Annotated in this window: 48 protein-coding genes (2 of these 48 only partly in view); 23 read left to right on the top strand and 25 right to left on the bottom strand. The window is 60.0% G+C overall.

From position 1 onward, the window contains the following. The 3 genes from secF to yajC form a co-directional block, all read right to left on the bottom strand. A protein-coding gene (gene secF, locus CZ345_RS15670; protein ID WP_077073987.1) for a protein translocase subunit SecF crosses the window boundary here: on the bottom strand, positions 1-479 show its 5' portion. It extends 637 nt beyond the left edge of the window; only the first 479 of its 1116 coding nucleotides appear in the window; its start codon is at positions 477-479; its stop codon lies beyond the left edge, outside the window. A gap of 67 nt (positions 480-546) precedes the next feature. Beyond that, a complete protein-coding gene (secD, locus tag CZ345_RS15665; protein ID WP_077073986.1) occupies positions 547-2127 on the bottom strand; it encodes a protein translocase subunit SecD in 1581 nt (526 codons plus the stop codon). Positions 2128-2244: 117 nt separating this feature from the next. Then, positions 2245-2610: a preprotein translocase subunit YajC gene (gene yajC / locus CZ345_RS15660; protein ID WP_077073985.1), complete on the bottom strand. Its 366-nt coding sequence runs from the start codon at positions 2608-2610 to the stop codon at positions 2245-2247. 229 nt (positions 2611-2839) lie between these two features. Here yajC and argB point away from each other — a divergent pair, with 229 nt between their 5' ends. Next, positions 2840-3736, top strand: a complete 897-nt coding sequence (gene argB, locus CZ345_RS15655) for an acetylglutamate kinase (RefSeq protein WP_077074146.1) — start codon at positions 2840-2842, stop codon at positions 3734-3736. Between the two features lie 73 nt (positions 3737-3809). On the opposite strand, the gene CZ345_RS15650 is transcribed toward argB, so the two are convergent. The 5 genes from CZ345_RS15650 to CZ345_RS15630 form a co-directional block, all read right to left on the bottom strand. Next, complete coding sequence (locus CZ345_RS15650; RefSeq protein ID WP_077073984.1) at positions 3810-4442, bottom strand: hypothetical protein; 633 nt, start codon at positions 4440-4442, stop codon at positions 3810-3812. Positions 4443-4532: 90 nt separating this feature from the next. After that, a complete protein-coding gene (thiC, locus tag CZ345_RS15645; RefSeq protein WP_077073983.1) occupies positions 4533-5852 on the bottom strand; it encodes a phosphomethylpyrimidine synthase ThiC in 1320 nt (439 codons plus the stop codon). Between the two features lie 60 nt (positions 5853-5912). After that, positions 5913-7616, bottom strand: a complete 1704-nt coding sequence (locus tag CZ345_RS15640; protein ID WP_077073982.1) for a glutamine--tRNA ligase/YqeY domain fusion protein — start codon at positions 7614-7616, stop codon at positions 5913-5915. Positions 7617-7919: 303 nt separating this feature from the next. Beyond that, complete coding sequence (locus tag CZ345_RS15635) at positions 7920-8486, bottom strand: flavodoxin family protein (protein WP_077073981.1); 567 nt, start codon at positions 8484-8486, stop codon at positions 7920-7922. Between the two features lie 119 nt (positions 8487-8605). Continuing rightward, a complete protein-coding gene (locus tag CZ345_RS15630; RefSeq protein ID WP_077073980.1) occupies positions 8606-9265 on the bottom strand; it encodes a TetR/AcrR family transcriptional regulator in 660 nt (219 codons plus the stop codon). Positions 9266-9420: 155 nt separating this feature from the next. Between CZ345_RS15630 and CZ345_RS15625 the strand changes: the two genes are divergently transcribed. Further along, complete coding sequence (locus CZ345_RS15625) at positions 9421-10329, top strand: 1,4-dihydroxy-2-naphthoate polyprenyltransferase (protein WP_077073979.1); 909 nt, start codon at positions 9421-9423, stop codon at positions 10327-10329. An 83-nt stretch (positions 10330-10412) separates the two neighbouring features. Here the strand turns inward: CZ345_RS15625 and CZ345_RS15620 are convergent, their stop codons facing one another. The 3 genes from CZ345_RS15620 to CZ345_RS15610 all read right to left on the bottom strand — a co-directional run bounded on the left by CZ345_RS15620 (position 10413) and on the right by CZ345_RS15610 (position 14938). Continuing rightward, positions 10413-11144: a sulfite exporter TauE/SafE family protein gene (locus CZ345_RS15620; RefSeq protein WP_077073978.1), complete on the bottom strand. Its 732-nt coding sequence runs from the start codon at positions 11142-11144 to the stop codon at positions 10413-10415. A 196-nt stretch (positions 11145-11340) separates the two neighbouring features. Further along, positions 11341-12843 (bottom strand): APC family permease, encoded by a 1503-nt coding sequence (locus tag CZ345_RS15615; protein ID WP_077073977.1) that lies wholly within the window; start codon positions 12841-12843, stop codon positions 11341-11343. Positions 12844-13462: 619 nt separating this feature from the next. Beyond that, entirely contained in the window at positions 13463-14938 is a 1476-nt protein-coding gene (locus CZ345_RS15610; protein WP_077073976.1) for a sigma-54 interaction domain-containing protein, read from the bottom strand. A gap of 243 nt (positions 14939-15181) precedes the next feature. Here CZ345_RS15610 and CZ345_RS15605 point away from each other — a divergent pair, with 243 nt between their 5' ends. The 5 genes from CZ345_RS15605 to CZ345_RS15590 all read left to right on the top strand — a co-directional run bounded on the left by CZ345_RS15605 (position 15182) and on the right by CZ345_RS15590 (position 20247). After that, positions 15182-17626: a glycyl radical protein gene (locus CZ345_RS15605; protein WP_077073975.1), complete on the top strand. Its 2445-nt coding sequence runs from the start codon at positions 15182-15184 to the stop codon at positions 17624-17626. 130 nt (positions 17627-17756) lie between these two features. Continuing rightward, entirely contained in the window at positions 17757-18650 is an 894-nt protein-coding gene (locus CZ345_RS15600; protein ID WP_077073974.1) for a glycyl-radical enzyme activating protein, read from the top strand. Positions 18651-18664: 14 nt separating this feature from the next. Beyond that, entirely contained in the window at positions 18665-18964 is a 300-nt protein-coding gene (locus CZ345_RS17615) for an ErpA-related iron-sulfur cluster insertion protein (RefSeq protein ID WP_154674820.1), read from the top strand. A gap of 63 nt (positions 18965-19027) precedes the next feature. Further along, positions 19028-19324, top strand: coding sequence for an ErpA-related iron-sulfur cluster insertion protein (locus CZ345_RS15595; protein ID WP_077073973.1), 297 nt, complete (start codon positions 19028-19030; stop codon positions 19322-19324). A 137-nt stretch (positions 19325-19461) separates the two neighbouring features. Then, a complete protein-coding gene (locus tag CZ345_RS15590) occupies positions 19462-20247 on the top strand; it encodes a DUF169 domain-containing protein (protein ID WP_077073972.1) in 786 nt (261 codons plus the stop codon). Between the two features lie 65 nt (positions 20248-20312). Here CZ345_RS15590 and CZ345_RS15585 read toward each other — a convergent pair whose 3' ends face one another. Further along, on the bottom strand, positions 20313-23543 hold the full coding sequence (locus CZ345_RS15585; RefSeq protein ID WP_077073971.1) for a UvrD-helicase domain-containing protein: 3231 nt from the start codon (positions 23541-23543) through the stop codon (positions 20313-20315). A 122-nt stretch (positions 23544-23665) separates the two neighbouring features. On the opposite strand from CZ345_RS15585, the gene CZ345_RS15580 reads away from it, so the two are divergent. Continuing rightward, positions 23666-24370 carry a tRNA1(Val) (adenine(37)-N6)-methyltransferase gene (locus CZ345_RS15580; RefSeq protein WP_077073970.1) on the top strand — a complete coding sequence of 235 codons (705 nt, stop codon included), beginning with the start codon at positions 23666-23668 and terminating at the stop codon, positions 24368-24370. A 51-nt stretch (positions 24371-24421) separates the two neighbouring features. Here CZ345_RS15580 and CZ345_RS15575 read toward each other — a convergent pair whose 3' ends face one another. Continuing rightward, entirely contained in the window at positions 24422-25690 is a 1269-nt protein-coding gene (locus tag CZ345_RS15575; RefSeq protein WP_077073969.1) for a methyltransferase domain-containing protein, read from the bottom strand. Positions 25691-25795: 105 nt separating this feature from the next. Here CZ345_RS15575 and CZ345_RS15570 point away from each other — a divergent pair, with 105 nt between their 5' ends. Genes CZ345_RS15570 through argC form a run of 3 tightly spaced genes read left to right on the top strand, consistent with a single transcriptional unit; the run spans position 25796 to position 28846 of the window. Continuing rightward, a complete protein-coding gene (locus CZ345_RS15570; RefSeq protein ID WP_077073968.1) occupies positions 25796-27454 on the top strand; it encodes a CsgG/HfaB family protein in 1659 nt (552 codons plus the stop codon). A gap of 23 nt (positions 27455-27477) precedes the next feature. After that, complete coding sequence (locus tag CZ345_RS15565) at positions 27478-27747, top strand: DUF1844 domain-containing protein (protein WP_077073967.1); 270 nt, start codon at positions 27478-27480, stop codon at positions 27745-27747. Between the two features lie 46 nt (positions 27748-27793). Further along, positions 27794-28846, top strand: a complete 1053-nt coding sequence (gene argC / locus CZ345_RS15560) for an N-acetyl-gamma-glutamyl-phosphate reductase (RefSeq protein WP_420538668.1) — start codon at positions 27794-27796, stop codon at positions 28844-28846. 158 nt (positions 28847-29004) lie between these two features. On the opposite strand, the gene CZ345_RS15555 is transcribed toward argC, so the two are convergent. After that, on the bottom strand, positions 29005-29910 hold the full coding sequence (locus tag CZ345_RS15555) for a LysR family transcriptional regulator (protein WP_077073965.1): 906 nt from the start codon (positions 29908-29910) through the stop codon (positions 29005-29007). A 397-nt stretch (positions 29911-30307) separates the two neighbouring features. Here CZ345_RS15555 and CZ345_RS15550 point away from each other — a divergent pair, with 397 nt between their 5' ends. Beyond that, complete coding sequence (locus CZ345_RS15550; protein ID WP_077073964.1) at positions 30308-31747, top strand: SLC13 family permease; 1440 nt, start codon at positions 30308-30310, stop codon at positions 31745-31747. A gap of 256 nt (positions 31748-32003) precedes the next feature. Here CZ345_RS15550 and CZ345_RS15545 read toward each other — a convergent pair whose 3' ends face one another. The 5 genes from CZ345_RS15545 to surE all read right to left on the bottom strand — a co-directional run bounded on the left by CZ345_RS15545 (position 32004) and on the right by surE (position 39409). Continuing rightward, positions 32004-32900, bottom strand: coding sequence for a LysR family transcriptional regulator (locus CZ345_RS15545; RefSeq protein WP_077073963.1), 897 nt, complete (start codon positions 32898-32900; stop codon positions 32004-32006). Positions 32901-33052: 152 nt separating this feature from the next. Then, a complete protein-coding gene (locus CZ345_RS15540; protein WP_077073962.1) occupies positions 33053-35032 on the bottom strand; it encodes an NAD(P)/FAD-dependent oxidoreductase in 1980 nt (659 codons plus the stop codon). Positions 35033-35101: 69 nt separating this feature from the next. Further along, positions 35102-37081, bottom strand: coding sequence for an NAD(P)/FAD-dependent oxidoreductase (locus tag CZ345_RS15535; RefSeq protein ID WP_077073961.1), 1980 nt, complete (start codon positions 37079-37081; stop codon positions 35102-35104). 478 nt (positions 37082-37559) lie between these two features. Then, entirely contained in the window at positions 37560-38483 is a 924-nt protein-coding gene (gene fba, locus CZ345_RS15530; RefSeq protein ID WP_077073960.1) for a class II fructose-1,6-bisphosphate aldolase, read from the bottom strand. Positions 38484-38617: 134 nt separating this feature from the next. Continuing rightward, positions 38618-39409: a 5'/3'-nucleotidase SurE gene (gene surE / locus CZ345_RS15525; protein WP_077073959.1), complete on the bottom strand. Its 792-nt coding sequence runs from the start codon at positions 39407-39409 to the stop codon at positions 38618-38620. Positions 39410-39566: 157 nt separating this feature from the next. On the opposite strand from surE, the gene CZ345_RS15520 reads away from it, so the two are divergent. Both CZ345_RS15520 and tmk read left to right on the top strand, forming a co-directional pair. Further along, complete coding sequence (locus CZ345_RS15520) at positions 39567-40613, top strand: 3'-5' exoribonuclease YhaM family protein (protein ID WP_077074145.1); 1047 nt, start codon at positions 39567-39569, stop codon at positions 40611-40613. Then, positions 40598-41218, top strand: coding sequence for a dTMP kinase (tmk, locus tag CZ345_RS15515; protein ID WP_077073958.1), 621 nt, complete (start codon positions 40598-40600; stop codon positions 41216-41218). The genes CZ345_RS15520 and tmk overlap by 16 nt, the downstream gene beginning before the upstream one ends. A 185-nt stretch (positions 41219-41403) precedes the next feature. Here tmk and CZ345_RS15510 read toward each other — a convergent pair whose 3' ends face one another. From CZ345_RS15510 to CZ345_RS15490, 5 genes are all read right to left on the bottom strand, one after another. Next, positions 41404-42252, bottom strand: a complete 849-nt coding sequence (locus CZ345_RS15510) for an amidohydrolase family protein (RefSeq protein WP_077073957.1) — start codon at positions 42250-42252, stop codon at positions 41404-41406. A 157-nt stretch (positions 42253-42409) separates the two neighbouring features. After that, positions 42410-42877 carry a universal stress protein gene (locus tag CZ345_RS15505; protein WP_077073956.1) on the bottom strand — a complete coding sequence of 156 codons (468 nt, stop codon included), beginning with the start codon at positions 42875-42877 and terminating at the stop codon, positions 42410-42412. Between the two features lie 18 nt (positions 42878-42895). Further along, complete coding sequence (locus CZ345_RS15500) at positions 42896-43456, bottom strand: DUF4125 family protein (protein ID WP_077073955.1); 561 nt, start codon at positions 43454-43456, stop codon at positions 42896-42898. 27 nt (positions 43457-43483) lie between these two features. Then, positions 43484-44263 (bottom strand): tetratricopeptide repeat protein, encoded by a 780-nt coding sequence (locus tag CZ345_RS15495; protein ID WP_077073954.1) that lies wholly within the window; start codon positions 44261-44263, stop codon positions 43484-43486. Beyond that, on the bottom strand, positions 44263-45207 hold the full coding sequence (locus tag CZ345_RS15490) for a DUF4037 domain-containing protein (protein ID WP_077073953.1): 945 nt from the start codon (positions 45205-45207) through the stop codon (positions 44263-44265). Before CZ345_RS15490 ends, CZ345_RS15495 begins: the two co-directional genes overlap by 1 nt. Before the next feature lie 149 nt (positions 45208-45356). Between CZ345_RS15490 and CZ345_RS16795 the strand changes: the two genes are divergently transcribed. From CZ345_RS16795 to CZ345_RS15470, 5 genes are all read left to right on the top strand, one after another. After that, positions 45357-45572: a hypothetical protein gene (locus CZ345_RS16795; protein WP_144277393.1), complete on the top strand. Its 216-nt coding sequence runs from the start codon at positions 45357-45359 to the stop codon at positions 45570-45572. Positions 45573-45714: 142 nt separating this feature from the next. Beyond that, positions 45715-48189: a (2S)-3-sulfopropanediol dehydratase gene (gene hpsG, locus CZ345_RS15485; RefSeq protein WP_077073952.1), complete on the top strand. Its 2475-nt coding sequence runs from the start codon at positions 45715-45717 to the stop codon at positions 48187-48189. 182 nt (positions 48190-48371) lie between these two features. Continuing rightward, the gene (gene hpsH, locus CZ345_RS15480) at positions 48372-49280 is read left to right on the top strand and encodes a (2S)-3-sulfopropanediol dehydratase activating enzyme (RefSeq protein WP_077073951.1); all 909 of its coding nucleotides are present in this window, start codon (positions 48372-48374) and stop codon (positions 49278-49280) included. A 237-nt stretch (positions 49281-49517) separates the two neighbouring features. Continuing rightward, a complete protein-coding gene (tnpA, locus tag CZ345_RS15475) occupies positions 49518-49988 on the top strand; it encodes an IS200/IS605 family transposase (protein ID WP_077072450.1) in 471 nt (156 codons plus the stop codon). A gap of 307 nt (positions 49989-50295) precedes the next feature. Continuing rightward, a complete protein-coding gene (locus CZ345_RS15470; RefSeq protein ID WP_077073950.1) occupies positions 50296-51684 on the top strand; it encodes a sigma-54 interaction domain-containing protein in 1389 nt (462 codons plus the stop codon). An 87-nt stretch (positions 51685-51771) separates the two neighbouring features. Here the strand turns inward: CZ345_RS15470 and CZ345_RS15465 are convergent, their stop codons facing one another. Then, complete coding sequence (locus CZ345_RS15465; RefSeq protein ID WP_077074144.1) at positions 51772-52185, bottom strand: GlcG/HbpS family heme-binding protein; 414 nt, start codon at positions 52183-52185, stop codon at positions 51772-51774. A gap of 142 nt (positions 52186-52327) precedes the next feature. Between CZ345_RS15465 and CZ345_RS16790 the strand changes: the two genes are divergently transcribed. The 4 genes from CZ345_RS16790 to CZ345_RS15450 form a co-directional block, all read left to right on the top strand. After that, a complete protein-coding gene (locus CZ345_RS16790) occupies positions 52328-52603 on the top strand; it encodes a hypothetical protein (RefSeq protein ID WP_144277391.1) in 276 nt (91 codons plus the stop codon). 246 nt (positions 52604-52849) lie between these two features. Then, a complete protein-coding gene (hpsG, locus tag CZ345_RS15460; protein ID WP_077073949.1) occupies positions 52850-55324 on the top strand; it encodes a (2S)-3-sulfopropanediol dehydratase in 2475 nt (824 codons plus the stop codon). A 593-nt stretch (positions 55325-55917) separates the two neighbouring features. Beyond that, positions 55918-56769: an NAD(P)-dependent oxidoreductase gene (locus tag CZ345_RS15455; protein WP_077073948.1), complete on the top strand. Its 852-nt coding sequence runs from the start codon at positions 55918-55920 to the stop codon at positions 56767-56769. Positions 56770-57226: 457 nt separating this feature from the next. Beyond that, positions 57227-57460 carry the beginning of a fucose isomerase gene (locus CZ345_RS15450; protein ID WP_077073947.1) on the top strand. The gene runs 1125 nt beyond the window's last position, so 234 of the gene's 1359 nt are visible here — the first part of the coding sequence; its start codon is at positions 57227-57229; the stop codon falls past the right edge of the window.

Genomic DNA, 57460 nt, shown 5'->3' with positions numbered 1-57460 from the left:
CGGCCGGAGATGTAGACGGTGATGAGCAGAACGGCGTAGAACAGGGCTTCGATGGCCATGTTGCGCAGGTCGTTGCCCACCTTGGGGCCGACGGATTCCAGGCGCTGAATGCTGGAGGGGTTGTCGGGAATGCTGGCGCTGAGTGCGGAGGAAACCTGTTCGCGCAGATCCTGATTTTCCGCCGCAGGCATGGAGAAGCGCAGCAGGTAGTCGCGGTTTTCGGTATCCACCTGCTGTACGGTGAGCCCGGGCAGATCCACATCCTTGAGAGCGGTTTTCACCTGTTCGTCGGGAATGGGCTGGGCGAACTCTATCTGCACCATGACGCCGCCGGCGAAGTCCACGCCGTAGCGCAGGCCGCCGTTCCAGATGATGGCGAAGAGGCCGAGGATGATGAAGAAGCCGGAAATGCTGAAGGCTATGCGGCGGAAGCCCACAAAGTCGATGTTGGTCTGACGGGAAAGAATTGCGAATGCCATGAAGAGGCCCTCTTATTCTGGAGCGTTTGTCGTTGAGGCGCGGGCGCGCCCGCGGCAGACGTTTGCCCTAGATGCTGATTTTCTGACTGGCGGAGCGGGATACCCATGATTCGAAGATGGCGCGCGAAACGAAGACGGCCGTGAACATGGATGCCAGAATACCCAGCGACAGCGTGACGGCGAAGCCGCGCACGGGACCCGTGCCGAACTGGTACAGGATGGCGGCCGTGATGAGCGTCGTCAGGTTCGAGTCGATGATGGAGATACTGGCTCTGCTGAAGCCCGCTTTGACGGCTTCCATGGCGGACATGCCGTTTTTGATTTCTTCCCTGATGCGTTCGAAGATAAGCACGTTGGCGTCCACCGACATGCCTATGGTGAGCACGATGCCCGCGATGCCGGGCAGGGTGAGCGTGGCGCCGAAGAACGTCATGCCGGCGAGAAGAATGGTGATGGTGAAGCAGAGCATGAGGTCGGCGATGAGCCCGGAAAGCCCGTAGTACAGGGGCATGACGAGCACCACGGCGGCCGCGCCCACAAGAGAGGCCTTGATGCCGCTGTTGATGGATTCCTTGCCCAGAGAAGGCCCGACCGTACGTTCTTCCAGCACGGAAACAGGGGTGGGCAGGGAACCGGCGCGCAGCACGATGGCGAGGTCCTGCGCTTCTTCGGTGGTGAAGTTGCCGGTGATGGAGGCCTTGCCGCCGGCGATGCGGTCCTGAATGACGGGGGCGGAATAGACCTTGCCGTCCAGCACGATGGCCATGCGCTTTTTGATGTTTTCGCCGGTGATGCGCTCAAAGTTGTTCGCGCCGCGGTTGTTGAATTCCAGGGCCACATAGGCCTGGCCGAATTCGTTGAAGGCGGGGCGGGCGTTGGTGATGTCCTCGCCGCCCATGAGGGCCTGCGTGTCCAGCAGAATGGTGCTTTCGCTCTGCGTGCCGTTCGGGCCCTTGATGATGAGCGGATAGCGCGCCGTGCCCGGGGGCAGCATGATGGCGGAGGGATCCACGTCGTCGCGCACGATGTGGAATTCCAGATGCGCGGTCTGGCCGATGATCTGGATGGCGCGCTCGGCGTCGGTCATGCCGGGAAGCTGCACCTGCACCTGGTTGTCCGACTGCTTGCGGATATCGGGTTCGGCCACGCCGAACTGGTCGATACGGTTGCGGATGGTGCGCACCACCTGTTCCATGGTCATGTCTTCCGTCTGCTTGCGGGCTTCGGCGGAAAGTTCGAAGACGTAGACGCGGCCGGAGGCGGTCTCGTCGGAGCTGACCTGATGCAGGCTGGGGAACCATTTGCCGATCATGGCGTCGAAGGAGGAGGCCTGGTCGGCGCGGGGAAGCGTCACTTCAAGCAGCCCGCCGGAATTGAGACGGGGCTTCATGACGGTGATCTTTTCCTGCTTGGCGCGGTCGCTGATGTCCTGACCGGTGACCGTCAGCGTATTCTGTATGGCCTTTTCCACATCCACGCCCAGGGTGAGGTTCATGCCGCCCTTGAGGTCCAGACCGAGACTGATGCGGTCCTGCATGAACGTGCCCAAGGCGGAATTGCCGATGAAGGGAATATTGGGCAGGGCGTACGCGAGCACCACAATAAGCACGATGAAGGAGACGGCCAGGCGCAAACGCAGAGCTTTCATGGGGGTATCCTTGAAAAACAATAATAGAATCAGACCTTATGGCCGAACATAATACAAAGCCCCACGCCTCCCTGCATGAAGGAGGCGTGGAAGCGGAAAATGCGGAGTTCCGAAACCTTACTTGCTTTCGGCAGGAGCGGCTTCGGCCGTCTTGTTGATGGCCTTGGGGTCATAGGTGCCGCTCACGAAACCGCGCGGCATACGGACCTTGGTTTCACCGAGGTCGATCACGAGGATGTCGCCTTCCAGGTCCACGATGCGGCCGAGCAGACCGCCGGAGGTGATGACGTAGGAACCCTTGCCCAGGGATTCGATCATGGCCTTGTGTTCCTTGTTGCGCTTCTGCTGGGGACGGATCAGCAGGAAGTAGAACACGGCGAACATGAGCAGAAGAGGAACCAGAGAGGCGAAGGCGCCCATGGGGCCGCTCTGAGCGGCGGCGCCGCCCGCGTTGCCGGCGGCGTAGGCAATGGAAGTGAACATAAATTCTCCAGAGTTGATTTTGCGGAAAGTGTCCGCGTCATTGACCCCACCTTCTTAACCTGTTGCGCCTTTTTACGCAATGGTTTAAGCGCCCGCAGGCGGGGAGACGGCCATTCTTTTTGGCTTTCGGCCTTCCCGGAAAGGGGCTGGACATTCGCCCGGATTGCGGGAACTATGGCCGCTGTAACCATGAAGGCCGGGCCTTCCCGGCAAAGGAGCATATATGGCCATGTCAGCCGATCCTGTGGAACAGGCCCGCCTGCAGTCGCGGGTGCTTATCGAGAGCCTGCCCTATCTGCGCGAATATCATGGGAAAACCGTGGTAGTGAAGTACGGCGGCCACGCCATGACCGAGGAAAGCCTCAAGCTCTCCTTCGCCCGCAACATCAGCCTGCTCAAGCTCGTGGGCATACACCCCGTGGTGGTGCACGGCGGCGGCCCGCAGATCAACGAAATGCTGGGCAAGCTGGAAATCAAGTCGGAATTCCGTCAGGGGCACCGCGTCACCGACAAGGCCACCATGGATGTGGTGGAAATGGTGCTGGTGGGTTCGGTGAACAAGAGCGTGGTGAATCTCATCAACAAGACCGGGGCCCGCGCCGTGGGGCTTTCCGGCAAGGACGGTATGCTGCTTGAAGCCCGCAAGCTCGCCATGACCATCAGCCACGGCGAACAGCAGCCGCCGGAAATCATCGACCTCGGCAATGTGGGCGAGGTCACGGGGGTGAACGTGCAGCTTCTGCGCTCGCTCATCAACGACGATTTCGTGCCCGTCATCGCCCCCGTGGGCGTGGATGAGGACGGCAATACCTACAACATCAACGCCGACTCCGTGGCCGGCGCCGTGGCCGGCGCGCTCAAGGCCCGTCGCCTGCTCATGCTCACCGACGTGGCGGGCATTCTGGACAAGCAGGGCAACCTCATCGAACACATCGACTCCGCCGACGCCGGGCGTCTGCTTGCCGACGGCACCCTTACCGGCGGCATGATTCCCAAGATCAACTGCTGCATGAACGCCATACGCCAGGGCGTGGACAAGGTGACCATCGTGGACGGCCGCGTGGAGAACTGCCTCCTTCTGGAGCTTCTCACCGACCAGGGCGTGGGTACGGAAATCGTGAAGTAGCTGCGGGGCTCTTCCCGCTATAGAGGAAAAAGGCGGCTCAGGCCGCCTTTTTTCGTCTTGCCGGGGGCGGGCGTTACCGGTCCCGCGCCTCTTCGGCAACGCTTTTTATTTTTTTTATGAAGTTCTTTCCGTTCCAGAGGTAGTAGACGGCGTTGTCCGTCTTCAGGTCGCAGGGAATGCCGTCGGAGGTGAAGGATGGCAGAGCTTCCAGCCCCATGCCGAAGACGCAGAAGGTGCAGCTTGCCGAAAGGCGGCCCGGAAGATCCCGTCCGGGCCGGAAAAAATCGGCGCTCGGCGGTTCCGGCGGCAGCGGAAGCGGCGCGGCGTGGCCGCCGCTGCTTATGTACCACAGCTCGGAAATGCATTCTCCGGCATCGTCTTCGGTGCGGAAGGCCGCCACTGCTCCCTTTTCCGAACGGAACAGGCGAAGGCATACCCGGGAAAGCCCGTCCGCAGACTCGAGGCGCAGAACGTCCCTTCCGCTTTCCGTCATGATCCACTGCGGACTGATGCCCTCCGCCGCGAGCAGTTCCTTTTCCTCCTCATCCATGGGAAAGCGCGTATTGTCGAAGATTTCCGTGGGGATGAGGGCAAAGGTCTGGCGGGCGTTCAGCACTTTTCCGCCTTTTTCTCCGGCATGAGTCTCCGCGCTGAAAAGGGGCATCATCAGCATGAGCATCAGTATGACGGCCGTTTTCTTGCACATGGTCTTTCCTTCCGGCACAAAGGCCGCATCGGGTGACGCGGCCTTTTCGGAAAAGGCGCGGCCCGGAGGCCGCGCCTGGGATGCGTTTCTTTACTTGCGGTGATGCTGACAGTGGGAAGGAACGACGGCCGCGGGGTTGCCCTCGCGCATCATGCGCACGGCGCAGAAGTTGCCGCACATGGCGCAGGCTTCCTCGTTCTTGTGGGGTTCGCGGCGCTTGTCCAGAAGTTCCGGGTCGATGGCGATCTCACGCATGGCATCCCAGTCGAGTTCCATGCGGGCCTTGGACATGCGGGCTTCCCTGGCCCTGGCCCGGGGCGTGCCCAGGGCGTTTTCACCGGCCTGCGCCGCTACGCGGGAGGCCATGACGCCCTGCTTCACATCATCTTCGTCGGGCAGAGTGAGGTGCTCGGCAGGGGTGAGGTAGCAGAGAAAATCCACGCCCGCGCGCACGGCAAGCGCGCCGCCGATGGCGCCGGAAATGTGGTCGTAGCCGGGCGTGACATCCGTAACCAGCGGTCCGAGCACATAGAGGGGAGCGCCGTTCGTCAGTCTCTTGATGCTCACGATCTGGGCTTCCACTTCGTTCAGGCTCACATGGCCGGGACCTTCGATCATGCACTGCACGCCCTTTTCCAGGCCGCGTTTGGCGAGCTGGCCGAGCATGATGACTTCCATCCACTGGGCGGCGTCGCCGGCGTCGCTGTTGGCTCCGGGACGCAGGCCGTCGCCGAGAGAGAGGGTGACGTTATAGCGCAGGGCTATCTCGAGCAGCCGGTCGAATTCGGTGAGCAGGGGGTTTTCCTTGTCGTTGCGCAGCATCCAGCGGGAAAGAATGCTGCCGCCGCGGGAAACGATGCCCATGGTACGGCCGCCCTTCGCGCCCCATTCCGCGCCCTGACGGGTGAGCCCGCAGTGCAGCGTCATGAAGTCCACGCCCTGTTCGGCCTGCTTTTCCACATCGGCAAAGATGACTTCGGGATCGATGGTGGCGGGGTCTTCCCCCCTGTCGATGTAGATCTGCGCCACGCCGTACATGGGTACGGTGCCGAGCGGGGCGGGGCAGGCTTCCAGCATCTGACGGCGGATATCGTCCAGATCTCCCGCGATGGAAAGATCCATGATGGTGTCGGCTCCCGCGTTCAGCGCGATGTTCAGCTTGCGCATCTCGCCCTTCACGCTGCAGTGGAAGGGAGAGGTGCCGATATTGGCGTTGACCTTCACGCGGGCGGGCTGACCCACCAGAATGGGCCTTACGTTCTGATGGTTGGGGTTGCCGAGCAGCACCATGGTGCCCGCTTCTATGGCGGAGCGTATCTGCTCCTCCGTAAGCCCTTCTTCTTCGCACAGGCGTGCCTTATGCTGCTCGAACAGCTGGGCCAGAGCCTGGTTCTTTTCAAAAATGGACATCGTGCCTCCTTAAGGGCTGTCCGTTCTTCCGGTTGGGGCGGCCGGAGCGCGCCCCGGCGTTTACTGCTTCTTTTCTATCTTCGCCCAGGAGTCCTTGAGCGTCACGGTGCGGTTGAACACGGGCTTTTCCGGCGTACCGTCGGGATCGGCGCAGAAGTAGCCCACGCGTTCGAACTGCACATGACTGCCTGCGGGGAGCGTGGCCAGGTAGGGTTCGGCCATGGCCGTGATCACCTTTTCGGAATCGGGGTTGAAGTAATCGAGGAAGGTCTTGCCCTCCTCAACGTCGCTGTCGCTTTCCGTGGTGAACATCTGTTCATAGAGGCGCACTTCCGTGGGCACGGCATGGCGTGCGCTCACCCAGTGCAGGGTGCCCTTGACCTTGCGGCCGTCGGGACTGGAGCCGCCGCGGGAAGAGGGATCGTGCGTGCAGTGAAGTTCCACGATGTTGCCTTCCGCGTCTTTGATGACCTCGGTGCAGGTGATGTAGTAGGCGTAACGCAGACGCACCTCGGCGCCCGGGGCGAGGCGGAAGTACTTCTTGGGCGGATCTTCGCGGAAGTCGTCGCGGTCGATGTAGATTTCGCGGCAGAAGGGCACCTTGCGACTGCCGAAGGAGGCGTCTTCGGGGTGCAGAGGCTGCTCGAATTCCTCCACCTGATCTTCGGGGTAGTCGGTGATGATGACCTTTATGGGGTCGAGCACGGCCATGCAGCGGGGCGTGACGGCGTTCAGGTGTTCGCGGCAGCAGAATTCCAGCAGGCTGTAATGCACCACGGAATCGGCGGAACGGGCGATGCCGATGCGCGAGCAGAAATCGCGGATGGCTTCGGGCGTGTAGCCGCGGCGGCGCAGACCGGAAATGGTGGGCATACGCGGGTCGTCCCAGCCGCGCACATAGCCTTCCTTCACGAGCTGGATGAGCTTGCGTTTGGAAAGCACGGTATAGGTGAGCTGAAGGCGGGCAAATTCTATCTGCTGGGAATGATAGACGCCGAGGGTGTCCAGCACCCAGTCGTACAGTTCGCGGTTGTTGTCGAATTCCAGCGTGCAGATGGAGTGGGTGATACCTTCGATGGAGTCGGAAAGGCAGTGCGTGAAGTCGTACATCGGGTAGATGCACCACTTGTCGCCCGTGCGGTGATGGGAGGCGTGCCGGATACGGTAGATGGTGGGGTCGCGCATGATGACGTTGGGCGATGCCATGTCGATCTTGGCGCGGAGCACATACTTGCCGTCTTCGAATTCCCCGGCCTTCATGCGGCGGAACAGGTCGAGACTCTCTTCGGCCGGGCGGTCACGCCAGGGGCTCGGCGTGCCGGGCCTGGTGAGCGTGCCGCGGTATTCGCGTATTTCGTCGGCGGAAAGCTCGTCCACATAGGCCTTGCCCATCATGATGAGCTTTTCGGCGTATTCATAAAGCTGATCGAAGTAGTCGGAGGCGTAATGCACCTCGCCCGCCCACTCGAAGCCCAGCCAGCGTACATCCTGCTGGATGGAATCGACGTATTCGGTGTCTTCCTTCACGGGGTTGGTGTCGTCGAAGCGCAGGTTGCACAGGCCGCCGTATTCCTTCGCCAGGCCGAAATTGATGCAGATGGACTTGGCGTGGCCTATATGCAGGTATCCGTTGGGTTCGGGAGGAAAGCGCGTATGCACGCGTCCGTCGAAGCGTCCGGTGAGATTGTCCTGGTTGATGCGGGCGCGGAGAAAATCGGTGCCCTGGGGGCGTTCCGCTTCAGGGGCGGGGATGTTCTGGCTCATGGGGGCCTCATGCGTTTTGCCGCTGCGCGTTCAGGGCGCGCCGGGCGGCGTTGGAGCGGCGTTTTCGCCGCGTATCCTGAATGACTGACGGCTGAAAAGAATACCTTTGTCGGGAAGGAAGGTCAATTCATCAGGGGAGGCCGGGGCCGGACGGGACAAGGGGGAGAGGCTTTCCGGCCTGCAGGGAACATTCCCTGTTGCCTTAGGCGGAAGACAAGGCCGCGCCTTTCGCTCAGCACGAAAGGCGCGGCTTTGTCGCGGCCCGGGTCATCGGAGGAAGACCGGCCGGTTTCCGGCAGGTCTTCAGCTCAGGGACGCGCCGAGTTCCCGGGCCTGCCTGAGGGCCGGATGTCCGCCGTTTTTGAGAATGTCGCCTGTCTGGAATACACCTCCTGCCAGAACCGTGCCGAGGTCGTGCCAGCCGAGCCGGGCAAGAAGGGCGTGATAATAGTCAAGCACGGGCTTCCCGTTGTCCGGCGAATCGCCTTCCGCAGCCATGAGAAGCACGCAGTCCTTGTGCGGATTGCGGTACCGGTCGTCGAGTTCCGCCACGGCGAAAAGTCGGTCGAAGGCGGCCTTGAGCTGGGAGGTGAAGCCCCAGTAATACATGGGCGAGGCCAGAACCACGATGTCGGCTTCCCGGTAGGCGGGGTAGATGAGGGCCATGTCGTCCTTCTGTACGCAGGGGCTCGCCGCATCTTTGCCGCCCTTCATGCAGCCGAGGCAGCCGTGTATGTTCATGCCCTGAAGGTTGAACCGGGTGACGCTGTGGCCCGCGCCCGCCGCCCCTTCCGTGAAGGTGTCGCAGAGGGCGGAGGGGTTGCCGTTTCTGCGCGGACTGCCGTTGAGAATGATGATGTTCCGTTTCATGAGCATTCCTCCCTTTGGATATGAAAAATCTGTATCGATTGCTATAAAAATAGTCAATATATTTTTATCAATCGATACAAAAATATTTCCCAAGGGAAAAACCGGATGATGAAGGTGGGTTACTCGGAGGAATCAGGGAGCTGTTTCAGGTGTTTGCGCCATTTCGGCAGCATGCGTACGGCATAGGAGGCCATGGCTTCCATTTCCTTGACGCTCATGCCGCTCTGGGCCTGAAGGGACATCCCTTCCAGAAAGGTGTTGAAGGCGCAGGCCAGGCTTTCAGGGGAGGTATCCGCCGGGAGCTGCCCCTCATCCACGGCCTGCCGTATTTTCCGGGCGAACATGTCCCTGGTTTCCTGGCGTCTTTTGCGCAGATCCTGAATGATGTCCGTTTCTTCTTCAGAGATGTTCACGGCCGCGAGCACCACCATGCAGCCGCAGGGAGTGTCGGGGGAAAGCAGAATGCGGGCCGCTTCGGCGAAGAAATCGTGCACGGCAAGGTAGAAGTTCTTTTCTTCCAGAAACCTGCGGGAAGGAGGCAGCCAGTATTTCTCTTCGTAGAAGGCCACGGCTTCGAGAAAAAGCCCGGCCTTGTTGCCGAAGGCGGCATAGAGGCTCGGCGCGTTGATGCCCATGGCCGAGCACAGTTCGGAAATGGAGGCGGGCTCGTAGCCGCGCCGCCAGAAGATGTCCAGCGCCTTGAGAAGGGCCGCGTCCTTGTCGAAACTGCGGGGGCGGCCCTTGCCGCGCGGGGTCGTGTTGCCGGATGCTGCCGCCATGAGAAGCCTTTGTAAAGGTTGTCCGCCTTCGCGGAGGGGAATGCGGAGACGGAGGAAGTTTTCTTTTCTTTGCCTGTGAGATGCGCTATTCTGCCCTCGCCCCCGAGGGGGCGTCAAGATGACATCATGCGGCGTGTCCGCGGGAGAGTGGCGATATGGAACATGAAGTTCGCAGGGATTCGTTGTATGCGTGGGTGCTGGCGACAAGGCCGAAAACTCTCGCGGCGGCGCTTTCGCCCGTGCTTGTAGGCTGTTCTCTGGCCGTATGGGCGGGCGTGTTCCGTCCTGTTCCGGCCCTGTTGTGTATGCTTTTTGCCGTACTCATGCAGATAGCGTCGAACTTCATCAACGATGTAAGCGACTTTGAGCAGGGCAACGACAGGGAGGACCGCCTCGGCCCCCGCCGTGCCTGTGCGCAGGGCTGGATATCGCCGAAAAAGATGAAAGCCGGTATCGCCGTCGACCTTGCGCTCGCCCTCTGCGCGGGGCTTCCTCTCGCGTGGTACGGCGGCTGGAGTATGCTGGGCGTGGCCCTTGTATGCCTTGTGTGCGCCTACCTGTATTCCGCAGGGCCGTACCCTCTGGCGGCGCACGGCTGGGGCGACGTGATGGTGCTGGTGTTCTTCGGGCTTGTGGCCGTGGGGTTCACCTACTATGTGCAGGCCGGAGCATGGTCGCCGCAGGCCACGCTTGCGGGGCTTGCGGTGGGGGTGTGCATCAATCTGCTGCTCACCATCAACAATTTCCGCGACCGTGACCAGGACCGGATTTCGGGCAAGAAAACGCTCATCGCCCGTTTCGGCGCGGAATTCGGCCTGCGCTACTATCTGGCGCAGGGCGGGTTCGCCTGTGCCTTCGCGCTCTGCCTCATGCCTCACGGTCTGTTCTGGGCCGGACTGCTGCCTCTTCTTTTCCTGCCGTTGCATTACCGGGTATGGAGCATGATGTCGTCGATATACGAAGGCCGTGCCCTCAACCGCTGCCTCGGCCTTACTTCCCGCAATATTCTCGTGTTCAGCGCGCTTCTTGCTGCGGGGCTGCTGCTGGATGCGGTGCTGAAGTAACTGCGGAAGGATGCATATTTCCGGGCCCGGGAAGTTTTTCCGGGCTTTTTTTTTGCCTTGCGTTTTTCATTCCCGTAGTCTGTTCAGGAAAGGGCCTGACACAGGCATACAAGCCCGGCAAGAGCAATGACGATCATGAGCGCGCGGCGGAACAGGTCCACGCGTATGCGCTTCACCACAGGGAAGGCGCATACCGCGCCGAGCACGCAGGCGGGGATGCCGTACACGGCATAGTGTACGACCTCGGCCGTATAGAGTCCCGCCTTTGCCTGAAGCGCGCAGGCAAAAAGGCTGCGGATGAGGAAGAAGATGCCGAGCGTGCCGAGGACTTCGCGCGGTTCCCAGCCCCGGTAGAGGGCATAGGCTCCTGCGGGAGGGCCGTCGAAGGAGGTGGCCGTTCCGAGAAGGCCTGCGCCGAAGCCCGCCGCGCTTCCGATAATCCAGGAATCCTTTTTCCGTTCCCCGGCTCTGGCCGTGCGCTGCCACCAGACATAGAAGATCAGCAGAAGCCCCACCGTTCCTTGAAGCACGGCTTCAGGAAGCATCTGCAGCAGGGCCAGCCCCGCCACGGAACCGGGAAGGGCGCCGAGCAGCAGCGGCCACAGCGCCGGTACGCGGCAGTGCCGGAAGTAGAGAAAGGCAAGGCTGCCGTCCATGGCCGCGTTCAGAATGCAGCTTAAGGGAATGACTTCATGCATGGGGATGAACAGGGCGGCCACGGGAACGGCGACCATGGCGCCGCCTATGCCCGTGACTCCGGAAACGAAGCCCCCGGTGAACCAGCATAAAAAAACGATGAGGGCGTTGATGTCCATGCTTTCCTCCAGAAAGGGGGGAACCTGCGGGAATGAGGCGCGAAGGAAGGGATCCGCCTTTTTGTCCGCCTGGGCGGAGCGTGAAGGGAGCGTACCGCGGAAGAATATGCTTTTCCATACGGAACCGGCCTTTCCCGGGCGCTCGGGAAAAGCCGGCGGAGGGGGGAAGCCCCGGCCCGGAGGCCGGGGAAGTGCGTCAGACCTGAAGCTGTTTTTCAGGGCTGTCGGCAGGGGAAGATTTATGGAACAGCACCGGAATGTCGGCCCCGCCGAGGATATTGCGGGAAAGTTCTTCCGTGGGGAGGGAACTCCACACCTTTTTGTTGGAGTAGTAGAAGATGAGGCCGAGTATCACCCACAGAGCCAGCACGCAGCGGGGCGCGAAGGAGATGTAGGCGGGGGAACCGGGGGTGAGCAGCAGCACCAGGGTGAGGATGGAGCAGATGGTACCCATGACGCAGCAGAACAGGCCGAGATTTCTGCCGGAGGCGTTGCCGCTGTTCAGGATGGCGCGGCGGGCGACGAGGCAGGTGAAGAGATAGCCTATGCCGGTGCCCACGGAGCTCATGTCCACGGTCCAGCCCACGGCGGAGCGGCCGGCAAAGGGCGTGAACAGGGCGAGAACGGCGGTGAAGAGAATGGCGTTGTAGGGGGTGTGATAGGTGGGGTGGATGCGGCCGAACCATTCGGGCAGGATGCGGCCGCGGCTCATGGCGAGAAGCAGGCGGCTTGCGGCGACGAAGAAGCCGTTGATGCCGGTGCACACCGCGCCGAACACGGCGCAGGCCAGGATGACGGAACCGAACTTGCCGAAAGCCAGCGTGGCCACATAGCCGGTGGCCCAGGCATGGCCGCCTGCGTTGCGCATTTCTTCCATCTTGGCAAGCAGTTCGGGGTAGGGGATGGCGATGGCCACGCCCAGCATGACCATGGCGTAGAGCATCATGCCCACGAAGATGGAAACGACCATGATGTTGCGGCAGCGGCCGGGATCGAAGGCGAATTCCTCGGAAGCCTGCGGCACGGTGTCGAATCCCACGAAGAGGAAGGGGGAAAGGGCGAATATGCTGAGTATGCAGGCGGCCTGCGACTTGTTTTCCGCAAAGAGGGGCACGAGGTTGCCGATGTCTGCGGTTTCCAGGGTGTTGGCGCCGAAGAAGAAGGCCACGATGCCGAAGGTGAGCATGAAGGCAAGGATGAGCTGCAGCTTGCCCGCCATGCCTACGCTGCGGTAGTTGAGCAGGCCGAAAACAATGGTGCCTGCCGTCATGAGCAGCACTTCGCCCATGTAGACCTTCCAGCCGGCGATGGTGTAAAGCTCGCCGAACTCAAACACGCCGGGGAAAAGGAAGCGGAAGATAAGCGAGAGCGCCGCAATGTCGATCATGACGATGGCGACATAGCCGATGACCAGCGCCCAGCCGCAGATGAAGGATGCCGTGGGGCCGAAACCTATGTAGGCATAGGTGAAGGCTCCGCCCGCCACGGGGGCGTATTTGACCATGTAGCTGTAGCATACTCCCACAAAGGAAATGAGGATGGCTCCGGCAAGGAAGCCGAGCAGCGTGCCGAGGGGACCGGCCGAAGGAAGAAAGAGGTCGCCCGGAAGAACGAAGCAGCCCCAACCGACGATGGAACCCAGCGCGAGAGCGCAGACCTGCATGGGGGACAGGGATTTCTGGAGTTTCGCTTCTGACATGATATTGCCCTTGAATGAAAGGTGGGAACAGAATGTTCAGGCATGGGAAATTCTGTTCGGATACTCCCCGGGGGAGCGGACATTGAGGACGGACAAGCAAGCGGCCTTCTTTGCGATGGCCAGAACGGAAAATGTGATTTGCGGAACATGAAAAAGCAAAAAACATGCCAAAACTCCATCAGAGAGGAAAATTTTGCATAACATATTGAAAAATAACTGATTAAAACGAAAAAGAAGAAAATGCTCCCGGAGGGGAGCGGAAAAAAACTGCGAAAAAATAAAGAAATTTTTCTTTTTTGAAAGAATATTGTGAAAAGTATGGCTAAAGGAAAGCGGATTTTTTCGTTAAGTTTCACAGCAATACAACAAATCCGCCTTTTTTGTTAAAAAATACTCAAAATGATGCGTATGCTTCATGCGGGGAAGTCCGGCGCGGCGTGCGCCCGGGGCTTTTTCGCTGCAGGGAGGAGGCTCTCGCTAGGCGGCCTTTTGCCTCATCGTTGTTGCGGACGGCATGATGACGGAAAAGCCGCTGTGTCTGAGGAGGAAAGGCCGGGATATGCGCAGCCCTGCGCCGCACGGCTGCGCGGGGATACCGTGCGCTTTTTTCGGGAGACGGCTAATAATCTTCTTCGCCGATGCCGAGCTGCTTCATCTTGTAGCGAAGACCCGGGCCTGTGAGTTCCATGATGCGGGCGGCTCTGGAGACGTTGCCCCCGGTCACGCGCAGTACGTTGCGGATGCAGCGCGCTTCGAAGGCGTTGAGCTTTTCCTTGAGGGGAATGACGCTGCTTCGTTTGACGTCGCGGTAATCATCCGGGAAGGGGAGAGCTTCCTGACGGGGGGAGGGCGGAGTCGAGGCCGCGCTGCGGCCGCCGAAGCAGGCGTCGCGGAAGTGGCGGGGCAGGCAGTCTTCGTCGATGACGCTGCGGTCGCCGAGAAGCGCGAGGGAACCTTCCATGACATGCTGAAGTTCCCGTATGTTGCCGGGCCAGGAGTATTCCCAGAACAGCTTCATGACCGAATCGGAAACGCGTACGTCCTCCGCCGCATTTTCCGGGCGCTGCAGGAAGGTGGAGACCAGAAGCGGAATGTCTTCCCGCCTGTCCCGCAGGGGCGGCACGCAGATGCCCACCACGGCCAGACGGTAGTAGAGGTCGTTGCGCAGAATGCCCTTTTCCACGGCGGAAAGCGGCGGCTCGTTCAGAATGCTGACGACGCGCACATCCACATCCTTTTCCACATGCGCGCCGAGTCTGCGTATCTTTTTTTCCTGAAGCACGCGCAGAAGCTTGGCCTGAAGTCCTAGGGGCATGGAATTGAGTTCGTCGAGCAGCAGCGTGCCGCCGTCGGCCTTTTCAAAGAGCCCGGGCTTGTCCGCCGCATCGGTGTACGCGCCTTTCGAGGTGCCGAACAATATGCCTTCCAGCAGATTTTCCGGGATGGCCGCACAGTTGACGGCGATGAAGGGCCGCTGCCGCCTGGGGCTTGCGGCGTGCAGGGCCTGGGCGAAGAGTTCCTTGCCCGTGCCGTTTTCTCCCCAGATCATGACGGGTACGGAGCTTTGCGCGGCCACCTTCGCATCGCCGAGTGCGCCCCGCAGGGCCGGGTCGTGACCGATGATGCTGTCAAAGGTGTACCTTGTGTCGCCGCCGCAGGGCGCGGGCGGACGTGTGAGTGCCTTCGTCTCACCGGTGAGCAGCGCGCTGTCCACCCAGATGGTGAAGGCAAGCACGCCGTCCCTGCGCCCCCTGTCGAAGAGCGGGTAAAAATCCGTTACCGAGGAGAAGAGGGAATTGTTGACGGTTTTGTACCAGTAGGCCTTTCTTAAAAGAGGCTCTCCCCGGCGCAGGCATTCCATGGTGGGAATGCAGGCCATTCCGTTGGGAACATACAGTTCCGTGATGTGCTTGCCCACCACCTGGGATTCGGTAAAGCCGTCCACCCGCTGCTGGATTTCGTTCATGTAGACGCAGGTGCCCGTGGCGCCCACCACGGCCACTCCTATGCTCATGTGGTCCCAAATGGCCGTCATGGCGGGAGACATGACGGCAGACATGCTGACGTTGCGGAAGGTGTCCGGGCCGATGAACATGGAGATTCCTTGTGGGCTGATGTGATAAAATTTTCCCATGTATAAAAAAATTCTTTTTAAAAAGAAAGTTTTTTTATGCTCCTTAAAAAATTTTCCCGACTGTTTTGGAAATATAAAATAAAATAAATCATAATATTTCAATATGTTAATTGAAAAGCTCGGCGTTTGGCACGCTTTGTGCATTATCTCCGGCACAAGCAAGCGACTTTCCCGGCCTTTAACATTTCCGACAGGAGAAAACCCATGTCCGTCATAGACTTCGATTCCTCCGCCCCCGTGGAAGGGCAGGGCTACGCCATCAACTGGGACACCGCCGAACAGCGTATCACGGAACTGAAGGATTACCTCATGACCGCTCCCCAGGTCATGGACCCGGAAAGGCTCCGCTGCCTTCTGGACGTGTATGAGGAGTTCGCCGGGGAATCCACCCTGTACATCCGCGCCAAGCTTTTCGAGCGCGTGCTTCTCACCAAGAAGATTTTCCTCGACGGCAACCCCATCGTCGGCACGCTTACGGGCATACGCTGCGGCGTGAACCCCTATCCCGAATGGAATGTTTCGTGGATCAAGGATGAAATGCAGCTCGCCAAGATGACCTCCCTCGGGGAAATGAAGATTCCCAAGGAAACGGAAGAGCTGCTGGAAAAGGTGTACAGGAAGTGGAAGAACCGTACCTGCATCGCCCTGAACAACAGGATGTACAAGGACAAGTACGGAGTGAACCCCGCGCAGTACTCCAGGGCCGGCATGTATTACGATAACGTGAGCGTGGCTTCCGGTTCCGGTATTGCCGACTATCCCAAGGCGCTCAACAAGGGTCTGCGCTGGGTGCTCGACGATCTGAAGGAACGCCTGCGCGCCTGCCCCACCACGCTGGACAACAAGGAAAAGCATGACCTTTACCGCGCCATGATCGTGGCCGTGGAGGCCGTCATCGCCCATTCCCACCGCTATGCCGAGCTTGCGGAAAAAACGGCCGAGGCCGAAACCGACCCGAAGAACAGGGCCGAACTTCTGGAAATCGCGGAAATCTGCCGCCGCGTGCCCGAATACCCCGCCCGCAACTTCCGCGAAGCCATACAGTCCTTCTGGTTCGTGCATCTGGCCATTGAAGTGGAACAGATGGCATGCGCCACTTCTCCGGGCCGTTACGGCCAGTACATGTATCCCTTCTATAAGAAGGATATCGAAGAAGGCAGACTCACGCAGGAGCAGGTCATCACCCTGCTCAAGTTCCAGTGGATCAAGCACATGGAACTCGGCGAATACCAGGGCGGCTCCTATGCCAAGACGTTGTCCGGCCATACCGGCCAGACCATCACCATCGGCGGTGTGGATGCCGACGGCCGCGACGCCAGCACCGAGCTTGAAGAGCTGCTTTTGGAAACTCAGATCCGCATGCGCGGCATTCAGCCTACGCTGACGCTGCTCTACCATCCCAAGCTCAAGCCTTCCTACATGAACAAGGTGGTGGACTGCATCCGCGGCGGCTCCGGCCAGCCGCAGATCCTCAACAACACCGTGGTCATCGAGCGCAACCTCGCCCGTTTCGCGCAGTACAGGGACGGCATTACGCTGGAAGACGCCCGCAACTGCGGCAACTACGGCTGCGTGTCCACCGGCATCTGCGGCAAGGGCAGCTTCATTACGCAGGAAGACCAGCCCTGCCTGGCCAAGGTGGTGGAACTTCTGCTCAACAACGGCAAGGACCCCGGCACGAAGAAGGTGGTGGGCGTGGAAACCGGCGATCCGCGCGAGTTCGCAAGCTTTGAGGAACTCTACGACGCCTGCAAGGCTCAGCTCAGGCATCTGTTCACCATTTCCCGCCATCATTCGGATCTCAGCCAGATGGCGCGCCTTCAGGTGGTGCCCAGCGTGTTCCGCTCCGTCATGTACGACGGCTGCATTGAAAAGGGCATGTGCGAAGAAGCGGGCGGCACCCGCTACCCGCAGGTGAACCCCATCATGACCGCTGGTGTGGATGCGGCCAATGCCCTGCTTGCCATCAAGCACCTTGTCTTCGATACGAAAAAGATCACCATGGATCAGCTTCTGGAGGCCCTCAAGGCCAACTTCGAAGGCTACGAGGACATCCGCAGGATGTGCTTCGAAGCGCCCAAGCACGGCAACGACTACCCTGAAATCGAAGCCTTCGTGCAGCGTTTCTATCATGACGTGGATGAAATCCACAGCTCCATAGGCCCGGACTGCTTCGGCCACAGAACGCCGCTGGACGCCTACTCCCTGTCGTATCACAACTACTTCGGTTCGCTCATGGGCGCGCTGCCCACGGGCCGCAAGGCGGGCGTCGCCCTTACCGACGGCAGCGTATCCGCCATGCCCGGTACCGACCATGAAGGCATCACCGCGCTCATCAAGTCCGGTGCGGAAGCCATCGACACCGTGCGCTACGGCGCCAACCACTTCAACGTGAAGTTCCTGCCCTCCGCCCTGGAAGGCCCGCAGGGAGCGCGCAATCTCATTGCGCTCATCAAGACCTACTGCGACTACGGCGGCTCGCATATTCAGTTCAACTGCGTAAGCTCCGACACGCTGCAGCACGCGCAGGACAACCCGCAGGAATACAAGGATCTTGTGGTTCGCGTGGCCGGCTTCAGCGCCTACTTCACCCGCCTCGACCGCGGCGTGCAGAACGAGATCATCAAACGTACGGAATACGCGGGTTAGGCCCGCGGGAAACGGGGGCGCATCGCGCCCCCGCCCCGGAAAACACCGCGGAAGCAGGAGCCGTGCCTGTCCGCTTCTGCAAAAACACCCCCGGCATGAAACGACGATCGCCTCAGGGGGAGGAAGGATCATGAGTCTGGGAACCGTGTACAATATTCAGCGCATGTCCACCAAGGACGGCCCCGGCATCAGAACCACCGTGTTTCTGAAGGGCTGCCCGCTGCATTGTCTCTGGTGCAGCAACCCCGAATCCCAGAGCTTCGCGCCGCAGCTTCTTTTTTTCGACAATCTCTGCGCGGGCTGCGGAGCGTGCAGCGCTGTGTGCCCCTCCGGGGCGGCCACGCTGGAAGAACACGCCTCCTGCCAGAACAGGGAGGTGTGCCGCAACTGCGGGGCCTGCGCCCGGGTATGCCCCACGAAGGCAAGAGAGATGAGCGGCCGCCCCATGAGCGTGGAAGAGGTGATGGCCGTACTGCGCAAGGACGCGCTTTTTTATGAAAATTCCGGCGGCGGCGTCACCTTCGGCGGCGGCGAACCCTCATCCGGCGGACAGTTCTTTCTGGATCTGCTGGAAGCTTCGGTGCTGGAAGGCTGGCATGTGGCCGTGGATACCTGCGGCTTCTGCGCGGAGGATGTGTTCCATGAGGCCCTGAAGACTGCCGACCTTTTTCTTTTCGACGTAAAGCACATGGACCCTGAACGGCACAGGGAACTCACCGGGCAGAACAACGCCGTCATCCTCCACAATCTGGAGGCGGCGCTTCTTTCCGGCAGGGAGGTGCACATCCGTATGCCGCTCATGCCCGGACTCAACGATTCGGAGGAAAACCTCGCCGCCATGGCGGAATTTCTCGGAAGATTCGGGCGCAGGGAAATAGAGATCATGCCGTGCCATGCCTTCGGACGCAACAAGTATGCGGCGCTCGGCCTGCCCTTTCCGGCAGTCGCGCAGTACCGGCCGGAGGAACTTGCCGCGGTTCGTGGGCGTTTTTCAAGGCACGGCCTTTCCACCGTCATCGTATAAAAAAGGATGAGACCATATTTACCGTAACCATCGGCGAAGAAATGCTGGAAAAGCTCCGTTCCATGCTGGAAGACGAAGACGAGGACACCTGCGTGCGCCTGCGCGAGTACAAGGTCGGCGGCGGATGACACTGCAAGATCGTGCTCGGTCTGGGCATGGATGAAAGGGATGAGGACGAGGACGAAAAGGTCGTCGTGGAGGATGTTCCCTTCATTGCCGACAACGATTTTCTCATGAAATACGGCAAGGCTTTCGAGCTGAGCTTCAACGAAGACAGGCAGGTGGTGCTTACGGCGCTGGAGGCGTCGCTCTAGAGCGAAAAAGCGCGCTTTTCCCGCAGACGCGCCGAAGAGGAACCTGCCCGCACGGGAGATACCATGTTTATTGTGACCGTCAGCGAAGACATACTGGCAAAACTCCGTTCCATGCTGGAAGATGAGGACGAGGGAGCCTGCGTGCGCCTGCGCGAGTACACCCTCGGCGGAGGCTGCCGTTCCCGCATCGTGCTGGGCCTTGCCCTGGAGGAAAGGGATGAGGAGGACGAAAGCACGACGGTGGAGGATGTGACCTTCATTGCGGACGGAGATTTTCTTCTGAGGTACGGCAGGAAGTTCGCACTGGAATGCAACGGGGAAAAGCAGCTCGAAGTTCACGCTCTGGAAGAGCAGAACTGATGGAACATTCCGGGTGAAACGTCCTTCCCCCGTCCCCGGGAAGGGCGTGGGAGAAGCCCGCCTTCCGTATGCGTGCGGGAGGCGGGTTTTGCGTGGAACAAGGCAACGCGCGATGCGCGCCGCGAGGAGGGAAATTCATGGCGGATTATGCGGATATGCACGCGTTTCTCATGCGGGAACTTCGACTCCTGCATGAGCCTGTGGGCATACGGTTTTTTTTTGAAAAAGAGGAGCTGGAAAAGTTCCGCGGCAGGGGGCTGCATGTGGAGCCCGTCCGTCCGCTAACCTTCTGTCAGGCGGAACTCGGGGCGCGCATGGAAGGGCGCATCGTTCTTCTTGAGGGAAAAAAGCTCTGGTGTGCCGACGCGCGCTGCGTGTTCGGCATGGACGAATTGAGCGACAACATGGTGCGCGATCTCATGCGCTTCGGCACGGGCGAAGAACAGGTGCGCCGTTTTGCGGAAGGAAAGCCCCGCATGGCGCGCGCTCCGCTGGCCGTGCTTTTTTCTCCCCTGCGTGCGCAGGAGGGCGCGCCCGACGTGGTGCACTTCTGCTGCGACAACATGCAGGCCTATCACCTTGTGGACGACTGGATGGCCGTTTCCGGCGTGCATCCCTTCCGTCCCTCGCTCTGCATCAATTCCGCGGTATGCGGCGGCACCGCCTTTTCCTGCATCGAAGATCAGGCCAACATGACCCTTGCCTGCGCGGGCAGCTACAATTCCGGCAAGATGGAGCGCGGGGAAATCAACGTCATGATTCCCGGCCGCCAGATGGAGGCCGTGGTACGGCGCATGAAGGAACGTGTGGAAAAAACGGGCGGCGTTTCCCTTACGCGGGCGGGGCAGCCCTTTCCGGGGGCGGACATCTGCCAGAACTGCCCCGTCATCGTGTTTAAAAAGCCCCGGGAGACGGATGCCTGATGGGCACGGATGCGAAACGGGCCGCTTTCTCAGGGAAGGCGACCCGTTTCGACAGGAGAGAGGCTTCAGAACAGGCTGAGCTGGCTGGCCGTGGTTTTCGTATGCCGCGCCAGCTTGACGGCGCGGAAGCGCGCAAGGGGCAGAAGCGGCGAGGGCGGAAGCGCGAGGCTGTGCCCGTACAGGCTGCGCTTTGCCGCGGAGGAAAGAAAGACCGCTTCGGAAGCGCGGGTGATGCCCACATAGAGGAGGCGCTGTTCTTCGTCCACGGGCGGAGGCGTGAAGTCGTCCTCCTTGCCGAGAAGCGCGCCCACGCCCCGGAAGGGGAGAAGGCCGTCTTCCGCACCGGGAATGAACACGGCTTTGAATTCCAGGCCCTTGGAGGCGTGCAGCGTCATGATCTGCACATATTCCGCCTGAGAACGCACCGTGTCGATATCGCGCCGGAAGGAAACGAAATCCAGCAGATTGTCCCAGCTTCCCTGTTCCTTCCATGCAAGACGCAGACGGCGGAAAGCCGTGGAATCCTTGAAGAGAGGGTCGAAACAGGCCGGGCGCGCGGCAAGCACCGCCTCCGGTCCGGCGTTCCAGGTGTCTTCGGGCACATCGTCCAGCGGCCCCTGTTCCACGGGAGAGGGGGACGGTTCGGCCGGAGCCATGGCCGCCAGCAGAGGAAAGCGCCCGGCGTCGAGGAAGGCGGCCTCCCTGCGGGAATGTTCCCTTCTCTGCCGAAAACGGGCCGCAGCCTGCAGCATGAGATCCACGCGCTCATCGTCCCAGAAGGCTTCCGCCTCCGGTGCGGCGCAGGGGATGCCCCGTTTTTCCAGCGCCGCGCGTATGGGGGCCATGAGAGCCTTCAGGCGGCAGAGCACGGCGATTTCCCCGGGGCTGCACGAACCGGCTTCCAGGTGGCAGCCCGAAAGGGTTTCGTGCAGGTCGGCCTGCTGATGGGAGGTTCCGCCGATGAGGTAGGCGATGCGGTCGGCTATCCATGCGGCCTCGCGTTCCGCGCTCGGCGCGGCCATCCACTGCAGCGTGGCGGAAGAGCCCGTAACGGACGTGAGCTCTCCGCAGGCGGCTTTGCCGTCCAGAGCGTCGTGCCCGGCATCCAGGATGGCTGCTGCGGAGCGGTGGCTTTCGGTAAGGCCCAGCACGCGAAGCTGAGGCCAGCGTTCGCGCAGGGAATCTTCTATGCCCGCATCCGCGCCGCGGAAGCCGTAGATGGACTGGTCAGGGTCGCCTATGCCGAAAAAGCCCGAACCGTCGGCAGGGGTCAGCGCCTGCACCAGTTCCTTCTGCAGGGGGGAAAGGTCCTGTACCTCGTCCACGAGAATATGCTTCCAGGGCTTGGCGGCCCCGTAATTTCTGCTTTTCAGTTCAGCCAGCCAGGCTTCCGGCAGGTCGGTGTAGTCGGCAAGATTGCGCTCCTTTTTCCATGCCCGGTAGTTTTCCGCAAGGGATACGAGTTCTTCCGGCATGTTCAGCGTTTCCCGCGCCAGTTCCAGACGTTCGTACAGCCTTCCGGCTTCTTTTTTCTCAAGTCCGGGGTTGGCCTCGGCAAAGGCCCTGCGCGCGCCTTCTTCGGAAAGCACGACCGGAGCTTCTCCCTGCCAGCGTTTCAGGGCGAGGGCGTGCAGGGTATCGGTTTCCGGCAGGGCGTTTTCTTCTTCCGCATCGCCGCGCAGCGCGGCGGCAAGTCTTGCGCGCATTTCCTCCGCCGCCCGCCGTGTGAAGGTGACGGCCACGATGTCCGAGGCGGGAGTGCCGGAACGTATGAGGCGGGCCATGCGGCCCACCAGCGTGCGCGTCTTGCCCGCGCCGGGGCCCGCCAGTACCAGCACGGGGCCGGGGCCGGCCGTAAGGGCTTCCTGCTGCATGGGGCTGAAGGAATCGGGGGCGAAGGAGGGCTTTTCAGGAGCTTTCGGGGCCGGAGCGGGCCGGGCCTGCTCCTGTTTTTTTTCCTCTGCGGCTCTGGCAAGGCGCGCGCTTTCCCTCGCCGCATTTCTGCGCCGGGGGGCGGCGTTTCCCAGCAGGGAGGGGGCGTTTTCTCCCTCCTCAAAAAGGCGGATGACGCCGTATTCCCCGTCGTAGCCCGCATGGCGGATGACCCGGCCCGCCCTCATGCGGGCCACGGCCTCGCCGAGTTCCGGCCAGACATGGCGCAGATCATGTTCCGGCACATCCTGCAGAATGCTCATTTCCGAACCGAAGCGTTCCAGAAGTTCGGCGTATTTTTCCTGCGTTTTTCTGGTTTTTGCGCCGCAGTGCAGGATTTCTCCCAGAATTTCCGGCAGGGGAATGAGGGACTGGAAATCCTTGCCCGGGCAGGGCGGGGCGTTTCTGTCGGCAAGAGCGAGCACTCGGTGCAGCACGCCCACGGTGAGGGGCTTGCCGCATACCGGGCAGATGTTGTTCAGCTTCATGCATTCGGCAGGTTCCAGTACGACGCCGCAGGCGCGGTGCCCGTCGAGGTGATACTTGCCTTCTTCGGGGAAGAATTCCAGCGTCCCCGCGTAGCGGGTTGCCCCTTCCTTCTTATGCACGGCGTCGAAAATGCCGTCGTAGGTGGCGTCTCCCTCGAAAAGCGTGGCTTCCCGGGCAAGGTTTTCCCCGGAGTGGGCATCGGAGCTTGAGACCATGAGCAGATGGTCGAGGCTGCTCCAGCAGCGGTTCATGTCCGGGTCGGAGGAAAGGCCCGTTTCCGCGGCGAAAATATGGGGGGTGAGGTCTTCGAAGCACTCTTCCAGACTGTCGAAACCGGATTTGGAACCGAAGAGCGCGAACCACGGCGTCCATATGTGGGCGGGAATCATGTAGGCGCGGGGAATCTCCAGCACCATGGCGAGCAGATCCTTCACGTCGAGGCCGAGTATGGGCCTGCCGTCCGATTTCAGGTTGCCTATGGCCTCCAGCTTTTCGCAGAGCCTGTCGGCGGACTCGAAGTCGGGCATGTACACAAGGCTGTGTATCTTGCGGACCGCGCCGTTTTTCTTGTAAATGGAACTGATTTCCGCCTCGAGCATGAACTTCGGTTCGCGCGGGGCGAGTCCTGCGAGGTGGGGAATCTCCCGCGTCACGTCGTCGCCGTTCAGGGGGCGTTTCAGGCGCAGAAGGCCGCTGTCTTCATCCATTTCCAGGCTGTCGCGCAGTTCCTGCCTCCATACGGGGTGCGTGAAGTCGCCCGTGGCAAGCACGTCGATGCCCTTGGCTCCGGCCCATGCGGCAAGGTGCGGCAGAGTGAGGCGGGAGCTGGTGGCGCGGGAAAAACGGGAATGGATGTGCAGGTCGGCTCTGAACATGGATGACTCGCGGCGGGAAAGGATGGAAAAAACGGTCGGCGGGGCCTGGGTGAATGTTTCTGCCCCGTTATAGCGGGAACGGCCGCCGGGCGCAATGCGACCGGAAAGCGCATGGAGGGAAAATGACGGAGAAGCGGGGGCCTTGGGCGGACTTTCCTTCCGGGCTGGAACAGCCGGAGGGCAGTTTCCGTTTCAGCGCCGATGCGCTGCTGCTGGCCTCCTTTGCCGGGGAGATGCTTCCGCGCGAGGAGGCGTTTTTTGTGGAACTCGGCACCGGCTGCGGGGTGGCGGCGCTGGCCGTGCTGCGCGAAAAGCCCCTGTGGCGGGCCGTGGGGGTGGAAATCATGCCGCCCCTTGCGGAGGCTGCGGGCCGCAACGCCGCCCTGCTCGGGCTTGAGGAGCGCTTCTGCGTGGTGGAAGGCGACGCGGCCGACCGCGCAACGCTTCGCCGCGCGAGGGGAGCGTTTCTGCCTCGGGGCGGCGAGCGCCTTTTCCCCATGGTCATGTGCAATCCCCCGTGGAGGCGGGAGGGAGAAGGGCGTCTGCCGCCTTCTTTGCTGCGCCGCACCGCGCTTTTCGGCACGAAGGAGACGTTTCGGAATTTTTTTCAGGCTGCCGACGGACTGCTGGAGCAGGGCGGGGTGCTTGCCGTGGTAAGCGGCGCGGAACGCACGGCCGAGGCGCTGGAAGCGCTGCCGCCGCGTCTGCATCCGGAACTTCTGCGCTTTATCTTCACGAGAAAGGATGCGCCCGCCGCCTTCGTGCTCCTGTGCGCGCGGAAGAACGGCCGCGCCGCGCTCCGGGTGGAGAAAAGGGAAGTTCGGTGAAGGCGGCCCCGAGGCCTCCGGCGGGAGCGGAGGGCGCTTTCGCGCCCGTACTCAGCGCTCCGACCAGATGAGCCTTTTGTTTTTCACGTTGAGTCTGCCGAGCGCCAGACCGTTCCAGCGCAGAAGCACGGCGCGCGCATCGGCGGGAACGGAGGAGGGGGCGGGCAGGCTCTGTCCCTTGAGAAGCCCCGAGATGAGGCGCAGCCCTTCTTCTCCTTCAAGGTCGAGTTTCGGGCCGGGGCCGTCGATGCGTACGCGCGGGGAGAGGCGCAGTTCGCCGTTTTTGCCCGTTTTTCCCATGTACAGCCCCTGCCAGTGCAGATCTTCCGGCAGCAGGGAGAGCGCCGGAATGGGCAGAGCGTGCAGGCTCTGGCCGAACAGGCCTATTTCCGCGTGCACACGGCGGGGGTCCAGCCCCTGGGCGCGCAGCTGCGCTTCGCCCGCCACCTCGGCGATGACGGGCCTTTCCGTCTGGGGGACGGGGTCCGTCGGCGTGCCTTCCTTGCGGAGCCTTGCCACGAAAAAGCCCTGCGTGTCGCCTATCTTGGGATTCAGGCACCACACGCCTTCACATCCCTGCGGGGCCTGAAGGTCGAAGCCCGGCACGTCGTCCAGCGCTTCCAGCGTAAGACCGAGCTCTTCTCTGGCAAAGAGCACCTGCTTTTCGTTTTCCTCCACGTCCGTGGTGCAGGTGGAATAGACCATGACGCCGCCGGGACGCAGCAGCCGGGCCGCCTCGCGCAGCAGATCCTTCTGCAGGCGTATGAGCGGAGCCACCTTGTTGTCCTTCCAGATGTCCATGACCCGGGGGTTCTTTTCCACCGTGCCCCAGCCGGAGCAGGGCGGGTCGAGCTGGATGTAGTCCCACGAGGCGTCGGGCAGAGGAATGTTTTCCCCGCTGCGGCAGCAGGTTACCGTCTGGGTGAGACCCATGACGTGCAGGTTGCGGCGCAGGTTGGCGAGGCGCACGGGGGAAGGTTCGTTGCCGAGCACCATGCCCTGCGGCCCCACCAGCCAGGCGAGCTGGCTGGTCTTGCTGCCCGGGCTTGCGCACATGTCGAGCACCGAGGCTCCCTTCGGCGGATCGAGGGCCACGGGGGGCAGCATGGACGCCCGGTCCTGAATATAGATGAGTCCGAAGAACCCGGCCAGACTGTTGCCCAGAGGGAAGGGGCCTTCCACAAGGCGTCTTGCCGGAGCGAAGAAGGGGTCTTCCTCAAAGCGGAAGCCCTGCAGACGGAGCATTTCCTCAGCGGTGGGAATTTCTTCCCTGGCACAGGCGAAGCGGAAGGAGCGGCGTGCGGTGGTCGTAGTCTCCAAAATAACTCCAGAGCGGGAATTGTTACAAAAAAGGGAGGATAAGCGCTGTTGCCGTTTGGGGCGAGAAAGTGTAAAGTGCCTTGCAAATCCTTCAAGGAGATTTTTATGTCCAGACGTTTTCTGCCCGTTCTTTGGGCATTTACCCTTCTGCTCTTCATCATGCAAGTGCCCGCGTCGGCGGCCACCTATGTGGTGTCGCCTTTCTCGGTTACGGGTGCTCAGGGCTATTCCTATCTCGGGCAGGCCGTGCCGTCCATGCTGACGTCGCGCCTCTACCTTCAGGGCCGGTTCGAACCTGTGGAACGGCAGGATGCCGCGATGAAGGAAAAGACGCCCGGTTCCAAGAGCGCGGCGCAGGCTCTGGGCAAGAAGTTCGGGGCCGACTATGTGGTGTGGGGCGGCATTACCGTCATGGGTGAACAGGCCAGCCTCGACGTGAGCGTGCTTTCTCCCGACGGCAAGGTGTGGAAGGAATCCTCCACCAGCTCCGTGAACGCGCTCATCGGCGGCCTTCAGGCCGTGGCGGACAGCATCAATGTGGAAGTGTTCGGCCGTACCGACGTGGCGCGTTCCTCCGCTCCCGCAGGCGTTCCCGGCGCGCCGAGCAGCGCCTTCGTGGTGAACGAAACGCACGGCCGCGTGGAAGGCGACACCTATCTGAACCCCTCCCTGCGCTATCAGGGCGTGGAGTCCGAACGTGCCCAGATCCGCAGCCAGATGATCAACTTCGAATGCATCGGCATGGAAGTGGCCGACATCAACGGCGACGGCAAGAACGAAGTGCTGCTGCTCAGCCCCGGCACCGTGAACGCCTATACTTGGAAGAACGGCAACAGGCTTGTGGAAATAGGCGAATACCGCTTCCCCTCCTCCCTGCATCCCGTGCTTGTCCGCCACTATAAGCAGGACGGCAGGAACTACGTCATCCTCACCGGTTTCGACGAAAGCAGCTATGAACCCTACTCCCAGGTGCTGAGCTTTGCCGGCGGCAAGTTCAGCGTGGTGGTGAAGAGCGTTGACCGCTATCTCAATGTGGTCAACATTCCGCCTCTGTACAATTCCGTGCTCGTCATGCAGGAAGGCGACCGCAGCAAGGGCGTACGCGGAGCCATCTACGAAGCCCGCATCAAGGGCGGCGACGTGGTCCGCAACGGCAAGCTGTCCAACCTGCCCCGTCAGGCCACGCTGTTCAACTTCTCCTGGATTCCCGCGGACAGGGGCCGTCAGGGCGACCATCTGGCCCTCATTGCCGAGAACGAAACCCTGCTTACCTTCGATGCGCGCGGCAACCGTCTTGCCGGTACGGAAGATACCTACGGCGGCAGCTCCGTCTACCTTGTGGGCGACAGAGGGCTCGGCAGCATCGCCATGCCTACCGACAGCGCCGATCTTGTGCTCAACTATGTGCCCATGCGTATGCCCGTGGTGGATCTCGACCACGACGGCCGTTATGAACTCATCGCCAACAAGCCCGTCACCACGGCGGGCAAGCTGTTCACCAATTACCGCACCTACCCGCAGGGCGAAATCCACGCCATGCTGTGGAACGGCATGGGCATGGAACTTCTGTGGAAGACCCGCCGCATCAAGGGTACGGTGTGCGACGTGACGGTGGCCGACGTGGACAACAACGGCAAGGTGGATCTTGTCGTGGCCGTCAACTCCTACGGCGGCGTGACCTCCGGCCTCAAGACCCGCTGCGCGGTGTACATGTATCCGCTGGATACCACCAAGGTGAACGCCAGGCCCAATTATCAGGAATAAACGCTTTTCCCTCCGGGGGTACCATGTCTGACAAAACCGATCCGGCCGTGATGCCGGAAGTGACGTTTTCCACCTTTGTGCTGTCTCTGGCCTCTTCCGCGCTGGTGCATCTGGGCGAGGTGCCCAACCCGGAAACGGGGAGCATCGCCCGCAACGAGGTGCTGGCCCGAAATGCCATCGACGTGCTCACCATGCTCGACGACAAGACGCGCAACGGACTCACCCCCGAGGAAAGCAAGCTCATACGGGACGTGCTCTACGAACTGCGCATGAAGTTCGTGGCCCGTTCCTGATATTTCCCTTTCAACAGGCCGGAGCAATCCGGCCTTTTTCTGGAGTATTGCCATGCTGCGAGCCGGACTGGTCGGCGTAACGGGCTATACCGGGATGGAACTGTCCCGTATTCTGGCTTCCCATCCTTCCATCAGGCTGACGGCCGCCACGTCCCGGCAGGACGCGGGCAAGCGCCTCGACGCCGTGTATCCCTTCCTTCAGGGGCTTCCCGGCGCCGATGTGACGCTTACGGAACCCGAAGCCGCCATGCTTGCGCGCGAATGCGACGTGGTCTTTCTTGCCGTGCCCCACGGCGTGGCCATGGAAATAGGCGCGGAACTGTACGATGCGGGAGTGAAGGTCGTGGATCTTTCGGCGGATTTCCGCCTGCGCGACGCAGACGTGTACGAAGCCTGGTACAAGCCCCATACCCGCAGGGAATACATCGCCAGGGCGGTGTACGGTCTGCCTGAGCTTTATGCCGACGACATCGCACGCGCCCGCCTCATCGCCAATCCCGGCTGCTATCCCACGGCGTCCATTCTCGGCCTGTACGCTGCGCTGAAAAACGGCATCGTAAGGACGGACGACATCATCATCGACGCCAAATCCGGGACTACCGGCGCAGGACGCAAGGCCGTGGTCAGTTCCCTGTACTGTGAAGTGGCCGATTCCTTCCGTCCCTACAATATCGGCGGCAAGCACAGGCATACCCCGGAAATCGAGCAGGAACTTTCCGTGGCCGCCGGGGAAAGCGTGACCGTGTCCTTCAATCCTCATCTTCTGCCCATCAGCCGCGGCATACTCGCCACCATATACACGAAGCTGACGGGTTCTCTTTCCCAGGCCGACGTGCAGGCCCTGTATGAGGATTTCTGGAAGGATGCCCCGTGGGTGCGCGTGCTCCCCGCCGGGAAGCTGCCGGAAACGCGCAACGTGCGCGGCACCATGTTCTGCGACATCGCCGTGACCGTGGATCAGCGCACCGGTCGACTCATCATCACTTCCGCCATCGACAATCTCTGCCGCGGGGCTTCCGGGCAGGCCGTGGCCAACGCCAACCTCATGTTCGGCCTTCCCGTGGAAACGGGCCTGAACTTCGCTCCCCTCGTGCCGTAAGACTCCCCGGCTGATATCGGGAAAAAGAAGGCGACGGATGTGTTCCGCCGCCTTTTTTTGTGCCCGGCCGCATACGGGGAGGCGGTCCGGCCTGTACGGCAGGGCCGCACCCGAAGGCGAGCCGTCTTTTTATGCCGTGCTTCGGGACGTTTTCCGCCTCATTCCTGAAGATCGCGCGCGAAGTTTTCGATGAGGTATTCCCAGAACAGGCGTTCCGCGAGGGAAAGTTCCGGGGTGCGTATGGCCACGATGGGCGCGCTGTGGTCCATGTCGGGCAGGGGAATGTCTCTGGCCGTCATCATGCCTTTCCGCACGCGGTAATCGTGCCGGAACATGGTTCCCGCCTGAATGAAGACGGCCTCGTTTCTGATGACGAGGTCGAGAATGTCGTCTCTGTTGGCAAGGCGGTATTCTCCCCCGAAGTACGGGGAATAGCGCGAAGAGACATGATCGGCGCTGTGGGAATAGTAGGCGATGCGGAGCGTCTTCAGATCCTGCGGCGTGAGCTCCTTCTTGTGCGCCAGCGGATGGCCGGAACCGATGAACATCTTCCTTCTGTCGGTATAGAGCGGCACAATCTGGCAGCCCATGCCCATGGCCTGTTCCCGTATCTTGAGCCCCATGGCGACCAGGGTGACCGCAATGTTGGAGCGGCCGCTCTTCAGGTCGGAAATGATGTCGACGTTGGGCACGTTTCTCACGAACACCTCTATCTTCGGGTGCAGTTTTCTGAAAGGCAGTACGATTCCGCTCGTCAGGTGAAACGAGAGCAGCGGCTGCGCGCATACGGCTGCCGTTCCCCCGGCCTCCACGCCCTTTCCCCGGGCAAGAATGTTCTGGGCCAGTTCCAGAATGCTGCGTGCGTCTTTGTAGGTAAGCCGGCCCAGAGGCGTGAGGCTGACCCCGCTGTTGCCGCGTTTGAGCAGGGGGCTGCCCAGCTCCTCTTCCAGACTGCGTACGGCGGCGGAGACCGCGGGCTGGGAAATTCCGAGTTTCTGCGCCGCCGCGCTGATGGCCCCCGCGTCGGCGGTGGTGACAAAGTATTCCAGCTGTTCCAGTCGCATGTCTGCCCTCCGTAGTGAGCCCGGCGGCATGTTCCGTTTTTCGTTATTTCCGTCCGTCGTAAAAAGCGCCCATGTATGCCGGCAAAAGCTCATGTCGCTGCGCTTCCCATAAATATAGCCTGTTTTTTCCTCTTGCAGCAAGCTTCTTTCCTATAATTTTGGCTGATATCCAGCCATTGATAATTAATATTTTTCTTTTTTTCAGATTTATCTATTAATAGTATTCAATAAAGCATCAATATTTTTATATGCCGAAAAAGGCATGATACAGCAGTATTAAATGACTGTAATGTGCTGCTGTTTTTTTTATACCGTTGCATGTGAATAAAATTTTTTTAAAAAAAACGGCCGAAAGATGGCCGTTTTACGGAACGTTCAATGCGGATGGAGGTAGAAGATGAGTTTTGAACTGACCAAGAACGGGCCGAAATTCTATGCGAATCTGGCCGTCATGATTCTCATCATGGTGGGATTCAGGTTCATCACTCCCCCGGAGGGACTCACTGCCGACGGTCTTGCGGTGGTGGGTGTGTTCTTCGGCGTTCTGTACGGCTGGCTTTTCCTTGATATGATCTGGCCTTCCTTCGTGGGACTGGTCGTTCTCGGCATGACGCTGCCCCAGCCCATGGATGCGGTGCTCGGCGGCGCTTTCGGCAACAATACCTTTCTTCTTCTGCTCTTCTTCTGCATGGTCGCCAGCATCATCAATGCTGCGGGCATAGCGGAATACGTGGCACGGCGCATCATCTGCGTTCCCATCGTGGTCGGCCGCCCGTGGGTGCTCATCTTCATGCTCTGCATCGCCATGTGCGCCCTTGCCACCATGCTGACCATGACGGCCGCCGTGCTCGTCGCCTTCCCGCTTATCAAGGAAGTATGTCGTCAGTACGGCTACAAGCCCGGCGATGCCTTTCCCATGATTCTGCTTCTGGCCATGCTCTATGTGGCGGACATCGCCTACATGATGCTGCCCTTCAAGAGCCTTCCCGCCATCGTTTTCGGTATTTACGGCCAGATGAGCGGCGGACAGGAAATCAATCTCGCCTCCTACGTCGCAGTAACGGGCTTCCTGCTGCTCGTGTCCATCTTCTTCGTCATCTTCATCTGCAAGTTCATTCTGAAGGCGGACGTGTCTCCCATCCTGAACACCCGCGACTGTATGCACTTTGAAGAGCAGCTTTCTCCCTACCAGAAGACCATTCTCTGGTCCTTCCTCGGGCTCATCGTTCTTCTGCTTCTGCCCAATATCCTGCCCGGAAGCTGGGCCCTGTCGAAGTTCCTGAAGGCCATGGGCAACAACGGCATCCTGCTTGCCTACATCGGCATCTACCTCATGCTGGGATTCAAGGAAGGCATAGGACTCAAGGAAATCATGCACAAGTCCGTGGCATGGCCCGCGCTCTTTCTGGTGGCCGCCGTGCTCAGAATCACCGGCGCCTTCGAAGCTACCGGCGTGACCAAGTTCATTGCCGACACCTGTGAACCCATGCTGGCGGGCTTCAGCGGCAACCTTCTCGTGTTCATCGTGGTGTGCACCACCACCCTCTGCACCCAGCTTACCAACAACAACGCCTGCGCGGCCACCTTTGCTCCCATCGCCTATACGCTGGCCGTGGCCAACGGCAATGTGGACCCGCAGGCCCTTCTCTCCTGCGTCATTCTCTCCTGCACACTCGGCATAGCCACGCCCGCGGCGGCCACCACCTCGGCCATCCTGTACGGCGATACGGAATGGGTTCATCAGAAGACCGTCATCAAGTACGCAAGCTACTTCTGGATATTCAATATCCTGCTGCTCTCCTTCGTGGGCTATCCGCTCATGACCATAGCCTTCTGATCACCGGTTACGGAACCGGAACGCCCCGCTTCGGCGGGGCTTTTTTTTATATGCAGGAGGCCGGTGCGTTTTTCTGCCGGGCAGGGTATCCTTCGTTCCCGCACGACTACGGTGTTTCCTCCCGTGTTCATACGCTTCTTGCATCTTTCCGGGGTCGGCATGATGCGTTGTCTGCCGGGAGACGGCATCCGAAAGGTTTTGAACAGGGAGCCTACAGATTGCAGGAAAAATTCTCGAAAGGTTTTGAACAGGGAGCCTACAGATTGCAGGAAAAATTCTCGATGAGATAGTCCCAGAAAAGCTGTTCTATGGGGGAAAGATCCGGGGCGTGCAGGGCGAAGACCTCGGCCCTCGGGTCCACCTCCGTCAGGGGGATGCTCTTTTCCACGAGAAGTTTTTCCATGACGCGGTAGTTATGACGGAACATGTGGAAGGGCTGGATGAACACGGCTTCGTTTTTGATGACGAGGTCGAGTATGTCCTCCTTGTTGGCAAGGCGGTAGGTCTCGCCGAAAAAAGGCGCATAGCTGCGGGAAACCTGGTCGCGTACATCGGAATAGTAGGCCAGGTGGAGCCTTCGGAGGTCTTCCCGCGTGAGCGTTGCCGAAGCGAGGGGGTGGGTTGCGCCCATGTACAGGCGGCGTTCGTCGGTAAAAAGATGCTGGTGTTCCCAGTTCATGGCGCGTATCTGCTCGATGAGCCGGGCATTGCCCGACAGCGTGGTAAGGGCGATGTCGGCGCTGGTCTTCTGCAGTCTGGCGATGATGTCGTAGTGCTGGCAGCCGTGCACGAAAATGGTGACCTTCGGGTAACGCTTCTGAAAGGGAACGATGAGGTTGGGGGTGATGTAGCAGCTTATGATGGGCGTACAGGCGAGATGGATTTCTCCTTCCGGTTCCCGTTCGCGGTTCTGACCGTGCCAGTTGCCGATGATGTCGAGTATGCCCACGGCTTCGTCATGGATTCTTTCCCCTTCCGCGGTGAGAAATATGCCCCTGTTGGTACGCTTGAACAGGGGAAAGCCGAGTTCCGTTTCCAGACTTTTCACGGAGGCGGAGAGCGCGGGCTGTGAGATGTGCAGCGTTTCCGCCGCCTTGCTGATGGATTGCAGGCGGCTGATTTCGATGAGGTGGCTCAGTTGCTCAAGGCGCATATTTCCCCCTTGTTCCCGGGGTCCGGTCGCCGGGAAAATCATGTATTCTACAGATGTTATTATCTTGCGTGAGGCATATCCGCAAGCTTGCGGATTAAACGAAAAGGGCGGAAGAAGAGCACCTCTTCCGCCCTGTTGCAGGGGATGTGTTGCTACAGCGTCAGGCCTGCGTCGAAGCCGGTATGCACGGCGTGTACGATGCTGGAAGCCTTTACGCAGTCGCCCACGTTGATGACGTCGAAGGCCGAGTCCGTGAACTGATCGCGTTCCTTGACCAGAGACTTCGTACCTACGGAAATGATGACGGTGTCGGCCTCAAGGAACTTTCTGCCGTCTTCGTTTTCCACCCACACGCCCTTGTCGGTGATTTCCCTGCAGGCGGTGTTCACCATGGTTCTGACCTTGTTCTTTTCCAGGTGAATCATGTAGGCGGTACGTTCGGTCAGTTCCGTCTTGGCGGCGAGGTATTCGGCCATTTCCACGATGGTGCATTCATGGCCGAGGCCGTTCAGGTGTATGCCGAGCTCCACGCCGATGGCGCCGCCGCCGATGATGACCACCTTTTTGCCCACGGTGTCTTCATGGCCGAACACGTCGAAGGACATCTTCGCCTTTTCCACGCCGGGGATGGGGGGCACGATCTGTTCCGCGCCCACGGCCACGATGACGGCGTCGAAGTCGTTTTCCTCGATGATTTCGCGCGTGGCGGCGGTGTTGTACACCACGGTGATGGCCGGGCGCTTCTTCACCTGGCGTTCCAGATATTCATGGAACAGCTTCATTTCCTTCTTGAACCACATGGGATCGGAAAGAAGGGCCTGTCCGCCGAGGCGGTCGGTCTTTTCATAGAGCACCACGCTGTGCCCGCGGTCCGCGCAGCTGATGGCCGCGTTCATGCCTGCCACGCCGCCGCCGATGACGGCCACCTTCTTGGAGCGTTCCGCCGGGGGAATGCGCAGCTTCTGGGCGCTCTGGAACTGCAGCGGGTTGACCATGCAGGTGCGGTCGTAGCTGGGGTAGGTGAGCAGGTGCAGATCCTTGGAAATGGCCACGCGGCGGCCGTGGTCGAGGCAGTAGTCGCAGCGCAGGCAGGGGCGGATGTCGTCTTCGCGACCTTCCTTGGCCTTTTTGATGATTTCCGGGTCGGCCATGGCGGAACGGCCCATGAGCACATAGTCGGCCTGGCCTTTGGCCAGCACTTCTTCCGCGATTTCGGGGCTGTAAATGCCGCCCACCACGCCGATGGGAATGCTCACGCCGGATTTCTTCACGATTTCGCTGGCCCATGCGTTGTGAGCCACGGGGTCGAATCCGGTGGGATGCTGCTTGGGCCTCGTGAGCGCGTCGATGCGGTGGCCGCAGGTGATGTGCACCATGTCCACATAATCCTGGAAGATCTTGACCTGTTCGGCGGTTTCCTCCGGCATGATGCCGCCTTCCACGCCGTCGGTACCGTTGAGGCGCAGTTCGATGAGCAGGCTGTCGCCCACCACGCGACGGATTTCCTTGAGGATCATCACGGGGAAGCGGCAGCGGTTTTCAATGGAGCCGCCGAACTCGTCGGTGCGGTGGTTGGTGAGGGGGGAGAGGAAGTAGTTGATGAGCCAGCCGTGGGCGAAATGCAGCATGAGGCCGTCGAAATTGGCTATCTGCGCCCAGTGGGCGTATTCGCCGAACAGGGCGGCCACTTCTTCCAGTTCTCCCTTGGTGGCAGCCTTGGAGCCGAGATGCGGCTCGTCGTCGGCGGAAATCTTCTTGAAGCCCGCGCGCATGTAGGGACCGCCGTGCAGGAATTCCGCAAAGGTTCTGCCGTTGAAGGCATGTACGGCGCGCTGGAAGCGCTGGAAGTTCATCTGATTGCAGGTTTTGGGATTCAGGTTGAAGCAGTGTTCGTGGCTGCCGTCGACGGGCACTTCCATGGGCAGGGCCACGGAGGAGAATCCGCCCTGAATGAAGCGCATCCAGAAGTCGATGCCGAAGGTGTTGATGCGGCCGTCGCTGTCTTCACCGCCGCCCGTGGCGCCGGTGCCGATGGGGGCGACGCGGGCCCTGTTGTTGAAGCGTACCTTGTTTTTGCCCACATACATGGGTTCGAAAAGGTGGGGATATTTTTCCTTGTATAGGGGTTTCATGGCGTACTCCTGAGGGGGCGGCGATCCTCCGGTCAAGGGATCGCCGCAGTATTGAGGGGAGAGGAATGGTTACAGGGTAAGGCCCGCGTCGAAGCCGGTGTGTACGGCATGTACGATGCTGGAGGCCTCCACGCAGTCGCCCACGCTGATGACGTCGAAGGCGGTGTCCTTGAATTTTTCGCGTTCCTCTTCAAGGGCCTTCGTACCTACGGCGATGATGACGGTGTCGGCTTCAAGGAACTTTCTGCCGTCTTCGTTTTCCACCCACACGCCCTTGTCGGTGATTTCCCTGCAGGCGGTGTTCACCATGGTGTCGACCCCGGTCTTTTCCAGATGGATGAGGTAGGCGGTGCGTTCGGTGAGCTGGGCCTTCGAGGCGAGGTATTCGGCCATTTCCACGATGGTGCATTCATGGCCGAGACCGTTCAGGTGTATGCCGAGTTCCACGCCGATGGCGCCGCCGCCGATGATGACCACCTTTTTGCCCACGGTATCTTCATGGCCGAACACGTCGAAGGACATTTTCGCCTTGTCCACGCCGGGAATGGGCGGAACCACCTGCTTTGCGCCCACGGCCACGATGACGGCGTCGAAGTCGTTCTGTTCGATGATTTCCGGCGTGGCCGTGGTATTATACACCACGGTGATGGCCGGGCGTTTCTTTATCTGGCGTTCCAGATATTCGTGGAACAGCTTCATTTCCTTCTTGAACCACATGGGGTCGGAAAGGAGGGCCTGCCCGCCGAGGCGGTCGGTCTTTTCATAGAGCACCACGCTGTGTCCGCGCATGGCGCAGCTCAGCGCCGCCTCCATGCCTGCCACGCCGCCGCCGATGACGGCCACCTTCTTGGAGCGTTCCGCCGGGGGAATGCGCAGCTTCTGGGCGCTCTGGAACTGCATGGGGTTGGTCATGCACTGGCGGTCGTAGCTGGGGTAGGTGAGCAGGTGCAGGTCCTTGGAAATGGCCACACGGCGGCCGTGGTCCATGCAGTAGTTGCAGCGCAGGCAGGGGCGGATGTCGTCTTCACGGCCTTCCTTGGCCTTCCTGACGAGTTCGGGATCGGCCATGGCGGAGCGGGCCATGAGCACATAGTCGGCCTGGCCTTTGGCCAGCACTTCTTCCGCCACCATGGGATCGTACACGCCGCCCACAAGGCCGATGGGAATGTTCACGCCGGATTTCTTCACGATTTCGCTGGCCCATGCGTTGTGCGCCATGGGATCGAATCCGGTGGGGTGCATCTTGGGCCTGGTGAAGGCGTCGATGCGGTGGCCGCAGGTGATGTGCACCATGTCCACATAATCCTGGAAGATCTTGACCTGCTCGGCGCATTCTTCGGGAGTGATGCCGCCTTCCACGCCGTCGGTACCGTTGAGGCGCAGCTCGATGAGCAGACTGTCGCCCACCACGCGGCGGATTTCCTTGATGACCATGAGCGGGAAGCGGCAGCGGTTTTCAATGGAGCCGCCGAACTCGTCGGTGCGGTGGTTGGTGAGGGGGGAGAGGAAGTAGTTGAACAGCCAGCCGTGGCCGTAGTGGAGCAGCAGTCCGTCGAAATTGGCTATCTGCGCCCAGTGGGCGTATTCGCCGAACAGCGCGGCCACTTCCTCCATGTCCGCCACCGTGGCGGCCTGGGAACCGAGGCGGGGTTCGTCGTCGGCGGAAATCTTCTTGAAGCCCGCGCGCATGTAGGGGCCGCCGTGCAGGAATTCCGCAAAGGTCTTGCCGTTGAAGGCGTGCACCACACGCTGGAGGCGCTGGAAGTTCATCTGATTGCAGGTCTTGGGGTTCAGATTGAACATGTGTTCGTGGCTGCCGTCGATGGGCACTTCCATGGGCAGCGTCACGCGGGAGAAGCCGCCCTGGATATAGCGCATCCAGTAATCGATGCCGAAGGTGTTGATGCGGCCGTCGCTGTCTTCACCGCCGCCGGTGGCCCCGGAGCCGATGGGGGCGACGTGGAAGCGGTTGTTGAAGCGAATCTTGTTCTTGCCTGCATAGAGAGGTTCGAACACATGAGGGTATTTTTCTTTGTAAATCGGCTTCATACACTCTCCTTTGGCGATACATGATTTTCTGACGACGCCGGAAAACGGGAAGATTGTGCATGAACCCGAGCCGGCAGGACTTTTACTATCTATGTCAGACCATAGGAAACACGGGAGAAAAAGAAAAATATTAATTTTCAATGGCTGGTTATCAGCAGCGATTATGCGGGAGAAGTGATGGCGGAAAAGGATGCGGAAGCCGTGCTTTCGGCTCGCGGACGAAGAAAAGAGTCATCGTTCTGCAGCGCGGCCTTCGGGGGCGGAAAGGTGCGCGTACGGAGGAGGGAAGGGGGATGCCGGCAGACCGGAAATACCGTTCCGGGTCGGGCGGCAGAGAAAAGGAGGCGTCCGGCACATGCCTGAGGAAAAGCGGAAGGAATACGGGGGAAGAGGCGGGGAGGGCGGCTTCCGGCGGTTAAAAAAAGAGGGCGGCCGCCCGAAGGCGGCGCGCCCCATCTGCCTGTGGAGGCAAAAGGTGTCAGATCTTGTTGGAGCTGCCGAGCACGTTGCGGATCTTGCGCTGCACCATGTCCTTCACGGCCTGACGGGCGGGCTTGAGATAGGCGCGCGGGTCGAAGGCTTCGGGGTGTTCGGCCATGTACTTGCGGATGTTGGCCGTCATGGCGAGGCGGATGTCGGAGTCGATGTTGATCTTGCACACGCCGGAACGCGCGGCCTTGCGCAGCATGTCTTCGGGCACGCCCTTGGCGTCGCCGAGCTTGCCGCCGTATTCGTTGGCCATGGCCACGAATTCCTGAGGAACGCTGGAAGCGCCGTGCAGCACCAGGGGGTAACCGGGCATCATGGAGGAAATCTTGTCGAGGCGTTCGAAGTCGAGCTTGGCTTCACCCTTGAACTTGTACGCGCCGTGGCTCGTGCCTATGGCGATGGCCAGGGAGTCGCAGCCGGAACGCTGAGCGAATTCCACGGCCTGATCGGGGTCGGTATAGATGCTGCTTTCGGAGCTGACGTGTTCTTCCACACCGGCGAGACGGCCGAGTTCCGCTTCCACCCACACGCCGCGGTCGTGGGCATAGTCCACCACCTGCTTGGTCACGGCGATGTTTTCTTCAAAGGGCAGGTGGGAACCGTCGATCATCACGGAGCTGAAGCCGCCGTCGATGCAGGCCTTGCACAGCTCGAAGTCGGGGCCGTGGTCGAGATGCACCACCACCGGGATGTCCGCTTCGGCAAGGGCGGCTTCCACCAGCTTCATGATATATACCTGACCGGCATATTTGCGGGCCCCGGCGGAAACCTGCAGAATCAGAGGCGAACGCTCTTCCGCGCCTGCCTGCATGATGCCCTGGATGATTTCCATGTTGTTGACGTTGAAAGCGCCGATGGCATAGCCTTCTTTGTAGGCGCGGGCGAACATCTCTTTGGGAGTGGTAATAGGCATAATGGTTCCCTCCGGGGAGCGGGTATCATGAGAGGCATGAAGAAGCGCGCCTCTCTGTATCTTTGTTTCTTTTGTATCCGCAGTGGGGAATTTTCGCAAGGGATGGCGAGTAAAAGAATCGCTCTTTTCCCTTTTTATGAGAGAGCGGCCTCCCAGAGCTTGTTTTCGTTCAGCTTTTTTGCTGTGTCTTCATCATTGAGGTCTATGTTCAGAGGCGAAAGGGTGGCCCAGCCTTTGTGCAGCCAGCTTTTATCGGTGCCTTCATCTTCCAGCTGGAAGTGCTGGAACGGGTCGATCATCCAGTAATATTCCCTTCCCCTCGGGGAGAAACGGCGCTCGTAGGAGTCAAGACAGGCCCAGTCGGTGCTGTGGCGGCATACCTTGAGGCCGCGGATTTCTTCCGCCGGGCAGTCGGGCAGGTTGAGGTTGTACACGCGGTGCAGGGGCAGGTTCGCCCAGTCCATGGCTTCGGCCAGGCGTACCGCAAGGTCGGCATGGGCCATGGTGATACCGGAATGGGCGCAGTGCGACACCGCCATGGTGGGGAGTCCGTACATGGCGGCCTGTATGGCCGCGCCCACGGTGCCGGAGAAGAACACGTCCTGTCCGGCGTTGGGGCCGAAATTGATGCCGGAGATCACAAGTTCCGGCCGGAATTCGGGCATGATGCCGCGCAGGGCGAGAATCACGCAGTCCGCGGGCGTGCCGGAAACGGCGATGCCTTCGAAGGGGCCGCCGGAGGCATGGGGAATGCTCACTCTGTTCGTCAGTATGGGGCCGTGCACCGTAAGACAGCAGCCCGCGCCGGAATGCTGTTCGGCCGGCGCCACGGCCCGCACATCGTGTCCGGCCCGGCGGAGGGATGCGTAGAGCAGGTGAAGGTTTGAACTGTATATGCCGTCGTCGTTGCTGATGAGGATGCGCATGGAGACTCCTCGGGCGGGGGAAAGGCTTTGACAAGCCCTTCCGCGCCATATAGTGGAAAGAAAGGAACTTATGACGCGGGAAGCGGCTGCTGTGCCGCTTCCCATGCTTTCTTGTATAAAACGGCAATCAAAAGTCAAATATCCTTCCGAGGCAACCATGAGGGAACACCGGAACATCAGCGCCGTATCCGCCGGCGAAGAACTTTCCTCCTGCTATCTGGTCAGTCAGGCATCGCTTCAGCAGTCCCGCAACGGGCCGTACTGGAGACTGGAGCTCAAGGATGCGAGCGGCACGCTGGAAGCCAAGATATGGAGCCCGCTCAGTCTTTCCCTGCCGGCGCTTTCGGCGGGGCAGATGGTGGAAGTGGAGGGCCGGGTTTCCCTGTACCGCGATCAGCTTCAGCTTACGGTGGACAATCTGCGAGTGCTTGAAGATGAGGAGATTGCCGCGCTTCCCATGGAAGACTACCTGCCTTCCAGCCCGAGACCCGCAGGAGACATGCTCGAGGAGATCGAGGCCCTGTGCGAGGCGGAGCTTACGCACAGGCCGTGGAAGAAGTTTATGCGTGCGGTACTTTCCGACAGGAACATCCGTCCGCGTCTTCTCACGGCTCCCGCCGCAAAGAGCGTCCATCATGCCTATGCGGGGGGACTTCTGGAACACATGCTTTCCGTGGCGAAGCTGTGTATGCTCATGGCCGGTCATTATCCCGAGCTCGACCGGCAGACCCTGCTCGCCGCGGCTCTTATGCATGATATAGGCAAGCTTGAGGAAATGGGCGGACTGCTGGTTACGGAATATACCGATGAGGGCAGGCTCCTCGGGCACATCATGCAGGGCATCATCATGCTCGAACCCTTCCTGAAGAAGTCGGGGCTTGAGCCGGAACTGGTCATGCATTTCAAGCACCTCATCGCCAGCCATCACGGCGAGCTGCAGTTCGGCGCCGTGCGCGAACCCTGCACGCCCGAGGCCTTCGTGCTGCATTACGCCGACAACATCGACGCCAAGCTCGCCCAGTGCCGGAGCCTGCTGCCGCAGGATGATGCGGAAGGCATGAGCTGGAGCGCCTATCAGAGCCTGCTCGGCCGGAGCCTGTGCCGTCCCGTGCGTACACCGGAGGCTCCCGGAGCGGCAAAAGGCGCAAAACAGGAGAAGAAAGCGGAAAACAGGCAGGAGGAGCGGCAGTGTTCGTTACTGTAGAAGGCGTGGAAGGCGCGGGAAAGAGCACGCTTCTGAATCTTCTTTCCCGGGAGCTGGAACGTCGCGGCATGGCCTTTGTGCGTACGCGCGAACCGGGCGGCTGTGCTCTCGGGGCGCGCATACGGCCGCTTCTGCTCGACGTGTCGAGCCGCGTGGACGAGCGGGCGGAGCTTTTTCTCTTTCTGGCCGACAGGGCGCAGCATGTGGCGGAAACCATACGGCCCGCTCTCGCGGAGGGGGCATGGGTGCTGTGCGACCGTTATGCCGATTCCACCATTGCCTATCAGGGCTACGGGCGCGGCATGGATGTGGAAATGCTGCAGCGTCTCAACGATTACGCAACCGGAGGCCTCTGGCCCGACAGGACGCTGCTGCTCGATCTGCCCGTGGAAACGGGGCTTGAGCGCGCGCTTGCACGCAACGGACGCGAAGGTCTGAGCGAAAGCGAGGGCCGTTTTGAAGCCGAGGAGACGGCCTTTCATCAGCGCATACGCGACGGCTTTCTGAAACGCGCTTCGCGCTGGCCCGGGCGTTTTCGTGTGCTGGACGCGCGCCTTTCGCCGGAAGAACTTCTTTGCCGCGCGCTGGAGTCGCTCGGCCTCTGAGGTTCGCGCGCCGGAATGTCGAGGTGTCGGAAAAAGGGGAGTTTCCCGTTCGGGGAAGCTTCCCTTTGCGTATGCCCGCCGTGCAGAGCGTGGGAACCTTGAGGGAAGGGGGCGCGTTTCGGCCATAAAAAAGCGCCGGTGAAGATTCACCGGCGCTCAAGGCAGGGGCCTTTTTCAGAAAGAGCTTACGCGAGCTTCATGCCGAGCAGCTTTTCGGCGTTCTTGTAGAAGAACTTTTCCTTGTGTTCGGGGGAGAAGTTGAAGCGTTCCAGGTCCTGAATGGCCTGCTTCATGTTGTAGCAGGGCCAGGCGGAACCGTAGAGGATGCGTTCGCCGTCGAGCCACTTCATGGCGTCGCCGAACATCTGGTTGCCGGGAGCCGTGGGGTTCAGCATGTAGATGTCGGGCAGCAGCCACACGTTCTTGTTGGTGATGGCCACCTGGAAGATCATGGGAATCCAGGGGTAGCAGCCGTGGGCAACCACGATCTGCAGGTTCGGGAAGTCGTTGGCCACATGCTGCACGGTGGCGGGGTCGGAATATTCCAGAGTGCCCTGGAAGAAGCTCAGGGTAAGCACCATGGGAATGCCGGCCTTTTCGCAGCGGGCGTACAGGGGGTAGAGCACGTTGGCGTCGGCCTTGCGGGGAGGCATGGCGTAGGCGGGTTCCATGGCCACGCCCTTGATGCCGCCTTCAATGCAGCGTTCCAGCTCGTCCATGGTGGCGGCCACGCCGCGGGTGATGTCCAGGCTGCCGAAGGGAATGATCTTGCCGGGGAATTCTCTGGCCATGTCGAGAATGTCGTCGTTGGAAACGGAGGCGGCATCGTTGGGAACCTGACGGCCGATGATGACGCCGGCGGATATGCCCGCTTCTTCCATTTCCTTCCAGAACAGGTCGAGATCCTTCTTTTCCGCGGCTTCGCTGGGAATGCCGTGGTATTTCTGGGGGGCGGCCTCATTGCAGACGGGGCTGAAGATGCCGAGATTCTTGAAACCCTTGTACGGGGGACGGAGACGGAAGTCGAAAATCATGACATACTCCGATGGGAAAGGACGTGCCTTTCCGCTTGGGGAAAGCGCGGTTGAGCCGTACGAAGGTTCCGCGCGCGCCGCGCGACGCGGCGGAACCTTTCCTCTTTTGAGGGGGATGCGCCGGGCAGGGCCGGGAAGGGCGCGCCCGGAGGAGAAATCAGAAGCCTTCCTCGGGTTCGCATTCCAGACTCAGGTCGTTGGGAATGACCATGACCGGAATGCGGCTGTGTCCGATGAGACGGCTGGTGCTGCCGGAGAAGTTGAACAGACCCTTGGTGTTGAGGCTGCCCATGATGATGAGGTCGGCGCAGCGCTTGTCCACGAGTTCGTTGAGGGCCTTGTCGATGCGTCCGGTAAGAATGAGCGGTTCGCAGGGCAGACCGGAGAAATACTTCTCGGCGAATTCCTTCACGTATTTTTCGGTTTCCTGGCGGCTTTCGGCGGCCACCTTCTGCAGAAGTTCTCTGCTGGCGCCGTAGCTGGCGAAGGCCCCGGTGGGAGGCAGCACATGCACGAGCAGGAGCTTCGCGCCCGTCAGTTCAGCCATTTCCCTGGTGTAGCTGACGATGTCGTCGTTTTGTTCCGTGAGGTCTATGCAGCAGGCGATGGTGGAGAAAGAGCTCATGTTCACTCCTTTATAGGGTTACTGCCGTGCGGCCAGCTTTTTTTCGTAGGCTTCGAGCGAACCTTCGCCCAGCTTGCGCCACAGGCTGTCGTAGCGTTCCACGGCGGTGTTGCGGCCTTCCTGTACGGCGCGCCTCATTTCCGCGGCGTACAGCCTGAGGGTGCGTTCGGAAAGCGTTTCCAGCTCGCAGCGGAAATAACGGCGGAAGATGCTGTCGCAGTTGACGCTGATGGCGTGGGGGTAGCGGGCGGCGGCTTCCTGGAGGAAGCGGATTTCCATATCGGTGATTTCATCGAGCAGGGGGCTCGTGGAAAGCGGAGGCAGACGGTCGTCCATGCGGGCGTACTTTTCGATCATGAGGTTGCGGCCCGCGGCGACGGCTTCTTCCAGATCTTCCAGATAGGATTCCAGCGTGGCCGTATCGTGGGTGCAGTGGTTCATCCAGCGCATGACGCGGAAGGAGTTCGGCCGCGTCTGGCAGACGCTGGTGCCCCCTTCGTTGGGCGTGGACAGGAACATATCGAGTTCGATGTCGACGATTTTTGCAATCAGACGTTCCTTTTCTTCTTCAATGCTCATGGCACACTCCTTGATAAAAGGCTTTCCTTACGAAAGCGCCTTTTTGCAGATGCTCAGATTATAGCGGTAGCCCTCGATGTCCTCGCCTTCCGTGCGGCCGCAGCGCGCATAGCAGGCGATGGCTTCCTCCAGCATTTCCGCAGCTTCCTTCCAGTGATTCGCGGCGGCCAGAGCCGTGCCGAGGTTGCCCATGGAGAAGGCGGTTTCCGGGTGATCGCCCAGAACCTTGCGCCGTATGGCGAGGGCGGCGCGGTGATGGGCCACGCCTTCTTCGTTGCGGCCCGCTTCTTCGTAAATACGGCCGAGATTGTTCAGACAGGTGGAAACCTCGAGGCTTTCCGGGCCGCGCTGTTTTTCCCACAGCGCCCTGGCCTGAAGGTTCAGCTCTTCGGCTCTGTCCAGATGACGAGCCATGTACTCCCCGAAGGAAAGGGCGAACAGGGAGGGCGCCATACGCGGATCGTCCGCAGGCAGATGAGCGCGCAGCAACTCCAGCGCCCTGCGCCCCGTTTTCACGCTCTCATCGAGATGCCCGCAGGCCAGTTCGGCGCGGGCAAGCGCCGTTACGGCAAGCGCGAGATTCACTCCCGGGGCCTTTTCCAGCAGGTTGCCGGCCTTGAAAAATTCTTCCCTCGCCTCTTCGGCCCTGTTCTGATGGAAGAGGGCGAGCCCCAGCGCGTAGCGCAGGCTTCCCTCTTCAAAGGGGGGCAGGGCGGGATATTCCCTGATAAGCTCCCTGAGAGCCGGCTCGGCCTGCGCGTCGGGGAGATTTCTTGCCATGTCGAAGGCGGTGCGGAAGCGTTCCATCAGTCCTCCATCACGTTGCGGCGGCGCAGTTCCGGTTCCTGTATGCCCATCTGCACCACGGGTCCTGCGGCCCACAGCCAGTTGCCCTGGTTGGGACAGAGTCCCTGCGTTTCCAGTTCTCTTGCGGTCAGGGCGCAGAACTCTTCAATGGCCTCCAGAGCGGAAGCTCCCCGTGTTTCATCCTGCCATACCGTGCGCGAAAGAACGCGCAGGGTCTCCACGACGTTTCTGCCCAGTACCGGCAGATCTTCCGCCGCCCGGCAGGCCCATTTATAGAAGGGCATGTACCGGCGGTTGAGCAGAAAGGCCATGGACAGCGCCGCTTCGGAAAAACGGGCCGTGGCGAGCATGGCCGCCACGAAGTCGCCGCGCTGGAGGCAGCGGGGCAGGTTGTACTGCCCGGCCTGCGCCATGATCATGCAGCGTGCGGCTATTTTCTTGCGTCGCACGTCTTCGGGATAATGCCTGAGAAGTTCTTCGCGGACGGCGGAGAATTCGCCGCCCTCATCCATGAATACGGCTCCGTTGGTGCAGGAGCAGAGATGGTATTCGGGAATGGAAAGCCATTCCTTCCAGGTGACGGGCACATGATCCATGCCGAGAAAGCGCCGGTAGAAGCCCTTCACGGGCAGAGGCCCCACGCGGCCCATGCGTTTGTCGGCCGCCATGCGGGTGGGATAGCCCTCGAAGGCGGCGGGCAGAACGGAAAGGGCGCGTTCTATGCGGTCGAGTTCCGAACGCAGAAGCTCGTCGGGAACCCACAGGCAGAAGGCGGGCCCCCAGTCGTGATCGCGGGAAATGCCGTCGTCCAGACCGAGGCATTCCGAACCTTCCCCCACAAGCCCCGCAGCCGAGACGGCCATGACATCGGGAATATGTTCCTTGAGCAGGGGCAGAGCGGACGTAAAGAAACGACGGGAAAGAATGAGACCGGGAAGTGACATGCAAACCTCGGGAGGGTATGACGAGCTTTCTTGTATGGATGAGGACTGCAAGAAACGTGCCAGAAAGCACAGACTGCTCGTAAACGGTTCTCTGTGAAGGCAACAGCGCAGCGGGAGGAGCAACATGCTGAACTTATAAGGAATACTTTATGATATCAGAAAGACGTCGGCGGGGGAAGAGGCCCTTTTTCCCTCAGGCCTCACATGGTTTTTCTGCCTGGGGTGACGGAAGTTGTGCAAAAAAACAACAAAACGGGGAAGGAACGCCCGTGGTGTGTTTTTTTGCTCAAGCTGAAAAAATGATTTGTTTTCATGGGTTAGGAAAAAATGTTGCAAAAATGCACCAGTATGTGACGGGCACATGACGGGGAAAATAACGGTGGATTTTCAGCATATCGCATAAAATCAACAAGTTATGGCAATTGGCACGGTTCGTGCATAAGAAAAGACGTGCAAAACGGAAAAGCACGAAGCTTTTCAACCATCATACATTTTTTGGAGGAATCCATGTCCCAGTGCTGCGCCTGCCTCTCTCCCCAGGAAGATCGCGTCATCAACAAGAAGGTCGATCGCGCCGGCCGTGAGCGCGTGTACAAGATTCTCGAACGCAACCAGTTCACCATTCCCCATGTGGACGTGGAGCGCGCCAAGTACTTCACCGAATCCATGAAGACCACGGAAGGCGAGCTTCTGACCCTGCGCTGGGCCAAGGCTCTGAAGAACGTGGCCGAAAAGATCACGGTGTACATCACCCCCGATCAGCTTCTCGCCGGCCGCGTGGGCCAGCTCGGCCGTTACGGCATTCTGTATCCTGAAATCGACGGCGACTTCTACCGCGAAGTGCTGGGCGATCTGGACCATCGCGCGAAGAGCCCCTTCCAGATTTCCGATGCCGACAAGAAGATCGTCATGGAAGAAATCGCCCCCTACTGGGAAGGCAAGACCTACCATGAACATCTGAACAAGGTCATTCCCGCGGAAATCCGCGGCGTGACGTACGACGACGAACGCGGCCTGAAGTCCAAGTTCGTGGTGTCCGAAACCTCCTCCTACCGTTCCGCCCTGCAGTGGGTTCCGGACTACGGCAAGGTGATTCAGCGCGGCTTCATCGACATTCAGAATGAAGCGAAGCAGCGCCTGGCGGCCCTGGATCTGACGAACTCCGTGGATCTGTGGGAAAAGAAGCCCTTCTATGAAGCTATGATCATCGTGTGCGACGCCATCATGATCTGGGCCCGCCGCCATGTGGAACTGGCCCGCAGGCTTGCGGCCGAAGAAGCGGATCCCAAGCGCAAGGCCGAACTTCTGACCATCGCCGAAGTGTGCGAACGCGTGCCTGCGTACCCCGCCCGTACGTTCCGTGAAGCGGTGCAGTGCCAGTGGTTCGTGCAGATGTTCTCCCGCATCGAACAGAAGGCCAGCGCCATCATTTCCAACGGCCGCATGGACCAGTACCTGTACCCCTACTACAAGAAGGACATCGAAGAAGGCCGCATGACCCGTGAAGAGGCCCGCGAACTTCTGGAATGCATGTGGGTGGACATGGCTCAGTTCATCGACCTGTACATCAACCCCACGGGCAACGAATTCCAGGAAGGCTACGCGCACTGGGAAGCCGTGACCATCGGCGGCCAGACTCCCGACGGCGAAGACGCGACCAACGATCTTTCCTACCTGTTCCTGGAATCCAAGCGTGAATTCCCTCTGAACTACCCCGACCTTGCCGCGCGTATCCATTCCCGCACTCCCGAACGCTTCATGTACGAAGTGGCTCTGACGGTGAAGGACGGCTCCGGCTTCCCGAAGCTGATCAACGACGAAGAAGTGGTGTTCCTGAACACGGTGAAGGGCGTGCCGGTGAACGAAGCTCTGGACTACGCTGTTTCCGGCTGCACGGAAACGCGTCATCCGAACCGCGACACCTACACCTCCGGCTGCGTGTACATCAACTTCGGCGCGGCTCTGGAAATGGTGATGCACAACGGCCGCATGATGCACTACGGCGACGAGCTGATCGGCCTTGAAACGGGCGATCCGTGTTCCTTCAAGACGTGGGAGGAATTCTACGAAGCGTACAAGAAGCAGCACATGAACCTGCTGCACAAGGCCTTCCAGCAGCAGCACATCGTGGACCGTCTGCGTCCCCAGCACTTCGCCGCGCCTCTGTCCTCCGTGCTTCACAACCTGTGCATGGAAAACGCGCTTGACCTTCATACCGAAAAGATCCCCGGCGGCGTGGACTTCTCCTACTTCGAGTTCCTGGGCTACGCGACGGTGACGGACTCCCTTGCCGCCATCAAGAAGCTGGTGTTCGAAGAAAAGAAGCTGACCATGCAGGAAGTTCTGGACGCCATCAACGCGGACTTCGTGGGCTACGAACCCGTGCAGAAGATGCTGCAGTCCGCGCCCCGCTACGGCAACAACGATCCGTATGCGGACAGCATCGCGAAGGACATCGACCGCTTCACGCAGGTCGAGGCAGAAAAGAGCACCCGCGAACGCGGCGTGCATGTGGACGTGCGCTACGTGCCGATCACCTCTCACGTTCCCTTCGGCAACGTGATCTGCGCGACTCCCAACGGCCGCAAGGCGTGGACGGCTCTGTCCGACGGTTCCTCCGCCTCTCAGGGCGCGGATGAAAAGGGCCCGACCGCGGACCTTCTGTCCAACTACCACACCAAGAACTACGGGATGATCAACCGCGCCTCCCGTCTGCTGAACATCAAGCTTTCGCCGAAGTCGGTGGCCGGTGAGGAAGGCACGCGCAAGGTCATGGACATCATCCGTACCTGGTGCGACCTGAAGCTGTGGCACCTGCAGTTCAACGTGGTGAACCGTGCGACGCTGGAAGCCGCGCAGAAGGACCCCGCGAGCTACCGCAACCTGCTGGTCCGCATCGCCGGTTACAGCGCCTACTTCTGTGACCTGTCCCGCGATCTGCAGAACGACGTTATCGCCCGTACCGAACACGAAGGTATGTAAGAACGCGGCTTGAAGAAGCTGATAAAGAACCATGCCGGGGAGGTGACTCCCCGGCTTTCGGAGAGGTAACTCTCCCCCTCCTCGGGACGAGTCGACGCGGCATCGGAGTCGGTGCCGCGTCGACGTGCCCGGAGGAAACGGCGGCAGGGCCGCCTTTCATCGCACCTACGGAGACAGTGATTATGCAGGACGCCAAAGTAACAGGCATGATCTTCAACGTGCAGAAGTTCAGTGTGCACGACGGCGCGGGTATCCGCACGCTGGTATTTTTCAAGGGCTGCCCTCTTCGCTGCCGCTGGTGCAGCAACCCCGAATCCCAGCTTTTCACGCCTGAGAGGGCCTTCAACCCCTCGCGCTGCCTTTCGGCGGACGTGTGCGGTCGCTGTTCCCACGCCTGCCCTACGGGAGCCATGAGCGTGGTGAACGGCATCAACTATTACGACCGCTCCAAGTGCAACGGCTGCGGCGCCTGCGTGAAAGCCTGCCCCACGGGAGCGCAGTCCTTCTACGGCTATAAGGCCAGCGTGGAAGACATCATTGCGCAGGTGGAGGAAGACGACGTGTTCTACTCCCGCTCCGGCGGCGGCATCACCCTTTCCGGCGGCGAGGCTCTGGCCCAGCCGGAATTCGCCCTGGCTCTTCTGCGCGAGGCTCGGCGTCACCGTATTTCCACCACCATCGAGACCTGCGGCCATTATCCCACCAAGGTGCTGGCCGAGGCCTGTACGCTGCTCGATCAGCTCATTTTCGACATCAAGTCTCTGGACGCGGAAAAGCACAAGACCTTCACCGGCAGGGACAACACGCAGATTCTCAAGAACATCAACTACGTCTTCGAGAATTTCCCCGATCTGCCCATCCTCATCCGCACGCCCGTGATCCCGGGCTTCAACGATACGGAAGAGGAAATCATGGCCATCCGCCGCATGATTCCCTTCCGTCCCAACATCAAGTACGAAGCGCTGACCTATCATCGCATGGGCCAGCCCAAGTACGGCTACATCGGTCGCCCCTATCTTCTGGAAGGCGTGACGGCCGATGAAAAGTTCATGAAGGAACTCAACGAAAAGCTGGCCGCCTACCAGGGCTAGCGGACAATCCGTTTTTCCCGCCGGAAGTGTTCCGGGAACGCCGTCGGAACGGCACCTCCATGGTGCCGTCCGGCGGCGTTCTGTTAAGGCCTTTAGGCAGTTGAGGGAGCGGAAGCGACCGAAACAGAAAACCACCCGCTTAGCGGGTGGACCACAAAATGGTTATACCTGAAAAAACACCTTTTCGATAAGACGGAGTTGTTCAGGCTCCCGTCCACATCGAAAAGGTGTTTTTTTATGGCGAAAGAACAAAATCTGGCACATACGAAATGGCTGTGTAGGTACCATATTGTCTTCACTCCGAAGTATAGGAGAAAAGTGATTTACGGGCAATACCGTGAAGAAATAGGAAAAATAATACGACAGCTTTGTAATTACAAGGGAATCGAAATTATTGAGGGACATATGATGATAGACCATGTGCATATGCTTGTCATGATACCGCCAAAGTATGCGATATCGTCGGTTATGGGGTATATAAAGGGTAAAAGTTCACTGATGATTTTTGATAAATTTTCCCAGCTGAAATACCGGTATGGCAATCGGAGATTCTGGAGCGTGGGATATTACGTCAGCACAGTAGGTTTGAACGAAGCAACGATCAGGAAATATATACGGGATCAGGATAGAGAAGATATCATGCTTGATAAGAGGACGTGCAGGGAATATACGGATCCGTTCAGTCCAAAGCAGGGAAAGCTCCTTTAGGAGCAGGCTACGAGTCAAAGTACATGGGGGCTTGAACTGTTGAAAAAAAGGCAGGGCGCCGACTAGAGAAGTTCAAGCCGGCGCCCTTAAGGCGCGAGTAAGTAACAAGCCCTTACAGGGCTGGTCAAGCCACCCGTTTTACGGGTGGTCCTGACTTGTTTTCCCGCGAGGAGGGACAGTGTTCCGCACGACCGGGACGGCAGGCGGCGTTTTTCGCCTCCGCCGGGGCTGGCTCGGCCCGCGTTGCAATCGGAGCGTGCTTCGGCTACAAGAAAAAGCAAGGCAAAAACAACCCGGTGTGTGCGATATGCTTCAAGAATATCTCGATCAGCTTCTGGACGTGTTCAGCGACGGCGTCTGCGTGACCGATGCTCAGGGAACGGTTCTCTTCCTGAACGCCATGCACGAAAAGCTTACCGGCGTTCCCCATGCGAGCATGATCGGGCACAACATTCAGGAGTTTGTGGGCAGGCGGGTGTTCGACGTCATTCTGAACCCCGAGATACTGCGTACCGGCAAGTCCATGACCCGGGTACAGACTCTTGCCAACGGCCGCCGTCTGGTGCTGGAAGGGCATCCCATTTTCGACGGTGACGGCGTCGCCTCCTACTGCGTCACGCTCATCCGCGATGAGAGTCGCCTGCAGGAGCTTCAGGGCAAGGTGGCCTTTCAGAAGGAACTTCTGGAGGTGTTCTCCAAGCTCAGCAATTCGCCCAAGCAGGAAAGCCGTATGCCGGAAATCGTGCAGAGCGCAACCATGACGAGTCTGCACGGCAAGGTGCGGGTGCTCGCCCAGACGGACGCTCCCGTACTGATTCTCGGTGAGACGGGCGTGGGCAAGGACGTGCTGGCCCGCCGCATCCATATGGAGAGCGACAGGGCGGAGCGGCCCTTCATCAAGGTGGACTGCGGCAGCATATCGCCGCAGCTTATCGAAACGGAGCTGTTCGGCTATGTGGGGGGCACGTTTTCCGGCGCGAACAAGAACGGCAAGGTAGGACTTATCGAGGCCGCTTCCACGGGTACGGTGTTTCTCGACGAAATAGGAGAACTGCCCATCGCCATGCAGACGCGGCTTCTGCGCTTTCTGCAGGACGGCGAGGTGCTGCGCGTGGGAGCGACGACGCCGAGGAAGCTGGACGTGCGCGTCATTGCGGCCACCAACAGGGATCTGGAAAAGGCCGTGGCCGAAGGCGAGTTCCGCAGCGATCTCTATTATCGCCTGAAAATCGCCGTTCTGCATATTCCGCCGCTTCGGGAACGGCACGACGACATTCTGCCCATGGCCCGTTTTTTTCTGGATTTTTACTGCAGAAAGTACGGGCGCACCATGGAATTTTCCCCCGAAGCGGAGGCGGCCATCCAGAATCACGACTGGCCGGGCAACGTGCGTGAACTCAAGAATATGGTGCAGGGCCTTGCCGTCACCTGCGCCGAGAATATCATACAGCCTTCGCATCTGCCCTTCGTGAGTACGCTCTCCGCCAGGGCAGAGAACGACAATTCCCTGCCCGCCATATCCTTCGACGGTCGTAATTATAAGGAAATCATGAAGGATATGGAGGCCGTGGTACTTCGTGCCGCCATGCATAAGTACGGCAACATCGCCAATGTGGCCAGGGAACTTCAGGTGGACAGAAGCACCATTTTCCGCAAGGTCAAGGAACTGGAAAAGCGGGGCGTGACCTTCGACTGACGCGTGCCCGGAAGGACGCTCGTGGAAGGCCGCATGTTGAAACTGAAGCATAAAGAAAGGGCGGGGTGTTCATTCCCCGCCCTTTCTCTATGCCTGCCGGGCGAGCAGAGCGTCGCGCACGCGCAGCGCCAGGGCTTCGTCTTCTTCCGGGCTGCGGCCGCTGACGCCTATGCCCGCAATGAGCACGCCGTTTTCATCGAACATAGGGACGCCGCCGGGCATGGAAGTCATGCGTTCATCCATGAAATCGGCCAGACTGAGCTTTTCTCTGATAAGGCGTTCATGCAGGGCGGAGGTGGAACAGTGCATTTTGGCGGACGTATAGGCTTTGCCTCTGGCCATGTGCTCGATGCGCGCATGAACGCCGGGCATACGCAGAAGGGCCGCCAGTGCCGTGTCCGGCGCCGCTATGGCCAGACATACGGGGGCTCCCCCCGCGGCGAGCTGGTCGAACTGCTGAAGAATCTGCCGGATACGCAGGTAAAGGGTATCGCTGATCATGATTGCTCCCGGATAAGAGATAAGGGGCGGGCTGCTTCGGAGGAACTTCATGTCGAGAAGGCTGCCTCTTCTGCCGCCCGTTGCGGCAGGAATGCGGGGCGGGCCGTTTTCCCTGTCCCTGTTTGTAGGGCAGAGGAGGGAAATGTCAAACGGTTTCACCGGCAAAAGAACGTTCTGTTCTTCGGCGGAAATATCCCGCAAAAGGGTGGAATCCGTCCGGATCGGAGCGGCTTTGCGCGGCCGCCGCGGGCATGGCACGTTTTTCGATTTCACAGGTGTTCCTTGGTCGGTCGTTGCCTCGGAGACGTGTTCTCCCGAAGGTTTTTCGGAGATTTTCGGCAGAAAAGCGGCTGCGGCAGGTGGCGTCAGGTTCTTTCCGCTGTTCTTTGTGCAAAAATGCAATGAATTTTCGGGGTAAAGAAGGGGAGGAGTGTTTTTTTGCTCAAGTTTAAAAATATTTTAATTACAGTATGTTATAAAATATATGTTGCAAAAATGCACGAAAACGCAGGCTGCGGCAAGGGTGTTCGAATGCCGATAAAAATAAAATATATTATAAAAAACAATGAATTATGATAATTGGCACGGTTCGTGCATAAAGAAAGATGTGTCAAAACGGAAAAGCACAAGGCTTTTCAACCATCATACATTTTTGGAGGAATCCATGTCCCAGTGCTGCGCCTGCCTCTCTCCCCAGGAAGATCGCGTCATCAACAAGAAGGTCGATCGTGCCGGTCGTGAGCGCGTGTACAAGATTCTCGAACGCAACCAGTTCACCATTCCCCATGTGGACGTGGAACGCGCCAAGTACTTCACCGAATCCATGAAGACCACGGAAGGCGAGCTTCTGACCCTGCGCTGGGCCAAGGCTCTGAAGAACGTGGCCGAAAAGATCACGGTGTACATCACCCCCGATCAGCTTCTCGCCGGCCGCGTGGGCCAGCTCGGCCGTTACGGCATTCTGTATCCTGAAATCGACGGCGACTTCTACCGCGAAGTGCTGGGCGATCTGGACCATCGCGCGAAGAGCCCCTTCCAGATTTCCGATGCCGACAAGAAGATCGTCATGGAAGAAATCGCCCCCTACTGGGAAGGCAAGACCTACCATGAACATCTGAACAAGGTCATTCCGGCGGAGATCCGCGGCGTGACGTACGACGACGAACGCGGCCTGAAGTCCAAGTTCGTGGTTTCGGAAACCTCCTCCTACCGTTCGGCCCTGCAGTGGGTGCCGGACTACGGCAAGGTGATTCAGCGCGGCTTCATCGACATCCAGAATGAAGCGAAGGAGCGCCTGGCGGCCCTGGATCTGACGAACTCCGTGGACCTGTGGGAAAAGAAGCCCTTCTATGAAGCCATGATCATCGTGTGCGACGCCATCATGATCTGGGCCCGCCGCCATGTGGAACTGGCCCGCAGGCTTGCGGCCGAAGAAGCGGATCCCAAGCGCAAGGCCGAGCTTCTGACCATCGCCGAAGTGTGCGAACGCGTGCCCGCGTACCCCGCCCGTACGTTCCGTGAAGCGGTGCAGTGCCAGTGGTTCGTACAGATGTTCTCCCGCATCGAACAGAAGGCCAGCGCCATCATTTCCAACGGCCGCATGGACCAGTACCTGTACCCCTACTACAAGAAGGACATCGAAGAAGGCCGCATGACCCGTGAAGAGGCCCGCGAACTTCTGGAATGCATGTGGGTGGATATGGCTCAGTTCATCGACCTGTACATCAACCCCACGGGCAACGAATTCCAGGAAGGCTACGCGCACTGGGAAGCCGTGACCATCGGCGGCCAGACTCCCGACGGCGAAGACGCGACCAACGATCTTTCCTACCTGTTCCTGGAATCCAAGCGTGAATTCCCTCTGAACTACCCCGACCTTGCCGCGCGTATCCATTCCCGCACTCCCGAACGCTTCATGTATGAAGTGGCGCTGACGGTGAAGGACGGCTCCGGCTTCCCGAAGCTGATCAACGACGAAGAAGTGGTGTTCCTGAACACGGTGAAGGGCGTGCCCGTGAACGAAGCTCTGGACTACGCGGTTTCCGGCTGCACGGAAACGCGTCATCCGAACCGCGACACCTACACCTCCGGCTGCGTGTACATCAACTTCGGCGCGGCTCTGGAAATGGTGCTGCACAACGGCCGCATGATGCACTACGGCGACGAGCTGATCGGCCTTGAAACGGGCGATCCGTGCTCCTTCAAGACGTGGGAGGAATTCTACGAAGCGTACAAGAAGCAGCACATGAACCTGCTGCACAAGGCCTTCCAGCAGCAGCACATCGTGGACCGTCTGCGTCCCCAGCACTTCGCCGCGCCTCTGTCCTCCGTGCTTCACAACCTGTGCATGGAAAACGCGCTTGACCTTCATACCGAAAAGATCCCCGGCGGCGTGGACTTCTCCTACTTCGAATTCCTGGGCTACGCGACGGTGACGGACTCCCTTGCCGCCATCAAGAAGCTGGTGTTCGAAGAAAAGAAGCTGACCATGCAGGAAGTTCTGGACGCCATCAACGCGGACTTCGTGGGCTACGAACCCGTGCAGAAGATGCTGCAGTCCGCGCCCCGCTACGGCAACAACGATCCGTATGCGGACAGCATCGCGAAGGACATCGACCGCTTCACGCAGGTCGAGGCAGAAAAGAGCACCCGCGAACGCGGCGTGCATGTGGACGTGCGCTACGTGCCGATCACCTCTCACGTTCCCTTCGGCAACGTGATCTGCGCGACGCCCAACGGCCGCAAGGCGTGGACGGCTCTGTCCGACGGATCCTCCGCCTCTCAGGGCGCGGATGAAAAGGGCCCGACCGCGGACCTTCTGTCCAACTACCACACCAAGAACTACGGGATGATCAACCGCGCCTCCCGTCTGCTGAACATCAAGCTTTCGCCGAAGTCGGTGGCCGGTGAGGAAGGCACGCGCAAGGTCATGGACATCATCCGTACCTGGTGCGACCTGAAGCTGTGGCACCTGCAGTTCAACGTGGTGAACCGTGCGACGCTGGAAGCCGCGCAGAAGGACCCCGCGAGCTACCGCAACCTGCTGGTCCGCATCGCCGGTTACAGCGCCTACTTCTGCGACCTGTCCCGCGACCTGCAGAACGACGTCATCGCCCGTACCGAACACGAAGGTATGTAATTGACCTGACGGCGGGAGCTTTCACGGCTCCCGCCGTTCCTGTACGAAGGCCGGCCGCTCCGATGTCGTGAACTCCCCTTTGCGACGGGGCGGACCCGGAATAAGAACCGATACGGCAGGGGGGCAGGCCTGAGCCGGCCCCCCTGCTTGTTTGTGCCTTTTTGATGGCAATTCTCTGGACGTGGAAATTCGGAACGGGGATATTGGCAGGGTCACCGTCAGATATCACGCAGTCACGTTCGGAAGAAACGGATATTTTCCGGGCCGCTCGCCTTCGGGCGACAGGTTCGGATCAGGTGACGCGGAGGACCGTTGCGGCTACGGGCCGCCTGTTTCTCCGTCACGACGCAGCTTTTGAGGTCCGTCGGCATACGTCGCGACCCCGGCACGGCCTTGCGGGCGCCCGCTTTCCGTGGGCAAGAGGCCTCGGGCGTTTTGCGGCGGCCGGATGCCGGGGCTGAAGCGACGAAACGAGGGCCGGCAGAGTGGAAGGCGCGGGTGTTCCGGCGATTGCCGGGCTGTCCGCGCGAAGGGTTCCTCTTCATGACCGCGCCATGCGCGGCAAGCCTTTTTCCTGAGGAAAGGAGTAAAAAATGCAGTTTGGTTTTATTGGTCTCGGCAACATGGGCGGCGTCATCGCGCGCAACATTCTGCGCGCCGGTGAGAAGGTCATCGTTTTCGACCTCAACGTGCAGCGTGCTGAAGAATTCGTGGCCGACGGCGCCGTGGTCGCCCACAGCCGCGATGAACTCGCCGTGTGCGACGTTCTCTGCACCTGCCTTGCCATGCCTCAGCATGTGACCGGCACCGTGCTCGGCGAAGACGGCCTGTATGCCAAAATGAAGTCCGGCGCCATCCATATCGACTTCAGCACCATTGATCCTTCCACCGCCAATCAGATGGCCGCCGAAGCCCAGAAGAAGGGCATCGCCTATGTGCAGTCCACCGTGGGCAAGACCCCGCAGATGGCCGCCAAGTGCGAAGAACCCCTGTTCATCGGCGGCGACCGCGCCGCCATCGAAAAGCTCATGCCCCTCTTTTCCAAGATCGGTCAGCCCCGCGACGTGGATACCGTGAACGCCTCCTGCGCCGTGAAGCTGCTGAGCAACCTCATCGGCATGGCCAATCTGGCCGTTCTGGCCGAAGGTATGCGCATCGGCGCTCTGGCCGGCATGGACCCCCACAAGCTCATTGAACTGCTTCAGGATACCGGCGCCCGCAGCTTCCAGCTCGACGTGCGCGGCCCCTGGATCGCCGACAACGACTACGCCGCCCGCTTCGGCGTGAACCTCACCGCCAAGGACCTGCGCCTCGGCTGCGCCATGGCCCGCGACTGGGGCTATGAACCCAAGATGATCGAACAGGCTTATGCCTACTACACCCAGGCCAGCGAAGCCGGCATGGGTATGGAAGACTCCTGCGCCGTCTACAAGATCACGAAGTAAGGCACGCGAAGGGCGGCTACGCCGCCCTTCCTTCCCCTCGTCATGGAACGAACCGCTGCAGAGTATGAATGTGGCCCCGTGATAGAAAAATGGAGCCGTATTTTGCATCGACAAGGTTTGTTTTTACTGCTTTATGAGGGGCAGATAGTGCAGTACAACATGTGAATAAAAGATCAGTTTTTTAACAAAAAAGATATATACGGATAAAAATACACATAACTAGTTGTTAATAAGAGTGAAATGCTCTCCGTTGAGAGTATTTGCGTTTGCTTAATTATTGAAACTTGATATGCTTTGTGACGAGAATATGACTGTGCCGTCATAAATGGTAACAATGGAATGAAGTTGGAGTCATCCGCTGAAAGACGTCATTCCGGTCACCATGCGGCACTGTTTGAGGCAGGGTCGAAAGGGCGATGTTTCGCCTTTTGAGGTCAAGATTATCTGGAGGGACATAATGTCTTACACTGTTCGCAAACCCAGGCTTGGTGTGCTCGCTCTGGGTCGTTCTACGTTTGATACCGAATTTGCCGCCAAAATGCATGAGCAGGCTCTGAAGACGCTTGCCGATATGGATGCCGAACTTGTCGGCGGTAAGGAAATCCTTTACGACGCCGCGGCTCTGGAAGCCGCTCTTCCCGCCATTGAAGCCGCCGACGTGGACGCTCTTCTGGTCATTCAGGTGACCTTC

Origin of the sequence: Mailhella massiliensis (assembly GCF_900155525.1) — a bacterium.
Taxonomy (GTDB): Bacteria; Desulfobacterota; Desulfovibrionia; order Desulfovibrionales; family Desulfovibrionaceae; genus Mailhella; species Mailhella massiliensis.
The sequence above is the reverse complement of the archived record's forward strand: the minus strand, read 5'-3'. Positions and strand labels throughout refer to the sequence as shown.

Bases quoted from the DNA above. Each gene is read 5' to 3' on its own strand.
- CZ345_RS15630 (WP_077073980.1), bottom strand. From the start codon at position 9,265: ATGGCGGCAGCATCCGGCAACACGACCCCGCGCGGCAAGGGCCGCCCC.
- CZ345_RS15490 (WP_077073953.1), bottom strand. From the start codon at position 45,207: ATGTCACTTCCCGGTCTCATTCTTTCCCGTCGTTTCTTTACGTCCGCT.
- CZ345_RS15615 (WP_077073977.1), bottom strand. From the start codon at position 12,843: ATGTCAGAAGCGAAACTCCAGAAATCCCTGTCCCCCATGCAGGTCTGC.
- CZ345_RS16790 (WP_144277391.1), top strand. From the start codon at position 52,328: ATGTCAAACGGTTTCACCGGCAAAAGAACGTTCTGTTCTTCGGCGGAA.
- argB (WP_077074146.1), top strand. From the start codon at position 2,840: ATGTCAGCCGATCCTGTGGAACAGGCCCGCCTGCAGTCGCGGGTGCTT.
- CZ345_RS15500 (WP_077073955.1), bottom strand. From the start codon at position 43,456: ATGAGCATTGAAGAAGAAAAGGAACGTCTGATTGCAAAAATCGTCGAC.
- CZ345_RS15620 (WP_077073978.1), bottom strand. From the start codon at position 11,144: ATGGACATCAACGCCCTCATCGTTTTTTTATGCTGGTTCACCGGGGGC.
- CZ345_RS15650 (WP_077073984.1), bottom strand. From the start codon at position 4,442: ATGTGCAAGAAAACGGCCGTCATACTGATGCTCATGCTGATGATGCCC.
- CZ345_RS15465 (WP_077074144.1), bottom strand. From the start codon at position 52,185: ATGATCAGCGATACCCTTTACCTGCGTATCCGGCAGATTCTTCAGCAG.
- CZ345_RS15595 (WP_077073973.1), top strand. From the start codon at position 19,028: ATGTTTATTGTGACCGTCAGCGAAGACATACTGGCAAAACTCCGTTCC.
- yajC (WP_077073985.1), bottom strand. From the start codon at position 2,610: ATGTTCACTTCCATTGCCTACGCCGCCGGCAACGCGGGCGGCGCCGCC.
- CZ345_RS15590 (WP_077073972.1), top strand. From the start codon at position 19,462: ATGGCGGATTATGCGGATATGCACGCGTTTCTCATGCGGGAACTTCGA.
- CZ345_RS15635 (WP_077073981.1), bottom strand. From the start codon at position 8,486: ATGAAACGGAACATCATCATTCTCAACGGCAGTCCGCGCAGAAACGGC.
- secD (WP_077073986.1), bottom strand. From the start codon at position 2,127: ATGAAAGCTCTGCGTTTGCGCCTGGCCGTCTCCTTCATCGTGCTTATT.
- CZ345_RS15565 (WP_077073967.1), top strand. From the start codon at position 27,478: ATGTCTGACAAAACCGATCCGGCCGTGATGCCGGAAGTGACGTTTTCC.
- CZ345_RS15600 (WP_077073974.1), top strand. From the start codon at position 17,757: ATGAGTCTGGGAACCGTGTACAATATTCAGCGCATGTCCACCAAGGAC.
- fba (WP_077073960.1), bottom strand. From the start codon at position 38,483: ATGCCTATTACCACTCCCAAAGAGATGTTCGCCCGCGCCTACAAAGAA.
- CZ345_RS15550 (WP_077073964.1), top strand. From the start codon at position 30,308: ATGAGTTTTGAACTGACCAAGAACGGGCCGAAATTCTATGCGAATCTG.
- CZ345_RS15470 (WP_077073950.1), top strand. From the start codon at position 50,296: ATGCTTCAAGAATATCTCGATCAGCTTCTGGACGTGTTCAGCGACGGC.
- CZ345_RS15455 (WP_077073948.1), top strand. From the start codon at position 55,918: ATGCAGTTTGGTTTTATTGGTCTCGGCAACATGGGCGGCGTCATCGCG.
- thiC (WP_077073983.1), bottom strand. From the start codon at position 5,852: ATGTCCATTTTTGAAAAGAACCAGGCTCTGGCCCAGCTGTTCGAGCAG.
- CZ345_RS15495 (WP_077073954.1), bottom strand. From the start codon at position 44,263: ATGGAACGCTTCCGCACCGCCTTCGACATGGCAAGAAATCTCCCCGAC.
- CZ345_RS15625 (WP_077073979.1), top strand. From the start codon at position 9,421: ATGGAACATGAAGTTCGCAGGGATTCGTTGTATGCGTGGGTGCTGGCG.
- CZ345_RS15640 (WP_077073982.1), bottom strand. From the start codon at position 7,616: ATGAGCCAGAACATCCCCGCCCCTGAAGCGGAACGCCCCCAGGGCACC.
- CZ345_RS15510 (WP_077073957.1), bottom strand. From the start codon at position 42,252: ATGATTTTCGACTTCCGTCTCCGTCCCCCGTACAAGGGTTTCAAGAAT.
- CZ345_RS15540 (WP_077073962.1), bottom strand. From the start codon at position 35,032: ATGAAACCCCTATACAAGGAAAAATATCCCCACCTTTTCGAACCCATG.
- tnpA (WP_077072450.1), top strand. From the start codon at position 49,518: ATGGCGAAAGAACAAAATCTGGCACATACGAAATGGCTGTGTAGGTAC.
- hpsG (WP_077073949.1), top strand. From the start codon at position 52,850: ATGTCCCAGTGCTGCGCCTGCCTCTCTCCCCAGGAAGATCGCGTCATC.
- CZ345_RS15505 (WP_077073956.1), bottom strand. From the start codon at position 42,877: ATGAGCTCTTTCTCCACCATCGCCTGCTGCATAGACCTCACGGAACAA.
- CZ345_RS15605 (WP_077073975.1), top strand. From the start codon at position 15,182: ATGTCCGTCATAGACTTCGATTCCTCCGCCCCCGTGGAAGGGCAGGGC.
- CZ345_RS15585 (WP_077073971.1), bottom strand. From the start codon at position 23,543: ATGTTCAGAGCCGACCTGCACATCCATTCCCGTTTTTCCCGCGCCACC.
- CZ345_RS15520 (WP_077074145.1), top strand. From the start codon at position 39,567: ATGAGGGAACACCGGAACATCAGCGCCGTATCCGCCGGCGAAGAACTT.
- hpsH (WP_077073951.1), top strand. From the start codon at position 48,372: ATGCAGGACGCCAAAGTAACAGGCATGATCTTCAACGTGCAGAAGTTC.
- CZ345_RS15580 (WP_077073970.1), top strand. From the start codon at position 23,666: ATGACGGAGAAGCGGGGGCCTTGGGCGGACTTTCCTTCCGGGCTGGAA.
- surE (WP_077073959.1), bottom strand. From the start codon at position 39,409: ATGCGCATCCTCATCAGCAACGACGACGGCATATACAGTTCAAACCTT.
- CZ345_RS16795 (WP_144277393.1), top strand. From the start codon at position 45,357: ATGATATCAGAAAGACGTCGGCGGGGGAAGAGGCCCTTTTTCCCTCAG.
- CZ345_RS15545 (WP_077073963.1), bottom strand. From the start codon at position 32,900: ATGCGCCTTGAGCAACTGAGCCACCTCATCGAAATCAGCCGCCTGCAA.
- hpsG (WP_077073952.1), top strand. From the start codon at position 45,715: ATGTCCCAGTGCTGCGCCTGCCTCTCTCCCCAGGAAGATCGCGTCATC.
- CZ345_RS15570 (WP_077073968.1), top strand. From the start codon at position 25,796: ATGTCCAGACGTTTTCTGCCCGTTCTTTGGGCATTTACCCTTCTGCTC.
- CZ345_RS15610 (WP_077073976.1), bottom strand. From the start codon at position 14,938: ATGTTCATCGGCCCGGACACCTTCCGCAACGTCAGCATGTCTGCCGTC.
- CZ345_RS15555 (WP_077073965.1), bottom strand. From the start codon at position 29,910: ATGCGACTGGAACAGCTGGAATACTTTGTCACCACCGCCGACGCGGGG.
- CZ345_RS15535 (WP_077073961.1), bottom strand. From the start codon at position 37,081: ATGAAGCCGATTTACAAAGAAAAATACCCTCATGTGTTCGAACCTCTC.